This is a genomic window from uncultured Psychrobacter sp. (assembly GCF_947495825.1).
Classification (GTDB): Bacteria; Pseudomonadota; Gammaproteobacteria; order Pseudomonadales; family Moraxellaceae; genus Psychrobacter.
This window is the reverse complement of the sequence record NZ_CANMAH010000008.1, coordinates 115,343-173,013: the sequence shown is the minus strand read 5'-3', so window position 1 is coordinate 173,013 and position 57,671 is coordinate 115,343. Positions and strand designations below refer to the sequence as shown.

Here is a 57,671-nt window from a genome sequence, read left to right as displayed (position 1 = left end):
CGCTTCATAATCCTCAGGCGACTGGATCACCTGCTTGATAGGCAAGTTGTATTTGGTCGCAAATTCATAATCGCGCTCATCGTGTGCAGGCACCGCCATTACCGCACCTGAGCCGTAGCTCATCAGTACATAGTTGGCCACCCAAACAGGTACTTTTTCGCCCGTGAGAGGATGAGTCACAGTAAGGCCAGTATCCATACCGATTTTTTCGGCTTTAGCCAGATCTGCTTCGGCAACTGAGCCTTTTTTACATAACGCACAAAACTGAGCGATGGCTTCATCACGCTCAGAGGCGTACTGCGCCAAAGGATGCTCAGCGGCAACGGCGACATAAGTGACGCCCATCAAGGTGTCAGGTCGGGTAGTGAACACATCTAAAGTATTGCTCTCGCCTGCAAGCTCATAAGGAAAGTGAACTTCCATACCCGCACTACGTCCAATCCAATTGCGCTGCATGGTCAAGACTTCAGATGGCCAATGACCTTCTAGTTGGTCTAAGTCATCGAGCAGCTCATCGGCATAATCAGTGATATTAAAGTAATACATCGGGATGTCGCGCTTTTCAACGGGCGCGCCACTACGCCAGCCTTTGCCATCGATGACTTGTTCGTTGGCAAGGACGGTGTTGTCGACAGGATCCCAATTGACCGTAGAGAGTTTTTTGTAGACCAAGCCTTTTTTGTAGAGCTGCAAAAATAACCACTGCTCCCACTGGTAATACTCAGGACTACAAGTGGCAAACTCACGTGACCAGTCGATAGATAAGCCAAGCAATTTTAGCTGGGCACGCATGTTGTCAATATTGGCAAACGTCCAGGCGGCAGGCGGCGTTTGATTGGCAATCGCTGCGTTTTCTGCTGGCAGGCCAAAACCATCCCAGCCCATTGGTTGCATGACCTCGAAACCTTTTAGGCGATAATAACGGCTGAGGACATCAGAGATGGTATAATTACGCACATGCCCCATGTGCAGCTTACCACTTGGATAAGGGAACATTGACAACATGTAACGACTTGGCTTGTCGTTTGGCTCATTACTCACTTCATAGCGTTTGTCAGTCGCCCACTTGGCTTGCTGCGCAGCTTCGATCAGTTGCGGCTGATATTGGGTGCTATCATTAGTGATATTATGAACGTTATTAGCGTTGGCATTTGTATTGTTAGTATTAGATTGGTCTGCTGTCACGTTGTGGCTCATAGTCGGCTCGAAATTGGTTAATACAGATAGTTATAGGTGAAATTTTGCAATGCCATAGCATAGCTTAATTTGGCAAAAATTGCGATGGTATGATGATGCGTTCGCGCTCTGTAGCGACGACAAATTTGCAAGTTGAGTAAAGGAGTAAATGCATCAGCGAATGTTTTGGGGTTAATAAGCCAAATTGTAACCCGCTTCGGTATAATACAGCGAATAACGATTATGGATTTGGAGTTTTTATGACCATCACTATTTACGGTATCAAGTCTTGCAGCACTATGAAAAAAGCTTTTACCAAGCTTGATGAGCTAAATGTAAGCTACAGTTTTCATGATTATAAAAAGCAAGGCGTTGATAAAGACACAGTACAGCACTGGGTAGATGAGCTTGGTATTGATAAAGTATTGAATAAGCGCGGCACCACGTGGCGCAAATTAGATAACGAGCAAAAGCAATCAGCTGATGACAGTATAGATAAAGCGATAGATTTGCTTGTAGAAAATACCAGCATGATTAAACGTCCAATCGTAGCAGGCAGTTATCAAGATAAGTTTGTGTTGCTATGTGGTTTTGACGCCGCCGAGTTCGATACAGCTTTTTCATAAAGGATACTGATGTAGTCAGTTATAAAAAGCCCCAACTTAGACGCTAAGTTTGGGCTTTGCTATGCTAATGATCACTGTAGGCTGCTAGCTCATCGATGAATCTAACTCACGACTAATCAACGTACCGACGCCTTCGTTGGTAAAAATCTCAAGTAAGGTGGCATGCGGCACACGGCCATCGACGATGACCGCACTTTTGACTCCACTACGAACCGCATCAAGCGCGCACCCAATCTTAGGAATCATACCGCCTGAAATGGTGCCATCTTCGATTAGGCTATCGACGGTTTTTGGCGTCAGGCCAGTGACCACTTCACCATCGCGGCCTAATACACCCTTGATGTTGGTCAATAGCATTAGCTTTTCTGCTTGTAAAAACTCCGCTACTTTACCTGCGACCAAATCAGCATTGATATTATAAGTATTGCCTTCTTCATCGACCCCAAGCGGTGCAATCACTGGAATAAAATCAGAGGCAATAAGCATATTAATCACGTCCTTATTAACGCTGACCACATCTCCAACATAGCCTAAATCTACTGGCACAGCTATACCGTCTTCTCCCATCTTTTTTACCATGAGTTTTTTGGCTTTGATGAGATTGGCATCTTTACCAGTCAGGCCAATGGCGCGGCCGCCATGTTTGTTGATAAGGCTAACAATAGATTTGTTTACATTGCCGCCAAGTACCATCTCGACGATATCCATGGTGCCTTTATCGGTCACACGCATCCCATCGATACGATCAGACTGACGACCAAGCTCCTTTAATAAATTATCGACTTGAGGCCCGCCGCCATGGACGACTACTGGATGTAAGCCGACCGTCTTTAGAAGGACAATATCACGGGCAAATGAGCTTTCAAGTGCTGGGTCAGTCATTGCATTACCGCCGTATTTAACGACGATGAGCTTATCCACAAAGCGCTGAATATAAGGCAGTGCAGTGGTTAGTACCTCAGCGGTGTTCTTAGCATCATCTAAATTAAGCGACATTGGGCTCTCCTAAAATACGCTAATAAGATGCACGGTATCTGTGCATTTTTAGCTCATTATTGTGCCAGTATTGGCGAAGGTATTATATTAAATGCTATGGTTCAAATAGTATTTTCTAAAAGTCGAGGAATCGTGTCTACTCGGCAGATATAGCAGCAATTTGCTCGGCCACTTGTGTATCAAACTCCTGACATAAAGCAATAAAACGCGTTTGTACCTCGGCCATAGCAGTTAAGCTGTCTCCTGCAAAACGTACCGTGAGGCTATGACTGGTATTTGACTGACGCAATACGCCAAAACCATGAGCAAAATCTAAACGTACGCCGTCAATACGGGTCAAAAGCGTACCCTTTGGTAACAGCCGCTCAGCCTGCGCTGGTGTTATCTGTTGCACGCTATCAAAACAATGACACGATGGCAACGTGACATCATCAGTATCTTCGACTAAATGTTGTAGATAACGACAAAGGATAGTTAAATGATGCACAATTGAACATGTGGTAGTAGCATTCTCAGGCAGCGGCAAATAGTTGTCAGCGGTACTGACAAGCGTAGGTAGATACCAAGTAATATCGGTCAGTCGATACGGTAGAGTTGCTCTTCTACGTGCGCCCCACGCATCATAAGTTGGCGGTAGCGTATGAGTATTGAAATTGGTCTCGTTACCTAGCAGTGCAGTCATATCGGACTTAATGACGGTCGATGCTAGCCAATGTAGCAAGCGCAGTCCAGCATACATAGCATCATCATAGACAATAAAATAATCATCGTTAAAGATAAAGTGTCCTGATAGCTCACCAGCGAAGATAGCGTAATTATCGTGTGATTGAAGCTGCTGCCGCAGTAGACTACTGCCCGTTTTACTCATGACTGGTATTGCATCAAGTTTTTTGAGCAATCGTGGCAAATGATGCGAGCATTTTACATCAAATAACACTTGCGGCATGTCAGGATTTTTATTGAATCTAGGACGCTCTATAATGGCGACTCGCGCTAGTAGATACAATAAATGATCAGGGGTTACGACCTTGCCGCTGTTATCGACGATCATTAGCCTATCACCATCGCCATCAAAAGCCAGACCCATATCTGCTTCATTGATAATAACAGTTTGCTGAAGCTCTGCTAGGCGGTTAGGCTCAGTAGGGTCTGGATTGCCTGTCGGAAAATTGCCGTCTGGGATATCATTTAGCACAATAACCTGCTGACAAAAGCGTTCAAATAAAGGCTTTGCAATCCTACTGGTCGCTCCATTTAGGCAGTCGATAACAATTTTTAAGTCAAGTTTGCTCGTGGGACTAGAGCAATAAGGGGCGTTGTTTTGCGCTTCGATACGAGTAAATACTTGCGCTATCGCATCGATGTAAGTAGACACAACGGTATCGGTAGGTAAGCTGACAAGGTCAGTTGCCTGTAAGCCTGCACAACGATTGTTTAAAAGCTTGTCTTGAGATTTATTATCTCGCTGGTGGTTTGGATTAGGTGATGTTTTGGGCGTAGGTATAAAATCCTCAGTAAGGCTTTTATAAATGGCTTGAATGTCAGCGTCACTAGGAGATGCGTTATCGACCAACCATTTTATGCCTAAAGTGTTCTTTTCAGAGTGGCTGGCTGTGACTATAATGCCGTGCCCTGCATATTGCTGCGCCCAAAACGCCATCATCGGTGTTGTGATAAGCCCTAACTGGATAACTGTTAATCCATGCTCGCTTAAACGACTGGCCAGCATATGCGCTATGGTATCGCTATCACAGCGCACATCATAACCAATGACCACCACATTCGCTGATGGCTCAGAGCGATAAGTTTGAGAAACGGGGCAAGCTAAAAAGTTTTCTTTGACAAGTTTGTTTTTTAGATAATGCTCTTTTAGAGTATGCCTTTTTAAATTGGACTTTTTTACGTCGTGTTCTTTTAGATGATTGCTTGTTAAGTGACGACTTTTTGATGTGTGTTTGGCTTGTGCTTTATAAAGCTGTGCAAAAACTTCACCCAATGCCGCGATGAATTCAGTAGTAAAGTACTGACGTGCCCCGCGAATATCATAAGCACGAAATAGGGGGAGCTGGGCGGCAAAAGTCGGCATGACTACAAACTCCTCATATCCCTATTGATAGTAAATGGCGCACTTCTTACTAAGTCCGCCGCGGTTATATATATGTTACTCTGATATATATTTTAACTCAGTTGTTTTAAATTTAATGACGGCCTGAATGTCCAAAGCCACCTGCACCGCGCAGACTTTTATCACTAAAATCTGTTACCACTTCAAATTCTGGACGAGCAACGGGTACCACAATGTACTGGGCCATACGCTCAGCAGGGTTGAGTACAAAGTCTTCACTACTACGATTCCAAACACTGACCATCAGCTCCCCTTGATAGTCGGCATCGATAAGACCGACTAAGTTGCCAAGTACAATACCATGCTTATGACCAAGTCCTGAGCGCGGTAATATCATTCCGGCATAATTAGGGTCTTGGATATAGACTGCCAAGCCTGTACCTACCAGATGCGTCGCTCCTGACTTGATGGTCAAAGGCTCATCAATACAGGCACGCAAATCGATACCTGCTGATCCATCTGTGGCACGAGTTGGCATAGGAAAATCAGGATGCGTACCGATTTTTGAATTAAGAACTTTGACTTGTACCGCTTGCATAACACACTCACTTAAGTTTTTATGGTTTTTATCAGGTCAATATTTATAACCACTTATAAACAGATAGCGATTATAGATAACAACTCGTCTTTGTCACGTTGTAGTTTTGGACTCAAAGTTTTGCTCGTACCTTGCAAAAAGTAACCGCTACAACAGCAATACGCTCGCCAGTCCCAAAAACGACATAAAGCCGACGATATCTGTCACTGTGGTCAAAATAACTGAAGCAGATAGCGCAGGATCAATGTTCATGCGCTTCAGCAATAACGGAATACTAATACCAGACACGTTAGCAGCGGTCATGTTGATGGCGATAGCAAAGCCAATTACTGCACTAATCTTACCATCATGAAACCACATTTGTGCAATAATCGCCATGATAAACGCCCAAATAAGACCGTTAATCGCGCCAACCCATAACTCTTTATTAAAAAGCCACCAACGGTTAGAACCACCGATTTGGCCCATGGCCATACCTCGAATCACGACAGTCAGCGTCTGTGAGCCGGCGATACCGCCCATACTGGCTACTACTGGCATCAATATCGCTAGGGCGACTACTTTTGCCAGCACCGCCTCAAACTGCCCAATGACGACAGCGGCCAATAGTGCAGTACATAAGTTGATGCCCAGCCAGACACTACGGCTTTTGGCACTGGTTAAGATAGGTGCAAATAATTCCTCATCTTGACTAACACCTGCTAAGTTCTTCATCGTACTATCGACATCATCTTGGATAATCTCCATGATATCTTCGCCATTTAATTGACCGACCAGCTCTCCATGACTGTTAATAACGGGCGCAAAACGAATATCTTCTGAACGAAAAATTGCGGCTGCATCTTGGATGTCTAAACGATCGTTAATAGTAATAGCATTGTCAGTAAAGCTTGAGACCAGTGAGCTCTGATTGTGTTTGATTAAATCAACCAAACTTAACAGCCCCAACAGCTGCTGGCTTTGATCAACGACCAATAGCTCTTGGCTTTGGTCATCGAGTAGGTCATCATTTTCTCGTAGCCACTCTTGTACCTGTGCTAAGCTCACATCATCTTGAACCTGAATAGTATCAGGATCCATGTAGCTACCAACTTCCCAATCTGCATAGGTATCAAGCTTGTTGACTTGAATACGAGTGTCTTCGTCTAACGTTGCCATTACCGAAGTACGCACGGTTTCGGTAACTGTCTCTAAGATTTCTGAGATGTCTTGGGCATCAAGATCTTGGGTAAATAAAGAGATTTCTTTTGAGGAGATATTCTCCATCAATGGCTGACGCGTATCACCCTCTAGCTCAGCAAGCACTTCGCCTTTGAGGTGTTCAGGAACCTGCGCCCAAATAACTTGCCGATCTTGATTGGGGAAGGATTCTAATAAGTTGGCAATTTCATATTCAGACTGCTGCGCCAAAAATTCAGTGATCGCTGCATACGCATTATCAGCCACCAATCCTTGCAGATAGAGCAGCTTATGTTCAGCGTTATACTCTAACAGATTATATTCTGTCTGCGGTTTGGATGGTTGTTCTGAGCTTGGCGTAGGGGCAGGCATAGGCATTCCAAAAATCAAAAATAAACGATAAAAAATAAAAACAATCAATCAAAAATCAATATAGTCGACTCTAAATAAAACACATACATTATATGTCAACGCGGAACTGGTATAAATTTTTTTGGCATGCTGTGCCGGCTCAGATAGAGTCTATGTAAAATCTATACCAGTCTCACTGTAACGTTTTTATACTGAACTCACTATAATAAATAGCTATTTAATAATATTGATCGATTTATAATGAAACAGTTAACCTATGACAAAAAACGAGGATTAGCGGTTACCGAGTAACGCACGAATATTGGCCAAGTACTCATCAGCGACTGCTTCTGGATCTTTGGTGGCTTTTTTCTTCTTAGCTTTGGCAGGCCAGTCAATATGATCTTCAGGTAACTCATCCAAAAATCTTGATTCTGAAGTGACACGCATCTGTCCACCAGCGCGGCGCTGGGTTGCAAGTGTCAGTGTCAGCTCGCGGCGCGCACGGGTGATGCCTACATACATTAGGCGTCGCTCTTCTTCGATTGTCTCGCTCAATATAGAGTTACGGTGCGGCAGCATCTCTTCTTCTAATCCCATGATATAAACAAAATCAAACTCCAAGCCCTTCGCTGCATGCAAGGTCATCAAATTGACCTTATTGGTGTTTTCTTCTTCTTGTTGCTGCTCGAGCATATCAAGCAATACAAGCTTACGGATGATAGTATCAATCGTCCGATCTTCATCTTCTTCCGCGCGGTTAATCAAAGACTGAATACTGGTATACAGCATATCAATATTATCGATACGATTCTTTTCTTGTTGCGGGGTTTTGGCATCGCTACGAACAAAATCAATATAACCGGTCTCATCAATCATTTGGCGCACGATTGGTACAGGGTCAGGATGCTGATCCAGCTCACGAGTATAGTGCTCAATAAATTCACCAAACTCCTTTAACGTGCCGTAAGCTTTGGACGGTAGCACATGGCTAAGACCTGCATGGGTACAAGAAGCGAGTAGCGATATGCTATGCTCTTGAGCAAATAAACCGAGCTTTTCAAGGGTTGCAGGACCCATGCCGCGCTTGGGTGTATTAATAATACGCAAAAACGCACTGTCGTCTTCAGGGTTTAAGATAAGGCGCAAATAACCCATGATGTCTTTGATTTCACTACGCGAAAAGAAAGACTGGCCACCGGACAATTTATAAGGGACTTGCAGCTGACGCAATTGCGCCTCAAGCATACGCGCCTGAAAGTTACTGCGATAAAGGACAGCATATTGCTCCCACTCATTACCAAAGCGTAATTTATGCGTGACAATCTCTTTTGCCACGCGCTCGGACTCATCGTCATCATTGCGGCAGTTAATAATACGAATCTTCTCACCATGACCTTTATCTGACCATAGCTTTTTTTCAAATAAATGCTCGTTGTTAGTAATGACGGCGTTGGCAGAGGTCAAGATACGCGTGGTTGAGCGATAGTTTTGCTCAAGCATGACGATTTTGAGCTTAGGAAAGTCTTCTTTTAATAGCGCCATGTTTTCAGGTTTGGCACCGCGCCATGCGTAGATAGATTGGTCGTCATCACCGACCACGGTAAAGCGTCCTTGTGGTCCAACCAGATATTTAATCATCTCATACTGTGCGGTATTGGTATCTTGATACTCATCAACGAGTAGATAACGAATGCGGTTTTGCCATTTATCACGCAGCTCTCTATTTTCACGCAGTATCTTGGTCGGTAATACAATCAAGTCATCAAAATCAACCGCATTATAAGCGCGCAAATTACGCTCGTATAACGCATATAGGGTAGCAAAGATCATATCCTCTGGATCGTCTAAGGTTTCCATCGCCTTATCAGGTTCGATCAGATCGTTTTTCCAATCAGAAATCATTTTGACCGCTTTTCCAACCAACTCACGACTCTCAGCACCAGATAAGTTGTCGCGCATCATCAGCTCCATTAAGAGGCGCTTACTGTCATCGCTATCCATGATAGAAAAGTTGCCTTTTAAAGGTGTATGAATCAGCTCGTAACGCAAAAACTGCAAGCCAAATTGGTGAAAGGTCGAGACGGTTAATCCACGCGTTTTTTCGCTAGGCAAGAGCTTACCGACCCGCGCTTTCATCTCGCGAGCGGCTTTATTGGTAAAGGTCACTGCCGTGATACGCTCAGCTGGCATGTTGCACTCTTCAATAAGGTAGGCAATTTTACGTGTGATTACCGAGGTCTTGCCCGAGCCTGCGCCTGCCAATACCAGTAGCGGCCCTGATACATAGAGCATGGCTTCTTGTTGTCTAGGATTGAGTTGACTCATAACGTAACCTGTAGGGCAAAAGCAAAAAAGAGGATAGGCGCTGATATACCATCGCAAAAATGATGAAACATCGAGCGCAATAACTGCAATAAAATGTAGAGGATAGCGTCAACACGCCATCAAAATTAGGTGGGTTATTATAAAGTAAAAATGCTACTTTTGGGCAGAAGATAGTTAAGAAGCTAAAGCCTTATATCTTTAGATTATAGTCATATTGAGCTTATAAAAAAATGACGATTATACTAATAAAATCGCGCCAGCAGACATAGAGCTGTAGACGCGAATAGAAGGATTTAAACAACCAAGATAAAATTATGCATTATTCAACTGACGTGCTGCTTCCAGTGCAAAATAAGTCAAGATACCATCGGCACCGGCTCGGCGAAAGCCAATCAGCGACTCTAGAATAACCGCGTCACTGAGCCAGCCGTTTTGAATGGCCGCCATATGCATCGCGTATTCACCAGAGACTTGATAGGCAAACGTCGGTACGCCAAAGGTGTTTTTGACTTCACGAATCAGATCTAGGTAAGGCTGGCCAGGCTTAATCATCACCATATCGGCGCCTTCATTGATATCCATGGCCACTTCATGTAGCGCTTCTGCGCGGTTGCCAAAATCCATCTGGTATTGCTTTTTGTGGCCGCCTTTTAAGTTGCCTGCACTACCGACTGCATCACGGAAAGGCCCATAATAAGCAGAAGCGTATTTGGCCGAGTAGGCCATGATAGCCGTATTTACAAAACCCTCGGACTCAAAAGCATCACGCATGGCTTTGATACGTCCATCCATCATATCGCTTGGAGAGATAATATCAGCGCCAGCACGTGCGTGGACGAGTGCTTGCTTGACCAACACTTCGATAGTTGCATCGTTGATGACATAACCGCTGTCATCGAGTAAACCGTCTTGACCATGTGAGGTATAAGGGTCGAGCGCCACATCAGTCATGACGACCATTTCGGGTACGGCGTCTTTAAGGGCTTTGACTGCACGCGCAGTAAGACCGTCTTCGTCGTAAGCCGCTTTGCCATCTGGTGTTTTTAATGAATTATCAATGACAGGAAAGATGTCGACAGTCGTGACACCTTCGCTTAATAATTCTTTTGCATAGTTGATGAGCAAATCGACTGATAAGCGCTCAACCCCCGGCATGCTCGCAATCGTTTCGCGCTGGTTTTTGCCTTCTAAGACAAATACTGGCGCAATAAAGTGCTTGGGGTGTAGCTCTACTTCACGAATCATAGACCGTACATTATCGTTATAACGTAGGCGACGCAGACGAGTTTCAGGGTATTGGCGGTTAAAGGTATAAGACATAATCATTCCTTATGGTTGTTTTGTTTAATTTGACTTTTACGTTATTAAAAATTTTCATTTGCCATTATTAAAAATAATGGTCGGCTCATAGGTTACAGATAGATTGCCGCTGAAATGGTCTGACTACTATACCCAATAGCAACCGACAAAAGCAAAAAGCCCCACCAAGGCGGTAGGGCTAGTTGTAGAGTAGCTATTCGCTTGATACCTTGTAATTGCTTAAGGCTCAATAATTTGCGTTACTGGAGCCTGCTCGGTAGGTGTCTCTTGGGTCACGATACCGACTGCTGCTTCTTTTTTACCGTCATTATCGACATCCACAATAGCGGTAGGCTTAAAGGTAGAGGTCGCTGGCGTCTTAGATTGCTTGATTTCTAACGCTTCTTGCGGAGATGCTACGCGCGCTGATCCTGCAGCATCTATAGCATAAGCCGCTTTTGCCTTTGCACTGTTGGCAGGCAAGTTAGCAACTTGAGCTAAGTTAGTGTATTGCGGCACAGGAATGGCTGTCGGTATATCTAGGTTAGCACCGCCACCAAGCGCTTGGTATAGCTCGATTTGGCTGACGATCTTTTGTAGCTCTAAATCCAAGATACCTTGCTGGGTTGAGAACAGTGAACGCTGTGCATCGAGCACATCTAGATAGTTTGAAATACCTGCTTTAAAGCGTGCATCTGCTATCTGATAGGTTTGTTCAAAGTTATCTTGCAAACGATATTGCGCTGCCAGTTGCTCGCCTAAAGTGGCACGTGTGGCAAGCACATCAGACACTTCACGAAAAGCTGTTTGGATGGATCTCTCATAGTTTGCCAGCGTCTGTTCACGCTCGATTTTGGCCACATCATAATTGGCATCTAAACGCCCTGCATCAAAGATAGGCACGCTAATATTAGGACCAAAAGACCAGCCAAAAGCACTATTATCAAACAGGTCACTCAAACCGTCACTACGTACCCCAACGCTACTAGCAAGACTAATCGTTGGAAAATATGCTGCACGCGCTACTGCTATATTAGCACCAGCAGCTTTTAGGTTGTATTCAGCTTGTAGGACATCGGGACGATAACGTAGCAATTCGCTTGGCAGACCTGCGCTAAATATTTCATGATTGGTAATGTTACTGACTGCAGGTGCTGGAATAAGCTCACTTGGAATAGGGGTGCCAACTAAGAACTGTAGTGCGTTACGTGAATTCAAGATACTGCTTTGCGCCCGTAATACAGCAAGCTTGGCATTTTCAAGTGCTGCAGAAGATTGCAGTGAAGGCAGCTTGGGATCGATGCCTGCTTCAAAACGTTTATCAGCAATGAATAAAGATCGCTCACGACTCTCTACCGTCGCCTCTGCCAATTTTAATTGAGCCAGACTGTAACTTAGGTTGGCATAGCTTTGAGCGATATTGCTTATAAGGCTAATTTGGGTAACATCTTTGGCCGCAGCAGTTGCTAAAAAGTTCTGTAAGGCTTGATCTTTTAGGCTGTCAATTCTTCCCCAAAAATCAAGCTCATAACTGGCCAGACCCAAATCGACGTTGTAACTGTCACTGGTCTGAGTGCCAAACTCACTACCCTGACGGGAGCGTGAATAACCCGCTTGACCATTAATCGTCGGTAAGTCATTGATATCAGTAATACGGTACTGTGCGCGTGCTTTTTCGATGGCCAAACGTGCACTTTCAAAGTCTTTATTGTTGCTAAGACCTAACGCAATGAGTCCTTTTAAACGCTCATCACTATAAAAGTCTTGCCAGCGTTGACTGGCAAGGCTTGGCTGCTCAGTACTACTGACCGTTTCGCGATCAAACGCGCCATAGCTTTGCCCGACAGGAATGTTAGGCTCAGCGAGTACAGGGCTCGTATCAGCCTTTGGAATGGTGTTACAAGCTGCCATACTGACTGCTAAAGCAGTTAGGCTTAAGAGACGAGCGCTGTTTTTGCGCGTTTGCGACAGCAGCGGTTGTGCAAAGTTTGCTATCGCTACTGATCTTAAGGTAAAGTTTTTTTGGGCACTCATTGTGTATTATCTCCAAGACTTGCAGGCTGATATTCCTCAGAAGGAGTCGGTTTTTGTAAATCAGGGGTACCACTGCTACCATCGTCTGGTCCATTATTCTTATATTTGTGCGGGAACAAACTACGCACCCAAATATAGAACATAGGGATAAAGAAGATACCTAAGAATGTCGCGGTGACAACCCCGCCGACCACACTAGTACCAATGGCGTTTTGACTACCAGAGCCAGGACCTGTGGCGATAAATAGTGGCACAACCCCTAATCCAAAGGCAAGCGAGGTCATGATAATCGGACGCAGACGTTGTCTTGCTGCTGTCATGACAGCTTCTTTTAGACTATAGCCTTCCTCTTGGTGCTCTTTGGCAAACTCAATAATCAAGATGGCATTTTTGGCAGATAAACCAACCACTGTCAATAAACCAACTTGCAAGTAAATATCGTTGCTAAAGCCGCGTAGCCACGTAAATATCACCGCTCCTAATACCCCAAGTGGAATGACAAGTAGCACAGAGAAGGGGATAGACCAGCTTTCATACAAGGCTGCCAGACATAAAAATACCACTAAGATAGACAGCGCATATAGCATTGGTGCTTGAGCACCTGATTTTTGCTCTTCAAGTGACATACCCGTCCACTCGTAACCGACGCCATCAGGTAGATTTTCCATCATGGCTTCCATTGAGCTCATCGCTTCACCAGTACTAAGGCCTGGGGCTGCGCTACCTTGGATGTTCATAGATGGTAAGCTGTTGTAGCGCGTCAGACGCGGTGAGCCGGATTGCCACTCGCTGCTAGAGAACGCATCAAACGAAATCATATCACCTGTCTCATTACGTACATACCATTTACCGATATCATCAGGGTTGGTACGGCTGCTAGGCTCGCCTTGGACAAAGACGCGCTTGATACGGCCACGGTCGACGAAGTCATTGATGTAGCTTGAACCCCAAGCAGTAGAGATAACGCTATTGATACTACCCATTGATAAACCATAGGCAGCTGCTTGTTCTTGATTGATGTTTACTTTTAGCTGCGGTGCATCTTCTTGACCGTTAGGACGCACGCCTGCGACTTGATCGTTCTGCGCTGCCATACCAAGCAGCATGTTTCGTGCTTCAAGTAAGCCCTCGTGACCAAGGTTACCAGTATCTTGAATCATCAAATCAAAACCACTGGCATTACCAAGTTCGGTAATCGCTGGCGGTACGATCGCAAAGACCTGTGCTTCGTTTAGTTGGGTAAAGAAGTAACCCATCGCGCGATCAGCGACTGCTTGTGCAGTATTTTCTTCTCCAGGGCGGTTTTCCCAGTCTGATAAGCGCACAAAGGCCAGCCCCATATTTTGTCCTTGTCCTGCAAAGCTAAAGCCTGCGATGGTAAAGACAGAGGCGATGTTGTCGCCCTCTTGGGTATCATAATAGTCACTGACTTTGTCGAGCACATCTTGCGTTTCATCCAGCGTCGAACCAGCTGGTAGCTGAACCAAAGTAAACATAATACCTTGGTCTTCTTCTGGTAAGAATGAGCCTGGAATGCGTAAGAATACAACAGCCATAATACCGATGATGGCGGCATAACCAATCAGGTACAGCCACTTAAAACGGAAGCTCTTACCAACAGAGTTTTCATATTTGCGGCTGAGTTTAAAGAACCCACGGTTAAACCAACCAAAGAAGCCTTTTTTCTCTTCAGTATTGCCTTTCTCATGGCTTTTACCACGTTTTAGTAGCGTCACACATAGCGCAGGAGTAAAGATAAGCGCAACCAGTGCGGACAATACCATAGCAGTAATCAAGGTAATCGAGAACTGTCGATAAATTACCCCTGTTGAGCCGCCAAAGAAAGCCATGGGAACGAATACTGCTGACAAGATAATGGCAATACCAATAACGATCTTACTGATTTCACCCATGGATTGAACGGTAGCATCTTTGATAGAGATATCAGGATCTTCTTCTAAGATACGCTCAACGTTCTCTACCACGACGATCGCATCATCGACCAAAAGACCGATGGACAGTACCATCGCAAACATCGTTAGGACGTTGATACTAAAACCTGCGATATACAATACTGCAAAGGTACCCAGCAGGACGACAGGGACAGCAAGAGTAGGAATGATGGTCGCGCGCCAGTTTTGTAAGAAAATAAACATGACGATGAATACTAGTACAATCGCTTCGATAAGCGTATGTACGACTTGCTCGATAGACAAACGAACGAACGGTGTGGTGTCATAAGGTACCACTGAAGTTAAGCCAGCAGGGAAGTTGGCTTCTAACTCTGCCATACGTGCACCGACGGCTTCTCGAGTCTCCAGTGCGTTAGCACCACCCGCCAATGAAATACCTAGACCAGCCGCTTCTTGACCGTTATATAATGAAATAACGCTGTAGTTCTCACTACCAATCTCGACATCTGCGACATCACCAAGACGCACTTGTGCACCTGAAGTATCGGTTTTTAACAAGATGTTCTTAAATTCTTCAGGGGTTTGCAGATAGCTCTGTACTGTCACAGTTGCATTGATGACTTGTTGATCGGTGTCAGCAGGTGCTTGACCTAATTGACCTGCAGAGACTTGCGCGTTTTGCGCTCGTACTGCACTGACCACATCAGATGGCACCATGTTATAGCTACGTAAGCGAGCAGGGTCCAGCCAAATGCGCATAGCATAAGCAGAACCAAACACCTGAACCTCACCAACCCCTTCAACACGGCTTAATGGGTCAACGACGTTTGAGTTGATATAGTCGGCGATATCCGCACGATCCATACCGCCATCTTCAGAAATAAAACCTTGCACCATCAAAAAGCTGCTAGAGGATTTATTGACGTTGACACCTTGACGCTGCACCGATTCAGGCAACGAGCTCATGGCTGCTTGTAGTTTGTTCTGTACCTGTACCTGAGCAGTATCAGGGTCTGTACCGTTTTCAAACGTTAGCGTGACAGAGGCACCACCATTTGAGGAGCTTGATGACGACATATACATCAGACCGTCAAGCCCTTTCATGCGTTGTTCAATGATCTGTACGACTGAGTCTTCAACGGTTTGTGCGTTGGCACCAGGATAACTTGCACTCACCGAAATCGTCGGCGGTGCAATACGTGGATACTGTTCAATCGGTAGGTTGATAACCGACATCACCCCGATGAGCATGACCAAAATAGCCAGCACCCATGCAAAAATAGGGCGATTAATAAAAAAACGTGACATAGTATATCCCTAAGTCTTCCTATCTTTGAATGGAATTAGTTAGCAGCGGTTTCGGTTGATTCTTCTTTGGTTGATGCATTAGAAGTATCATTATCTGATGATTTCTCATCCATCGTTTTGGCTGCCTGCTGTGGGGTTTGGGCGTTAGCAGCCCCTTGGCTGGATGGGGCTGGGTTGGCTTTTTCTAATGGTTTGACCACTACTTCTTGCTCAGGCTTGACCTTCGAACCGCCAATCACCACCACTTTATCACCCGCTTCCAAGCCATCAGTGACAACCCATTGTCCATCGTAAGTGCCATTGATAGTGACTGGACGTACTTGGATTTTGTTATCTTTATCAACGATATAAACCTGGGTGTCACCCTTAGGCGTACGCATGACCGCGCTTTGCGGTACCAATGTCGCATTGGTGATAACGCTCTGCGTTAGACGTGCTGTCACATACATACCTGGTAGTAAGATATTGTTGCTATTTGGGAAGATGGCGCGCAAAGTAACCGCACCTGTCGATTCATCGACTTTGGCTTCAGACAGTGCAAGCTTGCCACGTACCGGATAGACTGATCCATCCTCTAATACCAACTCAACTGAGTTCATCCCCGGCTGTGCTTTGCCTGCAGCTATTTGTTGACGTAGCTTTAATAGCTCAGAGGATGATTGACTGATGTCGACATAGATAGGATCTAGGCGTGAGATAGTTACCAATGGATCTGGTTGGCCTGCACTGACCAGCGTACCAGCGGTGACGCTTGAGCGATCCGTGCGGCCAGTCAATGGTGCACGTACAATGGTGCGATTAAGATCTAAAGTGCTGGCTTCTAGACCTGCTTTTGCAGTCTGAATGCCAGCTTTTGCGCTCTCAATACCTGCCTGTGTCTGTCCAACCGCTGCTGCTGCACTTTGTACTGCTGCTTGTGCGGTGCGTACCGCGGTTTGCGCTTGCTCATACTGCTGCTTAGAGATGGCGTCTATATCGACCAGGCCTTGCAGACGTTGTAGATCGTTTTGAGCTTGAGCAAGTGATGCCTGTCGGCTTGCCAGTTCAGCTTTGGCATTGGCATTGTTGGCCAGTGCTGTCTGATAATTGGCTTGTGCTTGCTGCACTGCTGCTTGCCCGCTGGTAACAGAAGAGGCGTAGTTATCAGTGTTGATACGATAAAGTGGCTGGCCTTTTTTGACGTTACCGCCTTCGCGGAACAGTACTTCGTCAATAACGCCACTTACCTGTGGACGGACATCGGCAGTTTGATAAGCTGCGGTACGTCCAGAGAATGTCTGTACTTGGGGTACGGTATCAAAAGTGACAGTTTGGACGTTGACAACGGCTGGCGGCATCTGCTGCTGCGCGGCGGCATCAGTTGCGTCCTCGTTTTTGTCACAGCCAACCAGTACAGCTCCAGATAGTACAGATGCTATTACAAGCGCAAGAGTAGAGTGCTTCATCAATGTCCTCGTCGATAATGTAGGTACGATATAGATAAAATTTTAATAGTGCATCGTAACGTCACATAGACGCAAGCGTTACAGATACGACTAGCAGCTGTTTCTTTGAGCCATCGTGATGACTAATATATAGTAAGTGTATAATGTAAAACCTACCGCATAAAAAGCTGAACCGACTTATATTCTATGTGGTCAACATGATCTGTATCTTATTAATCAAATAATAAAGGCGTGTAGGCGAGGTTTTAGCACTAACAATCAAATAATAAAAGTTGATAAGTAAATTTAGTGCAGTATTATAAACTATAGGGTATACCCTACAGTCAAGCTAATAAAAACAGATCTTTTACAAAAGAAAATCATACTCTTTCTCATGAACTGTATAAACATTGAAGAGGCAAGGATTATAAGAGATAACATTTACCAAAACGCAATATTATTGACAACATAAGAGAATGTTGTTTTTTTGTTATAGAAGCTATTTTTGCATATATATATGAGATTTTAATTAAAAGAAGTCACGTAGACAGCAAAAACGTAATTTTAGCAACATATAAAACGTTTTTTAACCCTAGCTAAAGTACATGGAATATTAACAAAAGGTTATTGAGTAAGCATTATCCAACTAACAGAACAAGTTTTACACAATTATAGTCCTGCAAGTATTTATGAAACTTAAAGAAAGGTAACGATATAGGTAACATGTTATTTTTAAAGAAGTTAGTTTCTAGTTTGTTATTTTTTGATGCAATAGTCGTTAAGAAACTCTGTTTAAATAGCATTCAAATCGTTACTTAAACAGAGTTTGGTCTGTTCAACTACTAAATAGTATTTAGAAATAGAGTCGCCTTTGTCAGTTGATAGCACAGATGATATAGAGCTAATTATAGTAAGCGTGCGCTGGCAAGCTCTGTCAACTGATACAATCCATGACGGTAGCGGTTGTCAGGTAGAGCATTGAGTGCCTGCTGCGCCAACGCGGTTTCTTCTAGCGCGCGCTGTTTGCAGTAATCTAACGCACCTGAGCTACGAACCAACTCGATTAGCTGTTCTGCATTTGGCGTTTTACCTGTCTGTACGGCAATACGCAGCTGCTCATAACTTTGTTTGTCACTGTCTTTGAGTAATTCAAGCGCTTTAATCGTGGGCAAGGTTGGTTTGCCTTCTGCCAAATCATCACCAAGATTTTTACCCATCACTTCACTATCACCACTATAATCAAGGACATCATCGATAATCTGAAAGGCATTACCAAAGTGTTGACCGAAGTCCGCTAAAGCAGATAGATATTGCGTTTGCTCCTGTAATATAGCTGCACCTTGAGTTGCCATCATAAATAGTCGTGAGGTTTTACCATCAATAATATTAAGATAGTCGGCTTCAGTGGCGGCAGGGTTATGCTGATGCTGCAACTGTAAGACTTCGCCTTCAGCAATATCACAAGTACCATCTGAAAATAGCTGTAACAGCGGTAAACTTTGAAAGCTTACTAGTAAATTAAATGCACGGGCAATGAGATAATCTCCAACCAAAACGGCTGTTGCATTGTCCCACGTGGCATTAGCTGTCGGTTTGCCTCGGCGCTGTCCTGACTCATCAATAACGTCATCATGTACCAAAGTTGCCGTATGTAGCATCTCAGTAATGGCTGCTAAATGCATCGCCTGCTGTGATGGTTCGTCGTTTAGCATACGCGCGCATAACAATGTAATTAGTGGACGCATACGTTTGCCGCCAGCATTAATGACATGCTGGGAGACACTCATCACAAGTTGTACTTTTGAATTAAGACTGCCAAACACCTGCTTGTCCATAATCTCGAAGTCATCAGTTACGATACTTTGGATATCAGCGTAGCTTGGCGTAGGTACAGATGGAATAGAGGCGTTCGATAAAGTGGTCGTCATAGTAGATAATCATATTATTAGAAAATAGAAAGAATCGTTTGATAGTCGTTTCTTACAACACTACCGATGTGCTTATAGTAGCATAGCTACATTATCAAATCGGTAAGTAAAGTAAAGCGGCGGTGTATACTACATTGTAAGTTACTGATTATATGAGTTATAATGGTCATACTTAAGTGTTAGTTAGCTGCTAATATGACAACCAAACTGGCTTTATGATTCATCTGGTAGATAATAGGCTTGATTACAGGTTTAATAAAGGTTTAGTAAAACAGTAGTTAAGTTACCAAGTAAACATTATAAACGCCAAAAAACAGGCCGAGCGGCTTGCTTTTATAAGCAAAAAGCCGTAAAATCTTGCCTTTATTTTTCCCTGTCGTGTTCGTTATTGAAGCGTTGATATAATATCAGCCACGGCACACGGGTTAAACGGAGTCATATAATGTACGCAGTAATCAAAACTGGTGGTAAGCAGCACCGCGTTGTCGTCGATGAGCTTTTAAAAGTTGAACTACTAAAAGCAGAAAAAGGCGAAACAATTAAATTAGAAGACGTGTTGATGGTTGTAGACGGCGATGACGTCAAAATCGGTCAGCCTGTTGTAGACGGCGCTAGCGTAGAAGTTGAAGTGGTTGAGCATGGCCGCGGCGAAAAAATCCGTATTATCAAGCACAACCGTCGTAAGCACTATCACAAAGAGCAAGGTCACCGCCAATGGTACACCTTGTTAAAAATCAAAGCCATTAATGCCTAATTCCCTATTTAGCGATTATCGCTAAACTAGCGCACTAAATGCTTAAGAGTTATCGCATTGGCGGTAAGTCACATTAACAAGGAGATTTTCTCATGGCACATAAAAAAGCTGCCGGTTCGACTCGTAACGGTCGTGATTCAAACCCAAAAATGCTGGGCGTAAAAATCTTTGGTGGCCAAGCTATCACAGCTGGTAACATCATCGTACGTCAACGTGGTACAGAATTCCACGCAGGCGAAGGCGTTGGCATGGGTCGTGACCATACTTTATTTGCCTTAAATGACGGCGTTGTAAAGTTTGCGACCAAAGGTAAATTTAACCGTCGTTATGTAACGGTTGAAAGCGAGTAATCATCGCTTTTGAGCTTAAGCTGCTTTATTTTATAACAATAACGTAGCTTGCTACATATTTAAGTCCCTATTACCAATTGGTGATAGGGACTTTTTTATGTTCGCTTTTACTATTATTTACTAGGATAGAACGATAGAAGAATAAAACAGTGTAACTACTGGCGTTACAAGCGTGTATGGCAGGCGTAGTATTGATTGCAATTGAAGACTAGGCGCGTAATAAAAAAACTGGCACACTGTGCTTATTAGTTATTAGCGTTATTTTGTTGAGAGTTAAAGCAAGACTAAAATTAAAATCAACAAACAAGAAACTGGCAACTAAATGGTTAGATCAAAATAAGATAAATATATCATCATGATATTTATATATTTATTGCAATGACTCATACTGCACATGATCTTATCTGGTGCAATGGGTCAACATAACAAAAACACGATGATCTAATTTTTATGTTAATTGATATTTTATTTTTATCACGAGAGGAAAAACCATGACTTTATCGACGACAGTAAAACAAAAAATGATGAGTGGCGCGCTAGCTGGTGTATTAATGACTACGTTTGGTGTGGCAGCACCGATGATAGCATTGACCCAGTCAGCGACAGCGGCACCTGCTGATAATTTGGTCGCAGCCAAACGTTTAAACAAGCTATTAACCAACACTAAGAGCATGACTGCCGACTTTACTCAGACGACTAAAGGCGCAACCAATGGCACCTTTAAAGGTTCAATGAGCGTTCAGCGTCCTAATAACTTTCGCTGGGAAACCAAATCACCATCAGAGCAGCTGATTGTCGCAAATGGCAACTCAATGTGGATCTATGACAAAGATTTGGAGCAAGCAACCAAGCAAGGCGTAGATAGTCAAGTAGGCAACACGCCAGCATTATTACTATCAGGCGATCCAAGTAAGATTGATAAAAACTTTAAAGTCACCCAACCGTACGAAAACAAAAATTACTACGTACTATATCCTAAAACAGGTGATGCTAGTTTTAAAAATCTATCGGTAAGCTTTAATGGTGGTAAGCCTGTCATGATGGTGCTGAATGATACACTTGGACAAACCACATCGATTAAATTTAATAGTATCAAACTCAATCCAAGTATTAGCAGTAGTCAGTTTAAATTTACGCCGCCAAAAGGCGTAGATGTCATCAATCAGTAATCGGCTGATAAAATAAACACAGTAGTATTGATTGATTCATGATTTAATCATTAATAAAGGGGTAGTCCATTATTTGGATCTACCTCTTTTTTATTGGCTATAAGCCATAGAACACAACCATGCATAGCAATATTTATTTAAAGTAGCGCTGCGGGCAGGTTGCAATTGGATGTATTTGGTTTACAATACTCGCAGTCTTGCCACGCATATCAAATACTCTGTTGTATAGTGCTATTATTTCTAGATATACTCGTTGTGATTTTTGGTAATTGACTACATTGTCCAATGTGTTTATCCCAATTATTGGACTGTCAACCAAACTATCGGTCCTGCTATAGCTTTAGGAGTGAGTAGCACATTTGGTTTTATAAAATACATATTTTGTAGCATATAAAATGACTACATAATACAGTTAAAAACTGGCTTTTGATGGGTGATATGCGTATAGTGAGCAAACAGTTTATGCCAGTTGTCATACCATTGTTGATTACGCGTAATGAGTTATTAAATCAATTAAATGTCTAAATATGATATTGATTTAATAAATTTATCTTGCGTCTTTATTAGATGGATTTGATGACCAGCCTTTATCTAGATATGCTACAGTTTTTGACTGATAGGATAGCTGAAGATTGCCAGTCTCTCTGTTTTGGGTCTTAGTGTCAAAGAGCAGTAGACTGCTTTAATATTTTTAGTATTTAGATAGATTTACGGTTGGTATCGTCTTATACCGTCGTCAATAATCTTGATAATTGGTCGTTACCAGCACAGCCTTTGTGTTTTCGTCTGCGTCAGGTAATGCTATGCTGTTATTCTTTATAGAACAATGGTTTGCGTTACTTACGACACGAAATTGGGTGAGGAGCACGTATTATCATGTCTGCTTTTAATTGGTCAGCAGTCGCTTTTATTCTAGCCGCTATGGGGCTAGTCGTCTTTATGCTGGCTGTTCCGCGCTTACTTGGCGGTCGCTCTCAGGGTTTACAAAAAGAAGAAGTATTTGAAGCGGGTGTTGTCGGATCTGGCAACGCCCGTATTCGTTTGTCTGCCAAATTCTATTTGGTGGCTATCTTTTTTGTCATCTTTGATTTAGAAGCGCTGTATTTGTATGCTTATGCGGTCTCAGTCCGTGAGGCCAGTTGGCTTGGGTTTGCAGCAGCGGCGATATTTATTGGTATTTTAATCATTGGTTTGATATATGAGCTAAGCTTGGGTGCTATGAATTGGGCACCTGCTGATAGACGCCGTAAAAAAGAACGTCTTTATGCTGCACCAGCGGGCTTTAATTTGGCTGATATTACCAAGTTCAATGGTGCTCATGAGCTAATGGTAGATCCTACTGGTAAGATACCTGCCCAGTCTTCAGGACAGGTCAATGTTTCAAACAATATTGAAACCAACCGTCGTCATCTAAAAAGTATAGACCATATCAATACCACAGGTAATATTACTTCTGTGGATTTTGCGGCGTCTACCAAGCCAGAAAACGTCGATCGTTGATCGTTGTTCGTTTTGTCTAAAGCAAATCTTGCTTGGAATTACTGGTAAAGAGTAGCTGTAGATTGGTAGTAACAACGCTATATAATGACAGTATGTTTGTATTAATAGTTGCTTATTAATCATAAAAATTATAGCGATAGTGATGATCAGTTGGTTGTCACCCTTCGCTTAATATAAAGGTTGTATGTTATGAAATACACATTAACAAAAGCCAACCCTGATGCAGATACCTATCCTGCACAGTCTCGCCAAACGGTCAATGACCCTATCGAAGATGAAGTAAATAAAAATGTCTTTATGGGACGTCTAGAAGACCTTGTTCATTCAACAGCAAATTGGGGGCGTAAGCACTCACTGTGGCCATTTAACTTTGGTACTTCTTGCTGTTATGTCGAATATGCAACGACACTTACTGCAGTTCATGATTTATCACGCTTCGGTGCAGAGGTTATTCGTGCCTCGCCCCGTCAGGCGGACGTGATGATTGTTGCAGGCACCTGTTTTATTAAGATGGCACCCGTTATCCAGCGTCTCTATGAGCAGATGCTTGAACCAAAATGGGTCATCTCAATGGGAGCGTGTGCCAACTCTGGCGGTATGTATGATATTTACTCAGTGGTACAAGGTGTCGATAAAATCATTCCTGTGGACGTCTATGTTCCAGGCTGTCCGCCGCGTCCAGAGGCATTGATTCAAGGTCTGATGCTACTCCAAGAGTCCATTACCAATGAGCGGCGTCCGCTAGGGGTTCATGTCAATGATCAAGGTATTTATCAGCCACAAATGACCCCTGAACGCGACCGTAAACAAGCAGATCGTATCGCTGTAAAAAACTTGCGTAGTCCAGATAGCATTTAATACTGCTTATATTTAGCCAGCTTTTACTGCATGTATTGGTTTGGCTAGTAGTAAATAACCCATAAAAGTGCGAAGTGCGCATACGCTCATCATAGTTTGGTTATGATTAATGAAGGAATGTATCATTCATGGTCACGGTAGTCGAAAACAAAGATTCTAAGATAAAGCCTGTACCTGCAGTTATTAGAGAGCTGGGGCACAATTATGCAGGTAAGTTCGTGGTACAGCAGACTGTTGATGATATTCCAACGGTTTGGGTCGCGCGTGCCGATTTGCTCGATGTGCTTTTATTCTTACGTAAATTGCCAAAGCCTTATGTCATGTTATTTGACTTATCAGCGATAGATGAGCGTCTACGTCAGCACCGTGCCGGGTTACCTGATAGTGACTTTACCGTGTTTTATCATCTAATGTCGCTTGAACGTAATAGTGATATACGTATCAAGGTTGCTCTGAGCGAAGAGGATTTAAATTTACCGAGCGCCACTAATATTTGGCCAAATGCCAACTGGTATGAGCGCGAAGTGTGGGATATGTTTGGTATTGTTTTTAGTGGTCATCCACACCTAACCCGTATCTTGTTGCCCAAATATTGGGAAGGACATCCACTGCGTAAAGAGTACCATGCACGCGCAACCGAATTTACGCCGTACTTTTTAAACACTGCCAAACAGCGCTATGAACAAGAAAACCTGCGTTTTGTGCCAGAAGAATGGGGCATGAAGCGCTTAGGGCGTGATGAAGACTTTATGTTTTTGAACATCGGTCCCAATCACCCTTCTGCTCATGGTGCGTTCAGACTTGTACTGCAGCTTGATGGTGAGGAAGTAGTCGATTGTATTCCTGATATCGGTTATCACCACCGCGGTGCTGAAAAGATGGCAGAGCGTCAAACATGGCATTCATTTATCCCTTATACCGACCGTATTGACTACCTTGGCGGTGTGATGAATGAGCTACCGTACATCATGTCAGTCGAAAAGCTTGCGGGTATTACTGTGCCAGATCGGGCGCAGACCATTCGCGTGATGATGAGTGAGTTTTTTCGCATTACTAATAACCTGCTGTTTGTTGGTACTTTTATTCAAGATGCTGGCGGTATGACTCCTGTATTTTACATGTTTACCGATCGCCAAAAAGCGTATGACGTCATTGAGGCGGTGACGGGTTATCGTATGCACCCAGCGTGGTTCCGTATCGGTGGTACTGCTGCTGATCTACCGCGTGGCTGGCAACGTTTGGTTCGTGAGTTTTTAGATTGGATGCCAAAGCGTCTGGATGAATATGTCAAAGCGGCCCTACAAAACAGTGTGCTAAAAGGAAGAACCCAAGGCGTTGCACAGTATAATGCCAAGCAAGCATTGGCTTGGGGCGTTACTGGAGCCGGTCTCCGTGCGACAGGTGTAGACTTTGACCTACGAAAAGCGCGTCCTTATATGGGTTATGAGAACTTTGATTTTGAAGTGCCTATTGGTTACAACGGCGATGCTTATGACCGTTGTATGATCAAAGTCGAAGAGATGCGTCAGTCGTTACGTATTATTCGTCAGTGTATGGATCATATGCCGCAAGGGCCTTATAAAGCTGACCATCCACTGGCCGTACCACCGCCAAAAGACCGTACATTGAATGATATCGAAACGCTGATTAACCACTTTATATCTGTATCTTGGGGCCCTGTGATGCCGGCGGGTGAGTGTACAACGATAGTGGAGGCGACCAAAGGTCTAAACAGTTATTACATAACGTCCGACAAAGCCACGATGAGTTACCGAACCCGTATTCGTACGCCGACATTTGCGCATTTGCAGCAAATGCCCTCAGTAATTAATGGCTCCTTGGTGTCAGATGCCATTATGTATTTGGCATCAATTGACATTGTGATGGCAGATTGCGATCGCTAAACATTAAAAAAGACAATTTAATCAATGCATTATTGCTAAATAACACGTCAAATGCGGTAATATTTTAATATAGCAAAAGTCGCAATAAGACATCCTTGTAGTGTGATAAAGCGTGATGATTGAGGAAAGATAGAAGATTATGAAAATTGTTTCCGATAAAATGCCAAAAGTAGATGTGGCCAGCATTCTCACTACTGAGGAGATTGCAGCGATACATGAGTTTATGCATCATTATCCACATGCTCGCGCAGCCTCACTAGACGCATTAAAGATCGTACAAAAACGCAATGGCTGGGTAGATGACGCACAAGTAAACGCGATTGCCAATATTTTAAATATACCGGTGACAGATATGGACGGGGTCGCCACTTTCTTCAACCGTATTTACCGTCAGCCTGTTGGTCGTCATGTCATCTTGATTTGTGACTCCGTTGCCTGCTATTTAACTGGCTATGAAGCGCTATCAGCTGAGCTCAGATTGCAGCTAGGTATCGAATATGGTCAGACGACACATGATGGCCGTTTCACTCTGTTGCCAATCTGTTGTTTGGGTAATTGTGACAAAGGGCCGGCTGTACTGATTGATGAAGACACTTATGGTCCTATTCAGCCCTCTGAGGTCGCACAGTTATTGGAGCTATACGCATGAGATTAACACTGTCAGAGCAGATTGCTCGCCGTCGTCAAGGTCAAGCACCAAGCCAGCTTAATGATCAGCGTGTGCCAATTTATGGTGACAAGGCCACAGCCAATAGCCAAACTAAGCCGCTAACATGGCGCCTAGCTCATCATGATGCCGTATTAGATTTGGCTACTTATCAGTCTTTAGAAGGCTTTACTGGTCTAAAACAAGCTTTAAATAAAGCCCCTAAAGATGTTGAAAATATGATTAAAGCGGCCAATGTGAGAGGCCGCGGCGGTGCAGGTTTTAATGCTGGCCTAAAGTGGTCATTTATGTCACCGCCAGACGGTTTGCCGCGCTATCTTATCTGTAATGCTGATGAGATGGAGCCGGGTACATTTAAAGACCGTTTATTAATGGAGCGTCTGCCATTTCAGCTCATCGAAGGCATGCTTATCACCGCCCATGCGATTGGCGCGACCGACGGCTATATCTTTATCCGCGGTGAGTATATTTTGGCAGCCGAGCGTTTGGTTGCGGCCATCGAAGAGTGTTTAGCCAATAACCTGATGGGCGACAACATCTTAGGCTCAGATTTTAGTTTTCATTTGCATGTGCATACAGGTGCTGGGCGCTATATCTGCGGTGAAGAAACAGCGCTTATTAATTGTTTAGAAGGCCGCCGAGCCAATCCACGTACCAAACCGCCATTTCCGCAAATCTCTGGCGCGTGGGGCAGACCGACAGTGGTCAATAACGTCGAGACATTAAGTAATATGCCAGCTATCTTGAACCATGGCGTTGAATGGTATCAGTCATTATCCAAGATCAAAGGCAAAAGCGAGACCCCTGGTACAAAAATATTTGGTTGCTCAGGTTTGGTCAATGACCCAGGTTTATGGGAGTTGCCATTTGGTTATACCGCTCGTGAAATTATCGAAGACTTGGCTGGCGGTATGCTTGAGGGCAAAAAGCTAAAAGCATGGTTGCCAGGCGGGGCATCGACTGACTTTTTAACCGCTGACCACTTAGATGTGGTAGTAGATTTTGACACCATTCAAAAAGCCGGCAGCCGTATGGGTACTGGACTGATTATGGTGGTCGATGAAGCACAAGATATGGTGCCATTACTTCGTAACCTTGAGATTTTCTTTCAGCGCGAATCATGCGGCTGGTGTACGCCATGTCGTGATGGCCTGCCATGGGGTGTGAAATTACTTACCGCTATCAATGATGGTGAGGGGCAAGTAGGCGATGTAGAAAAACTAGAGGGCCTCACGCGTGACTTATGGATTGGTAAAACTTTCTGTGCCCATGCGCCAGGTGCGATGGAACCACTGATGAGTGCGATTAAATATTTCCGACCTGAGTTTGATCAAAAAATTGCACAGGCAGTTGGTGTAGACGTTATTGAAGCGGCAGCCCATCAACAGCCAGTAGTGAAATAAGGAGAACGGCATGGCAGTCATACATATTGATGGGACCACTGTCGAAGTAGATAGCAGCGATAACTTGCTACAGGCATGTTTGTCACTTGGCATTGATGTGCCATACTTTTGTTATCATCCAGCCTTAGGTTCAGTGGGCTCGTGTCGTCAGTGCGCCGTCAAGCAGTATCAAAATAAAGAAGATATGGAAGCAGGTAAAGGTCGTCTTGTGATGTCGTGTATGGTTGCGCCAGGCGATGACATGTACATTTCGGTCACTGATGATGAAGCCAAAGCGTTTCGTAAGTCGATGGTTGAGCTACTGATGACCAACCATCCACACGACTGCCCAACTTGTGAGGAAGGTGGTCATTGCCACTTGCAAGATATGACTTATATGTCAGGTCATAACAGTCGTCGCTACCGCTTTACCAAACGTACGCACCATAACCAAGATCTTGGGCCGTTTATTGCGCATGAAATGAACCGCTGTATTGCTTGCTATCGCTGTGTACGTTTTTATAAAGACTACGCTGGCGGCGAAGATTTGGGCGTTTATGGTTCAAACAACCGCGTTTATTTTGGTCGTGAGAAAGATGGTCAGTTTGAAAGTGAGTTTTCAGGTAACTTAACCGAAGTTTGTCCCACTGGTGTATTTACCGATAGAACCCATTCTGAGCGCTATAACCGTAAGTGGGACATGCAGTATGCGCCTAGTATCTGTCATGGCTGCTCGGCTGGCTGTAATATCTCACCGGGTGAACGTTATGGCGAGCTACGCCGTATCGAAAACCGCTATAACGGTGAAGTAAACCGTTACTTCTTATGCGATCGTGGTCGTTTTGGTTATGGCTATGTCAATCGTGCTGATCGACCTACCCAAGCGCTTGAGCGTATCAATGACAAACATGTCAAGATCAATATTGACTATGCCTTAGACGAAACTATCAAGCGTATCAAAGACAAAAAAGTCATTGGTATTGGCTCGCCGCGTGCTAGCTTAGAGACCAACTTTGCGCTAAAAAATCTAGTAGGTTTTGATAACTTTTCAACGGGACTGAATCATCAGCAGCAAGCATTGGTCAATAAATGCATTGAAGTATTAAGTACTGAGGGTATCTACAACCCTAGTTTGTCAGGTATTGAAAGTCATGACGCGGTACTGGTCTTGGGTGAGGATATTACGCAAACCTCATCGCGCGTCGCATTATCAGTACGTCAAGCTGCAAAAAACGAAGGCCTAAAAATGGCTGCAGCACTCAAAACACAGGCTTGGCTTGCTGAACCTGTTAAACGTATTGCACAGGATGTGCTAAGTCCAGTCTATGTGATTGACGTGACCCAAACTAAGCTTGAAGACATTAGTAAAGCCAGTGTGGTCGCAACGCCAGAGGATATTATCAAGCTTGGCTTTAAAGTGGCTGATGAGATTGCTAATTTTGCAGATGATTTATCAGAAATAACCGATCCACAAGCATCTGAACAACAAAATACAGATGTCAATGCTGATATTGACGGCATGCAAGCGCTGGCCCAGCAGATAGCCTATGATTTGATTCAAGCAGATCAACCATTGGTCGTCTCAGGTAGTAGCTTGTCATCTACGGCACTGATAGAAGCAGCCGCCCAGATTACTCAGGCACTCACACAAAAACGATTGGCAATCAAGGCCACTGAACAGCAACAAGTGGATGAGCACAATGCCAAGGTTCAGGCTACGCAAGCCCAAGCCGTTGCCGCTGATGATCAGCCTGAAGAAGATAAAGAGCTTGAAGCCAAACCTGCTAAACCGCAGACAGGTACCGATAAAGATGCACAAGACGATGTCAAGCGTGAGCCTGCGGATAAACTTGAACTTAAAGAGGTGAATAAAAGCTATCAGGCGCAGGCTGGTATTTATTTAACGGTTCCTGATGCCAATAGCATGGGTGTTTGCCTGCTCGGTGGACAGTCGGTAGAAGAGATGCTAGCTACTGATTTTGATGTCGTCATTGTCGCTGAAAACCAGCTGACTGATGCGATCGATGCTAACAAGCTAACACAGTTGTTAGTAGATAAAACAGTCATTGCCCTTGATCATCAATTGCTCGACTGGCATAAAGATGTCGATATTGTACTGCCCGCTGCAAGCTTTGCTGAAGCGGATGGTACCTTGGTATCAAGCGAGGGTCGTGCTCAGCGCTTCTTTCAGGTTTATGATAACAATTATTATCATCCGATGAGTAGCATCAAAGAAGGCTGGCGCTGGTTGCATGCTGTCCATAGCAGCTTAGAAGATCGAGATGTCGACTGGACACAGCTCGATGATGTGATTAGTGCTCTAGTAGCGACTCATCCTAAGCTTGCTGGCATTAAAGCTGCGGCGCCTAATGCTGATTATCGTATCACGGGTCTTAAAATTGCCCGTCAGCCGCGTCGTTATTCTGGTCGCACCGCAATGCGTGCGCCAATATCTGTCCATGAACCAATGCAGCCAAAAGATTGGGATACCAGCTTAACCTTTTCGATGGAAGGCTATAGCGGCAAACAAACCCCAAGCTCGATGATTCCTTTTGCCCATGCACCAGGTTGGAACTCTCCGCAAGCATGGAACAAATATCAAGATAAAGTTGGCGGTCATCTGAAAAATGGTGACCCAGGTGTGCGCTTGTTCGATATATTTGAGCGTCTACCAACACGTCAATATATTGCTCCAGAAACAGGTTCGATAACGACGACGGATATAGCAAAAGGCCAAGCCAAATTGGTACCTGTTTATAATATCTATGCCAGCTCGATGATGGCATCACGAAGTCCAATTGTTGCTGAACAACTGCCTGTAGCAGCATGGCGTATCGGTGTTGACGATGCCAAAAACTGGAATATTGCAACTGGCGATTACCTAGCTATCGAGATTAATAAACAACAAATCACGTTGCCAGTTCAGCTTGTTGGTTATTTAGCAGAAGGCTGTATCGGCTATCCAGTTGGACAAGTAAACATTATCCATCCATCAATGCCAGCTTCGGTACGCAAAGTGGATGCGCCAGTAACAATGGTAGGTAATATGGCTGATGATAATTCTTTGATACGTGACAGCGAGACTGGTAATGGTCTTGATGATAATCGCTCAACTCAAACAACGATAGCTCCGACCACTACACAGGAGATGTAATATGCAAGTGACCCGTATTATTCCTGATGTACCAACATTTTTGGCTGACAGCATGACCTTTGATACTTGGTCTATTCTGTTTTTGGTCGGGCAGTCTTTGATGATTTTTTTGGTCGTCGTTTTGGTAGCCGCGATTATGATTGTCTACGAGCGTCGTATGTTAGCGCTGTGGCAAGATCGTTACGGCCCCAACCGTGTCGGGCCTTTTGGCTCTTTGCAGCTGGTTGCCGATATGCTCAAAATCTTCTTTAAAGAAGATTGGATACCAAAATTTACCGATAAGTTTATGTTTACCTTGGCGCCTGCGGTCGCTATGTTCACTGCATTGGCCTCATTTGCCATTATCCCGGTCTCGCCAACGCTTGGTGTTGCTGATTGGGATATTGGCATTTTGTTTTTCTTTGCTATGGCAGGTATCGCTGTCTACGCGGTTATGTTTGGCGGTTGGGCTTCTGCAAACAAGTTCTCATTACTTGGTGGCCTGCGTTCAGCAGCACAAACGATCAGCTATGAGGTGTTTTTAGGCTTGTCATTAATGGGTGTGGTTGCACTGACAGGCTCTTTTAATTTGCGCGAAATCGTTGAGTCACAAATTGATGGCTGGTATATCATTCCGCAGTTTTTTGGTTTTTTAACCTTTGTGGTCGCTGGTGTTGCAGTGACGCATAGACATCCATTTGATCAGCCAGAAGCAGAGCAAGAGCTTGCCGAAGGTTATCATGTCGAATACTCAGGTATGAAATTTGGCATGTTCTTTATTGGTGAGTATGTCAATGTGGTACTCATCTCTGCGCTGATGACTTGCTTATTCTTTGGGGGCTGGCTTGCACCCTTTAATTTAGATATTCCATTTATCCCGCCAGCTTTTTGGTTCATGATAAAAACGCTATTTTTTATGACCATGTTTGTTTTGGCTCGAGGCTCACTCATGCGTCCGCGTTATGATCAGGTGATGAATTTTGGTTGGAAAGTCTGTCTGCCAGTTACTTTGATCAATCTACTGATTACTGCTGCTGTTATATTGATGTTTTCTCCAGCACTGTAGTTTTGGTAAAGATCTAAAGTAATGCTGATAAGGATAATAATCCCATGTTTACTACGATAAAAAAGATTGTCATTGGTATTTTTACCATTGTCCGCAGCATGTGGATGGTCAATAGCCATGCGATTAGGCCACGCGATACAATATTGTATCCTGAAGAGCCTGTGCCAGTACCGCCGCGTTTTCGTGGACGTATTATATTGTCACGTGATCCAGACGGTGATGAGCGCTGCGTTGCTTGTAACTTATGTGCAGTGGCGTGTCCAGTTGGTTGTATCTCGTTGCAAAAAGCTGAGCGTGATGATGGTCGCTGGTATCCAGAGTTTTTTCGAATTAATTTTTCACGCTGCATCTTTTGTGGATTGTGTGAAGAAGCGTGCCCAACGACTGCGATTCAGCTGACGCCAGATTTTGAGCTGGGTGAGTATGATCGTCAGGATTTGGTCTATGAAAAAGAGCATTTACTTATTTCAGGACCAGGTAAATATCCTGACTATAACTATTATCGCGTCTCTGGTATGGCCGTGGCAGATAAACCAAAAGGAGCTGCACAAAATGAAGCCGCACCTATTGATCTTCGGAGCTTGCTGCCATGATGAATATATTAAACAACCCGGAGCTCGCAGGTTTTTATTCACTTGCAGCAGTTGCTATTTTTGCTAGTCTGCGTGTGATCACTCATGCCAACCCAGTCCATGCTATTTTATCGATGATCGTATCATTGTTAGCGATAGCCGGTATATTTTTCGTACTGGGTGCTCCTTTTGCAGGAGCGCTTGAGATCGTTGTATACGCGGGTGCAATTATGGTGCTTTTCGTTTTTGTCATTATGATGCTGAATCTTGGCATGGCTAATGATGCTCGTGAGGAGCGTTGGCTTAGTGCAGGAACATGGGCGGTACCAACTGGATTGACTGTGATTATTGCGGTTGTGCTATATGCGATGATTGGTCTTAATCATAATGAAGTCGCCATGATTGGCGGTACGTCTATCTCTGCCAAAGCAGTTGGTACGGCACTGTTTACTAAGTATGTCATGTTGGTTGAGGTAGCAGCGCTACTACTATTGGCAGCCCTAGTTGCTGCTTATCATTTGGGCAAAGAGTCTGTAGATGATGAAATCATCGGCAACGATAGTCAAAACTTCCACCCAAATGTGGGCAGTATTATAGAACATGATAATAAGAGCAGTGCAGCTAGCGATACCGCTAAGATAGCTGAACCATACGAATACAAAGAAGTAGATCCACATGACTATGTAGGTGTACAGCGAGTCACGCGTAAGGAGTCCGACTGATGATATTAGCAGCGAGCGTGGCACAAGACGTGTCCAACGTCCCGTTCGCCCATGAGGTAGTAGGCTTAGTGCAGCCCGCTGCTGAGGCGCAAGGTGTACTGGGTATGATACCTATGAGCCATGGACTAATCTTGGCAGGTATATTGTTCGCTATTGGACTATGCGGTGTCATGGTACGTCGTAACTTTTTATTCATGCTAATGAGCCTTGAGATTATGATGAATGCGGCGGCATTAGCATTTGTAGTGGCAGGTAGCCGCTGGGTCGATCCAGACGGACAGATCATGTTTATCTTTATTTTGACGTTAGCAGCAGCTGAGGCAGCCATTGGTTTGGCAATATTACTACAGTTTTACCATAAGCGTGGGCATCTCGATGTCGATAGCGCCAATGAGATGAAGGGATGATGTCATGAGTTTATTACCATTAACCTTTATACTTCCGCTCATTGGCTTTTTAATATTGGCCTTTATGCGTGACAAGCTAACTGAACAAGCAGCTGCATTTGTTGGTGTTGGGAGCATGCTGTTATCCGCATTGTGTGCCTTGGTTGCCAGTTATACTTTTTTGATGGACAATCCAGCAGGTACCGTAATACAAGTACCGCTATGGACGTGGTTTCAAGTTGGCGACTTTGCGCCAAGCTTTGCTCTAAGCTTTGATGGTTTAGCATTGACCATGACTGGGATTATTACTGGTATTGGCTTTTTGATTCATCTGTTTGCCGCTTGGTATATGAAAGGTGATAAAGGCTTTGCCCGTTTTTTTAGTTATATGAACCTATTCGTTGCCAGCATGCTATTGCTAGTACTCGCAGATGATTTGTTGCTACTTTATCTTGGCTGGGAAGGTGTGGGTATTTGCTCATACCTATTGATTGGTTTTTACTTTGAAGACCGTGCCAATGGCCGAGCTGCGATGAAAGCTTTTACCGTTACTCGTGTCGGTGATGTGTTTTTAGCATTTGGACTGTTTTTGCTGTTTCGTGAATTTGGTACGCTCAATATTCAAGAGATTATTACGCGTGCGCCAGAGGTGGTTGATCTTAATAATCCAACGATGATGTTGACCACTATGATGCTGGTTGGCGGGGCGATGGGTAAGTCCGCGCAGTTGCCATTACATACGTGGCTTGCTGATGCGATGGCAGGTCCGACACCGGTATCTGCATTGATTCACGCGGCGACCATGGTAACCGCAGGCGTTTATTTAATCGCACGTATGCATCCGTTATTTATTTTGACTCCTGGTATTCTTTTATATTGGGTTGGAGCAGTAGGCGCATTGACGCTTGTTGTCGCCGGATTCTGTGCATTGGTACAAACAGATATCAAGCGTATCCTAGCGTATTCGACCATGAGCCAAATCGGTTATATGTTCTTAGCGCTTGGCGTTGGCGCGTGGCAAGGTGCAATATTTCATTTAATGACCCATGCTTTTTTCAAAGCTCTATTGTTCTTATCTTCAGGGGCGGTCATCCTTGCAGTCCATCATGAGCAAGATATCTTTAAGATGGGCGGCTTACGCAAAAAGATACCATTGGTATTTTGGTGCTATATCATCGGCGGTGGTGCGCTTGCAGCCATACCTTGGGTGACAGTAGGTTTTTACTCTAAAGAAGCCATTCTGTGGGAGACCTATGCTACTGGTCATCAAGTTTTGTTCTATATGGGTGTATTCGGTGCATTCTTAACGGCAATCTATACTTTCCGTATGATTTGGATTGTCTTTTTTGGCGAAGAAAAAACGCCTGCCCATAAGTTATCTGGTATGTCGTATTGGTTGCCACTGACTGTACTGCTGGTACTATCCACGGCAGTGGGCGCACTCATAACGCCACCGCTACAAGGTGTGTTGCCAGAAAGCGTTGGTCATCTATTGGAAGTCGCAGGTCAAGCCCATGCTAAACATACAGCAGAATATATCGCGATGGGTGCAATGTTGGCCGGTTTGATAATAGCCGCTTTATTATATGTGGTTGATAAAGGACGAATGTTGACGCGCTTTAAACAATCAAGTATCGGTGGCGCGCTGTACTATTGGTGCTATAACGGTATGGGCTTTGATGCGCTATACGATTTGATTTTTGTAAAACCCTTTTTATTCATTGGCCGCTTATTTAAAGCCGATCCTATTGATAAAACATGGAATATATTACCTATGTTGGCATCAGCAGGAAACAAAGCGATGTCTGCAACGCAAACAGGGTCACTTCGAGGCTATGCGGCAAGCTTTGGCTTGGGTATGGCTGTATTGCTCGTGCTGGTAATGATGACGGTGGTATAAGATGATAGAGTTACAACAAACGTGGATGCTGCCAGCATTGATTGCAATACCATTTATTGCAGGGTTGTTATGTTGGTTGGTTGAGCGGGTAAATAAGCGTCTGCCGCGGTGGATTGCTTTGATCGGCATGATGCTGACCTTTGGATTGTCACTTGTGTTATGGCAGTATGGTGATTTTTCGGGTATGAGCAAGCAAGTCATAGCACCACAATCTTCGGTGCCTTGGGTTGCTGAATATAGTGTGCCATGGATACCAAGTTTTGGTATTAGCTTTCATTTGGCAATGGATGGTATGTCGTTGCTGATGATTGTGTTGACAGGGTTACTTGGTGTGGCTGCTGTTGCTTGTTCGTGGAATGAGATTCAACGCCGAGTTGGATTCTTTCATCTAAACTTGTTATGGAGTTTGGGCGGCGTTATAGGGGTGTTCTTAGCGATTGATATGTTCCTCTTTTTCTTCTTTTGGGAGATGATGCTGGTTCCTATCTATTTCTTGATTGCTCTTTGGGGTCACGATGTCGCTGGTGGTAATACCAAAGAATATGCTGCTACCAAGTTTTTTATTTATACCCAAGCGTCTGGGCTTATCATGCTCATTGGTATTTTGCTATTAGTGCTCTTTAATTATGCCAATCGCGGTGTGGTTAGCTTTAATTATAATGACTTGCTCGGTACGCCACTTGGCGGCTGGGAATATCCTATCATGCTTTGCTTTTTTATTGGTTTTGCCGTCAAGTTGCCAATCATTCCTTTTCATGGCTGGTTGCCCGATGCGCATGCGCAAGCACCAACAGCAGGTTCGGTAGATTTGGCAGGGGTGCTAATCAAGACAGCAGCTTATGGTCTGATTCGCTTCGTATTGCCTTTATTTCCAGCAGCTTCTCAAGAGTTTGCACCAATTGCCATTACGTTAGGGACTATTGGTATATTTTACGGAGCTTGGCTTGCCTTTATGCAAACCGATATGAAGCGTTTGCTTGCCTATACCAGTGTTTCGCACATGGGCTTCGTGGTTTTGGCGATTTATGCAGGTACGTTGCTCAGTCTGCAAGGCCTGATGATTCAGATGCTTGCGCACGGGCTTAGCTCGGCTGCACTATTTATCATGGCAGGACAGCTCTATGAACGTCTACATACTCGTGATCTGACTTTGATGGGCGGTATGTGGGGACAGTTCCGTTATTATGCTCCGATATTGATGTTCTTTTGCGCAGCGCTCCTAGGTATTCCTGGTACGGGTAACTTTATCGGTGAGTTCATGATTTTATTTGGTGCATTTGCCCAGTATCCAGTATTTGTGGTACTAGCAACCTTTAGCTTGGTATTGGCTGGTTTGTATTCATTAATCTTGATTTATCGCGCATTGTTTGGGGTTAATAATATTGAAGAGGTGGCGTTGCACGAGACCAAGTCACATGGTTTGCCGACACGCAAATTAAAAGATTTGGGCAAGCGTGAGCTGTCATTACTACTTATGTTAGCGGCTGGATTGGTATGGCTCGGCCTGTACCCGCAGCCGATACTTGATACATCAAGTCAAGCCATGCAGTGGATTAATAATGCATATGTCTACAGTGAAATCACTCAAGTAGATGCGTCACAGTTACTTGATGCAATGGAGGCACGTTAAGTCATGAATGATATTACGATGAATGATTTGATGGGGCTAATGCCTTATGCACCAATCATTGCAGTGGTAGTTACAACGTTATTGGCCATGATTGCGATTACTATTAAGCGCTCGCATGTCATCACCGGCACTATTACCGTGACTGGACTAAACGTTGGTCTGTTTATCCTACTTGCACAAATAGGAGGGGTAATAGACAGCCGATATGCATTGCCAAACGCTGAGCAGTTATTTGTAATCGATAATTTTGCTCAGTTTAATATGGTCGTTATTTTTATCTGTGCGCTGGCATGTTGTACATTAGCTTACGCATATTTGGCCAATCTTAAAGACAATAAAGATGAGCTGTATCTGCTGATGTTAGTGTCGACCACTGGCGCGCTTTTAATGGTATCGGCGCAGCATATGGCTGCATTCTTTATGAGCTTAGAGCTTTTGTCTATACCGCTATATGGTCTGCTGTCTTATACTTTTTTACGTAATCGCTCACTCGAATCAGGGCTTAAGTACTTAGTATTATCAGCGACTGCCTCTGCCACCTTATTAATGGGAATGGCTTTCATCTATGCCCAAGTTGGTTCATTGGCATTCAAACCTATTAGCTTAGTATTGGGTGATATATTTGAATCACCACTACTAATATTAGGTACAGCGTTAATGATGTTTGGTATTGCTTTTAAGCTATCAGCAGCCCCTTTTCATATGTGGACGCCAGATGTGTACGAAGGTGCGCCAGCTCCTATAGCGACTTATCTGGCTTCAGTCTCCAAAGTTGCTATGATGGCACTTGCTGTCCGCTTCTTGATTGATACGGCTTTACTGGCCTTACCATCAGTACAGATGCTAATTATGATCATGGCAACCTTGTCTATTTTGGTTGGTAACTTATTGGCAGTACGTCAAACCAATTTAAAGCGTCTACTAGGGTATTCTTCTATCGCTCATATGGGTTATGTGCTGATTGTGATTGTCAGTATTGGTAGTGCCGCTGATAGTATTACTAGTATGTATATGGCCGTTTATGCCTTTACTTCTATCGGTGCGTTTGGTGTTGTGACTTTAATGTCTAGTCCTTATCGATTGGCCGGTGAAGCTGATGAGCTGATACATTATCAAGGATTGTTTTGGCGTCGTCCGGTACTAACGGCTGTTATGACAACTATGATGCTCTCATTAGCTGGTATTCCATTGACTGCTGGCTTTATTACCAAGCTATTTGCCATACTAGCAGCTGTTCAGGGTACGAACTGGTTCTTAGCTGCGATGATTATTTTGGGTAGTGCTATTGGTTTGTTCTACTATTTACGTGTCATGCTGACACTGTTTAAACGTCCAAAAGAGTTTATTGAGTTTGACGTGGCAGGGCAATGGGGCATCCGTATGGGTGGTCTGATGGTCATCGGTGTGACCGCAGTGATTATTTTCTTTGGTATATTACCCAACAGTATGATTGTATGGTCGAGTATGGCACGTATCTGGTAACATACGGCTTATATAAGGGCTAATAAGCTTTGATTGAGCTATTACAGTTACTGATAGAAAACCAAGATGCGCTGAGTTTATGATAAGCTTGGCGCATCTTTTTTATTTGTTCGTTTTAATAAACCACGCAAAAATTAACAAAATATAAGTGACTAATTATTATGAGTGAAGACAATATTCAAGCCGTCAAAGTACTGAGTAAGACCACTTGGACCCCCAATCTGTTTAGTTTTACCGTGACGCGTCCAGACAGCTTTAAGTTTACTGCAGGTCAATTTGTACGTTTGGGTGTCAATCCTAGTAAGCTACAATATTATAAGCAACAAGGTGAGGCGCAAAGCCAAACAACTGACGCCGCGCCGGATGAAGATATTTTCCGCGCTTACTCGATAGTATCTTCACCGTTTGATGAAGTACTGGAGTTTTTCTCTATCGTGATTCCAGATGGGGCGTTTACATCACAGTTGCAGCACTTACAAGTGGGGGACGAGTTACTCCTCAATACTATGCCATTCGGCTTTTTGACTTTAGCTCGCTATCAAAAACCTTTACCAAAAGACTTATGGTTGCTTGCAACTGGCACTGGCTTGGCACCTTTTTTATCAATGCTGCAAGATATGCAAACATGGCAAGACTATGAGCATATCGTCTTAGCTTATAGCGCGCGCTCAAAAGAGGAGCTGGCGTACGTTGAGCAAATAAAGCAATTGCAAGATGACTTTGGTACATTGGTGGATAATCCTGCCAGCTTAATCTTTGTGCCGATTGTGACTCGTGAGCCTATGGAAGGAGCGCTTAGCGAGCGGTTGCCACAATTATTACTAAATGGTGAGCTTGAGAGGCAGGCTGGTATAAAGCTAGATAACGATAGCGCCCATGTGATGCTATGTGGTAATCCAGACATGGTAGAAGATACCAAAGAGACGTTAAAAGATTTAGGTTTTGTTATGAACCGCCGTGGTGAAGGGAACATTGCGGTGGAAAACTATTGGTAAGCAGTAGATAAGTCATTGGCTTTGAGAGTAATAATAAATCATTAAAAAACGCTGCGATCTGATGATTGGCAGCGTTTTTTATTATTCAATAAAAACTGTAATATAGGCCGTAGCTATTCTGTACTGGGCTCAGTCGCGTCATCTACAGGATGGATAGGTCCTTGCATTAATTCGGGTTCATCATCATCACCAATGATATCTTCACCACTACTACCGCCCAGTAAATCGCGATAATTAATTTGTGCTTTTAGAATCAATTGATCTTCTTCAACCTCTCCGTAATTTACCTGTACCTTATGTAGGGTACTCATGATTTTTTGGTTCTTCTTAAGCCAGCGATTGATATCGAGATAAATAATATCTTCTTTAGCACGAGCAATATTGATGTAAGTGAGGATTACGCCTAGAGGATCTTTTTTTAGGACGCTATGATAAAACCAGATAGCAAGTTTGACCCCTTGAAGCTTTAGGAACGATTCGCAGCGTAAGTTAAGCACATCTGTATAAGTCAGTTGTCCAAACACAAAACGCTGTACGTTACGATCAAGTTGGGCATGTACTAAGCTAAAGTTACCAGCTACTTCAGCATATATACCAGCAGCATTTACTGTACAGTATAGGCGAAACCAGTCATCATGTAACTCAACTCTCAACTCTAAGATAGACTTAACATTGTCCGTGACGAACTTCTGTAATGCATCGTTGACGTATTTTTGCGCAACAGGCAAAGCCAATTCATCATCAAGCTTATCGGCAGTCTTATTATAAATATTCTTGATACTTTGGGTTAGGCTCTCCCAACCATCACTAAATGATTCGTTGAATTGATAGCCAAGATTATCGGAGAGGTCATCGAAGTTGTCGAAGTTATCGAAGTTACTCAAACTTGTTATCCTTGTGATTATAGTAGGATTATTTTTACTACATGATTGATTGTCAGACGCTAATTGATATTGTAGGTAGCACTATGACGAGTGAAAATAGTATATAGCAAAATAGCATGCTACAAAACGTAAGGCCTTATATTGTAGCAAATAACCTAAAAAACATAACGAAGAATGCCAAGCAAACATACATAGTTTGGTCGTAACGCTTTTAGTCTCAAGCCTTATTTGTATTTTGATTATGATAAAGTGACACCATAGCGATACAACTGTTGCTCATGTTATGATGGCACAAATACAGCGATTGATCGGCATAATTATTGCTTATCAGAGGGCTACAATCTGCATAATGCGGTATGATCGTATCAAAACGATGACCGCTGTTTTTACGCTTATAATTTGAGATTTATTGTGGCCCATATTAAAGACTCTCAAAGCTATCATTTTTCTACGCCCGCTGCGGCGCGTGATTTTAGTTTACCGGTTGCTATTGTTATTGCGTTATTCGTACATGGCGCCCTTATTTTTGGCATCAGTTTCTCTATGGGTCAAGATCCCGCTGCATTGATGCAAGACGTGGCAAAAGCTTTGACAGACAATATGCAGCCAAACGAAGATGCTCATTATATTGCAAATGCTTCCCAACAAGGTGGCGGCTCAGTACGTCAACAAGTGCGACAAGAAAGCGTCCAAACAAGTCCATTGACCTCAGAGCAGATAAGCAAAACGCAAGATGTTATCAATCTGCAGCGCCAAGTACGTCAACAGCGTTATCAAGAAAGTTATCTACGTACCACTTTGAGCTGGCGTAAGGCTGATGTAGAAGCTGATAATGACAGCAAGCAAGCGCAAGATGATATGATGGCGCAAGAGGAGAGACTGCGTCAGCAGATTGCCACTTTAGAGGCGCAGTTGTCTCAGCGTCAACAGGTATATGCTACCAAGTCTAAAGTAGTGACCGTTGATAGCAACTCGACGACGCGCGGCGCTGCAGCGGACTATATCGAAACCTTCCGTGAGCATGTCGAACGAGTTGGTAACTTGCATTATCCAGTGCAGGCACGTGCCCAAGGTATCACAGGTGAAGTGCGTCTTATGGTGATTATTAGCAATGATGGCAATATTAAAGCCATTCGCTTACTTGAAAGCTCAGGCTCGACGATATTGGATGAAGCTGCGAAGCAGTCAGTACGACAAGCTGCGCCCTTTGGTAAATTTACCGCAGATATGAATGATATTGTCGAGCTGCGTTTGATACGTACCTATCGTTATAGTGATAAAGTAGAAGTAACTTATTAAAAATAAGCGGACAAAGAACAACAGATTTATAGATAGAGTATAAAAGACTTATTGAATAAAATAGGGTATAAACTGTCAGGATAACTAGGTTAAGATATCAGAGCTATTAAAATAATAACTGGCATCCGATTGTGACCGTAAGTCTGATAAACAAACGAAGCTACAAAATAAAGAGTCGGTATGGAATTTTTAGGTTTTACTATTGATGTTGCGACACTAACGACTAATGCATTAAGCTTAGTGTTTAAAGTTGCTTTAGCGATACTAATATTCGTGGTCGGGCGCTGGCTTGCCAAAAAGGCAGTGACATTTGCTCATAGTATCATGTTACGTAGCCGCTTAGATGATACTGTTGCCAGCTTTTTGGGTCGTCTTTTGTATGGGGTGCTGCTGGTCATTGTGGTCTTAGCCGCACTGAGCAAAGTTGGTGTGCAGACCACCTCAGTCGTTGCTATATTGGGCGGTGCTGCGGTCGCGATTGGTTTGTCGTTAAAAGATCAGTTGTCAAACTTTGCCGCTGGCATTATGATTGTGACTTTTCGGCCGTTTGTAACTGGTGACTATGTACAGATTAGCAGTTACACAGGGACAGTTACTGAAATTACTTTGGTTAACACTCATTTAACCACGATTAATAATCACGATATCATCATCCCAAATGGCGATATCACCACATCAGCTGTGATCAATTATACCGCGCTGCCTAACCGCCGCGTCGACATCACGGTCGGTATTGGCTATGATGCCGATATCAAAACCGCCAAAGAGGTCATGCTAAGCTTGGCCAGAAATAATCCAATGGCCTTTACAGATCCTGAGCCTATCGTGCGCGTGACCAATCTTGGCGACAACTCGGTAGATTTGACCCTCAATGTTTGGACAACCAATGCTGATTGGTGGACCATGCAGTGTGATTTGCTTGAGCAGTTTAAGTACGCTTTAGATGATGAGAAGATTGAGATTCCATTCCCGCAGCGTAGCGTCCATGTCAAAGGTTTGGATCAGATGATTAATCAGATGGGTCAGTCGCAAAAACTGCCCATGACTAAAGACTGAGCAAGGATTGGTTATTCATTGATTATTCTAAGAGATTGATGCGGTCAAAAAACTGCCCTCGTCAAACTCAAGTGTTTGGTAGATAGGGGTTTGGTAGGTTGAGACTTGCCAAAATCTCTATCTCAAACCCTTCCATCTCCTCTTGCTCAGCTTGTCCAAGCTCATGATCGAAACCTAGTAAATGTAGCATACCATGTACCAGTAAATGGCTAATATGCTGCGTCAGCGTTTTTTCTTGCTCTATAGCTTCATGCGCCACGACTTCATGACAAATAATAAGCTCTCCCAGTGGCAGTGTTGGCATCAACTCAATAATATTAACTGGCATCTCGCTTGGGTAAGACAAAATATTGGTCGCATAATCTTTGCCCCGTGCTTCCAAATTTAATTCACGACCTTCAATCTTGTCAGTAATATATACATCTAACGCTTTGATTTTGTGCTGCCATGTCTCAAGACTAATATCTGTAAAGTAGGGTAGCATCAGACCGTTCTCTATACGTCTATCTATATATTTTAAAGTTGCAACCATGATTGGCAATAGACGATCTTCACTATAGTAACGACTGATTAACCCCTCATCGATACTATCAATAGCGCTGACATCAAGCTCAACCTTGTCTAGATTATTTATCTTTAGTACGTTTATATTATCGTTGTTAGATTGGTTCATAGCTTCACCTTAAGGAGAGGTATAGTTGATTCTAAATAAAACAGATACATTGTATGTCAACGTGGAACTGGTATAAATTTTCCTTGCGTGCTGTGCCTGCGCCGATAGAGGCTGCGTAAAATTCATCCCAGACCCACTGTATCGTTTTTGTACTGAACTCACTATATTACGCTTATCAAGACTAATTTTATTTAATGTTAATTAAAAGACCGGATCACTATTTTTAGTAATCCGGTCTTTTGAGTTAGACATACACTGTTTAAAGATGCTTAGCTATAGCTTGGAGGCTGCATCCGCCGCCGCTTGTCTACGCTCTTGCTCTGCAATACGCTCTTTTTTGCGTTTTTCTTCTAATAGCAGCTGTTCACTATCAAACACATCATAAGCTTCAACAATTTGCTGTACCAACTGATGACGTACCACGTCTTTTGAGTCAAACCTAGTGATATGGATCTCTTCAATACCGCTTAGGATATCTAGTGCTTGCGTCAGTCCTGACTTGGTACCGCGCGGTAGATCGACCTGTGAGATGTCCCCTGTGATGACAGCGCGTGAACCAAAACCTAAGCGCGTCAAAAACATTTTCATTTGCTCAGGCGTGGTATTTTGCGCCTCATCCAAGATGACAAATGAGTTATTTAACGTGCGACCACGCATATAAGCCAATGGCGCAACTTCAATAATTTGACGTTCAATCATTTTGCCGACTTTTTCAAAGCCCAGCATCTCATATAGTGCGTCGTATAATGGGCGCAAGTAGGGGTCAATTTTTTGTGCTAAGTCACCCGGTAAGAAGCCTAACTTCTCTCCAGCTTCTACCGCTGGACGAACCAGCAAAATACGCTCAATCTCATTACGCTCTATCATATCGACTGCGCAGGCGACCGCAAGATAAGTCTTACCCGTACCGGCAGGCCCAATACCAAACGATACATCAGAGCTGAGCACGTTTTTTACATAACGCTGCTGATTGCCACCGCGTGGGATGATTTTGCCTTTACGGGTACGTAAACTAACAGGGGTAAAATCATTTGCCGAATCCAAATCGTCTGCGTCGTCTGCGTCATCGGCAGATTCTTGCTCATTGTCTGCCATGTCTTCATCGCGCGAGATACTTGACTGGATGATCAGATGCAGCTCTTCTGCACTAATGTCCTTTGTGTTTTGCGCCTCATCGACCAGCTTATAGATGATGCGTTCGCCGCGCTCGACCGCAGTCACATCACCGCTAAGGCAAAAGTCACCTTGGCGTTGAATGATTTTGATGTCGAGGCGGTCTTGTAGGTATTTCATGTGATTATTATATTCGCCAAGCACAGTCTTAAGCTGTGCTGGAGTTAGTGATTCAAACTTTATACGGCGGTTCATAGAATCAGTCAAGCGATTATCCTTGTATTTGTTGCCCATTAGTGCTCTTCAACATCAGCAAAACTGCGGGCTTAATAAATAAAACAATGGTAAAAACTTATTACTTTTAAGTAGTAGAGAGATGACAGTAAAATCGTTAGTTATATAGAAGATGATAAGTTGCTATCTTGTCTTTATTATGGTTGATAGTTTTTAAATTTCAAGCCATACACAAGGGTAGTTAGCTTGGTTTTTGTATGGGGATTGCAACACTTACAGTCAATAGCAGTTTTCTGTTGTATAAGGAGGCATTTATGGATAGTGTCTTAATAAGCTTACTGTAAAGGACACAGAAGTTCGGGCAATTTATGGTAATCTATCAGCTGCCCAAAAACGGTCTAGTCGTTATACAGAAGCCTTAGTAAACGGTCAAATACCTATCAATTACTAAATAAAAATACTGAATAGGCTTGTATAACCGCTCTATCCAATCAGTTCCAATAGGAATAATAATGATACAAGATACTCATTCAACTATGTCAACTAAGACAAATGCTATGCATTCGAATACCGTAAATCAGGCTCTCGATACGAAAAATAATAAAGCAGCAATCACCGACCAGCAAGTGCTGATCGCAGGCGGCGGTCATGTGGGTCTGTCTTTTGCCTTGCTGCTCGCCCATCATGGTATCGCAAGCACCTTACTCGAAAAAAACAGCTACCCAACCATCAGTCCGCACGATGATCGCACGCGCAGTCATTATTTGGACAGTCGCAACACCGCTCTGTCGCGGCGCACCGTACAGATTTATCAAGAGATTGGGCTATGGGATGAGCTACAAAGCCATGCCTGCCGTATTGATGCAGTACAAATCAGCGAGCAAGGCAGCTTTGGCCGCGCGCAATTAAATAAAGCGGACGAGCAGGTCGAATCGTTTGGGCAAGTGATGGAAAACGCTTGGCTGGGGCGTAAGCTGTTACTGGCCGCGCAGCAAGAGCCGCTGATTAGCATCATTGATAATGCCAACGTCATCGCTGTCGAGCAGCAGCCTGATGGCGTGACGCTCAGCTTTAGCTACTACGGCGAAGAAGAGCATGAGCAGCAGCTGCAGGCCAGTCTACTGGTCGCTTGCGATGGCCGCGATTCTACCGTGCGCCAGTTATTGGACATCGGCACGACGACGTATGATTATCAGCAGACCGCCATCGTCGGAGTGGTAGAGACGGATAAGCCGCACGACCATGTTGCCATTGAGCGCTTTAGTCCAGCAGGGCCACTGGCGGTGCTGCCATTGACCGACCCAGAAGGCGATGGCAATGAGGAATATCAACAAGGCTACAGACGCTCGGTGGTTTGGGTCTGCCCAAAAGGCGAAGAGACAAGATACCTAGAAGATGATGCGCATTTCTTGGCGACGTTGCAGCAGGCATTTGGCGATCGTGCTGGCACGTTTGTCAACGCTGGTCGCCGCGGTGCCTATCCGCTGACGCGCGTACTGGCAGATAAACAAGTCGCTGGCCGCTGCGTCATCATGGGTAATGCCGCCCACACCTTGCATCCCGTGGCAGGTCAAGGCTTTAATCTGTGTATGCGCGATGCTCACGTACTGGCAAAAATGCTGAGCGCGCAAGTGCTGCGAGGCGAGGATATCGGTAGTCCGGCATTGCTCACGCGCTACGAAAAAGCCCGACAAACGGACCAAAAACGCGTCATTCGTTTTTGTGATGCGGTCGTCCATGGCTTTACCCATCCCAATCCCGCCATCAAGCTGGCACGTAACATGGCACTGCTGGCGTTTGATAAACTGCCCAATATCAAGCCGCTGGTGGCAAATTATGCCATGGGCTTAAAATCGTAATATAGTGAATCCTAAATAAGAAAAATACAGCTATGCCAGCGTGCTACTGATATAAATTTTCCTTGCTTGCTGTGTGACTTCGTCACTCCAGAGGCTGCATAAAATTCATCCCAGTAGCAGTATTTATTTTTAAATGTTTAACACTTCCTGATACCGAGAGCTAACTTATGACAAACAACCATACACTCATTATCGGCGGCGGTATCGTCGGTGCGACGCTGGCGCTAAAGCTGGCACAGGCCAAAATGCCCGTGACCTTAATCGATGCGCGTCCTGCTCGAGATGAGTCTGCATGGCAACAGGTGCTACGCCGCCGTGATGCCCGTGTTTATGCGCTGAGCCTCGCCAGCATTGAGCTGCTAAAAGACGTAGGCGCTTGGCAAAAGATAGCGCTATCAGGGCGCAAGGCGGATTACTCGCAGATGCAGGTATGGCAACTCAATGGTATGGGCGAGCTATTATTTGGCGATAGTGACCGCAGTGCGCCAGGGCTGCTTGGCAGTATGGTTGAACCAGCGGTCATCGAGTATGCCTTGTGGCAGCGTCTGTCTGAGGATGATGTCAGTGATTATCTGACCGTCATCGCAGGGCAAAAAGTCGTCAATATGGACTGGCGCGGGACGCAGCAGGGCTACCGTGTGACGCTAGCAGACGGCGCTGCTATCGATACGCATCTGCTCGTCGGTGCCGATGGTCGTGGCTCGTTTGTCCGTCAGCAGGCGGCGATTGGGCTGGACACGCTTGATTATAACCAAACCGCGATTTGCTGTGCGATTCAGACTGCCAAACCCCATCAAGCGACCGCACGCCAAGCCATGCTACCGACCGGCACGCTGGCTCTGTTGCCATTAGCGGATATCACCGATGAAGATAAAGCCAATCCGCAGCATTGGCAGTCCATTGTCTGGACACTGCCGCGCAATTACGCACTGGCTTTGCTCGAGGAAGATGAGCGCGTGATCGCTGATAAATTGGCCGCTGCCAGTCACTATGAGCTGGGCGCAATCGAGCAGATAGAGTCAATTGCCAGTTTTCCACTGACCGCGCAGCAAGCGAAGCGTTATGTACAGGACAATTTGGTACTAATAGGCGATGCCGCCCATGGTGTGCATCCGCTGGCAGGTCAGGGGTTAAATCTGGGTATGCTCGATGTGAAGGCGCTAAGTGAGCAGCTGATGCACGACTATGCGCGTAGCGGCAATAAACTGTGGGGCAGTAACCAAACTTTGCGTAGCTATGAGCGTCTGCGCCGACCGCATAATAGCCTGATGATGCATAGTTTTTCAGCGCTTAATTGGCTATTTGCAGGAGACATCGCTCAGCTACGTCCTATCCAGCAGATTCGCAGCGAAGGCATGTACCGCGTGGGGAAAATTAAGCCATTGATGAAACTGTTTGCGAAGCAGGCGAGTGGGGTTTAGGGCTTGTTGTGACAATCAAATAATAAGAATATTTCGATGAAGCATATTTTAATTGATTATGAAAACATTCAACCCAAGAGCTTTGAGGGCATGGATACAAAGGAATGCCATGTATGGTTGTTTTTGGGCATACATCAGCAAAAGAGCTTGCCACTTGAGTTGGTCGAAGCATTACTCGAATTCAACAGCGATAATGTACATATCATTAAGATGCAGCATGCAGGTAAAAACGCTTTAGATTTTTACTTGTCTTTTTATCTTGGCAAAATATCTGAAATCGATGCACAGGCGGATGTGTGTATTTTGGCAAGAGACAGTGGTTACGATATCTTGGTTGAGCATCTCAACACTGTGTATGACGGTATGGCCATCACACGCGCAGCAGATGCCAACCAATTAAGCCTCGCCTATGAGGTAGAGAACACGATAGAGGCTGATATAGAACAAACTCAACTCATCGTTGATACCAGTCAAAACGAAGTGTTCTATGACGATACTAACAGCGATGATCTGGTAGAGACAAAGATCGCTGCAGTACCAATCAGTGAAGAAAAAACGCCTCAATCTGTCATTCATGACTGCTATGTTTTGGTGTTCGATAGCATAGTAAATCGCAAGATGTTTTTGCCAAGCTATAAATCAAACCTACTCTCTGCGATGAAGAAATACGCTTTAGCAGAAGCTTTGGTTAAATTTGATGAAGCCGAACAAAACGATATCGTTGAAAAAGTCTTTGATAAATTTATCAAGAAAGGGCTTATAGAGCTCGATAGTAAAAACGAAAAACTGTGCTACAACACGGACAGTCAGGATATATTAAATTTAGTAACCGAAAAAGTATTACTAAGTAAAGCTAAGACTATGACTGGATTAACCAACGTCATCAAACAAAAACTTGCCAGCTATCGTCAAAAAAACGATGAGTCCCAAGTAAACCTAGTTATTACATGGCTAAAAAATCAAGGACTGATAAAGCAAAACAATCAAAGTGTTTGTTATCCAACCTTAGATGATTTATCAGTCCATAAAACAAAAACCAGTGTCAAAAACGTAAGCTCAAAGACGATAGGCCAACGTACTGTATATCAATGCGCTATTGCATCTATTAAGGCTCGGCCTGTCAGCTCACGTCCTGCCAAAAAATCGAGTTTAATCAATTACCTTAACAGTCATCTGCGCGATGAAGACCCTAAAACAATTGATAATATCGTCAAACAAATGGTTGGCAATCAGGTTGTCACGATATCTAGTAACAACAAGCTTAGTTATAATATATAGTCAACTCACCCCAACGACGAAAACAGCACCATCAGCACTGGCGAGACAATATTGATAATAAAGCCAAAGCTAATCGCCAGTGGCACAACTTTTAGGCCACCTGATTGTTGAATGATAGGCAAGGTAAAATCCAAGCTAGTCGCGCCGCCAAGCCCAACTGCCGCTGATGGATATTTACGCATAAAGACAGGAATAAATAATAGCGCAAAAAACTCACGTATCAAGTCATTAAACAGCGCCACACTGCCCCAAATCGCTCCATAAGCATCGGTCATGACGATGGCCGATAGCGAATACCAGCCGAAGCCAGACGCCAGCGCCAAGCCTTTGGTCCATGACACATCGCTAAACATCAGCGCAAAGACAAGCCCGCCGACCAATATCGATAACGTAAAGATAATACTCATCTCAACCCCGCGTTTATTGAGCAGTACTTCTTTTAGGGTGATGCCTGAGCCTTTGAGACCGATACCGACTAGTAAGATCAATATCATTAGCATGACGGTCATGGTGTTTTCAGGCGGCATATAACCTGCCGGTAAAAAATAACCAATCACCATGCCAATCACGACACAAACCACTTGTGCCAAGCTACCGCGGATACTGACGCGGTGCTCTTTGGATTTGACGCTGGGTTTTTTGGCATGCCACGGGCGCAGACGATCAAATACCATTAGAGCAAACAAACCACTGCCAATGGTCAGTATCGATAAGATGGTGACATATAGGGCGATTTCGCCTATTTGGTTACCCAGCCCTTCTACTTGTGACAGCTCAATACCGATAAGGGTTAAGATGACATAAACCAAGTACGACAAGCCTTTATCTGCAAGCCTAGTCAATTTGGGGTTAGAAGGAATGGCAAAGCCAATAAACATTGGCATTAATACCAAAACAAGGGTAACTAGGCTTTGCATGATGATGTGCTCGCAGCTTTTGTAGGCGTTTTAGGAAGCTGGAGATTGTATCATATTAGGCTATAAATGCTGAAAAGAGTGGACAAAAATTACCATATTCACGCAACTTTAAAGAGTACTAATTGCTGGTTGCGAATACTTATCTTGCCCGCTATATCAGTCGATGGACTGAAATAAATTTGCCAGATGTATGAGTTAGGTTAGGCAGACTGTCTAATAAAGGCTCAATGACACTAATTTTAGGTTCGTCTGCTAAGTTTGGATAGTCTTGTCTATAATGACCGCCGCGACTCTCATGACGCTGATAAGCCGACTCAATAATCAAGGTCGCCAATTGCAACTGCCTAGTTAATTGAACGTAGGGCAGCGTATGGTAGGAGATGACGTGGTCTTTGTTTTTAGTATCTATGTGATTCAAGCTTCCGCCACCGAGCTGCTGTTGCCACTGACAGATTTGCTCCAGCGCTTGTGCTAATTGTTTAGCTTCACGGGTAATACCCATATGAGACGTCATTAAAGCTTTTAATTCTGTGGTTATTCCAGTGATACCAGCATTCATATTGATGCTGACGTTGACGTTGTGATGGTCATTAGCATGGCTTTGGTATTCAATGGACGATGGCAAGGTGATGCGCTGATAGTCTGCAAGCGTTGGCGCTGTCCAAATATCATGGATTGATTGATCTGAATTAGTATAAATGGACGTTGTATCTAGCTTTTCTATTGCTTTCAAATAGCGCGGTAAGTCAGTGGCGATATTCCGTCCGACCACCACACATTCCAATAGTGAGTTACTTGCTAAACGGTTGGCACCATGCAGGCCTGTATAAGCGACTTCGCCAGCCGCATAAAGCCCTGCCACATCGGTCAAACCATTAGCAGAAGTGACCACGCCGCCGCAGCTATAATGCGCGGTGGGGGCTACCGGAATCGGGTCGGTGGTGATATCGATGCCAAGGTCTAATAGTGTCTGATAAATCTGCGGAAAGTGCGCTTGGAGAAATGGCGCTGGCAAGTGACTGACATCGAGATTGACGTAGCCAAGTTCATTGGTGCTAATTTGCTCGGCGATAGCACGAGCGACGATGTCTCTTGGTGCCAGCTCTGCGCGTGTATCGACCTCTAACATAAAGCGTTTGCCTGCCTGCGGGCAGTACAGCCGTCCGCCTTCACCGCGTAGGGCTTCAGAGATTAAAAAACTACTGTCACCAAGCGCCAAACCTGTCGGATGAAACTGGATAAACTCCAGATTTGCCAAGCGGCAGCCTGCTTGCCAAGCCATCATCACGCCATCGCCGACACAGACATTGGGTGCGCTGGCACGTTTAAACAGCTGTCCTAAACCGCCGCTAGCCAGTACGACTGCGCGACTATTAAAGGCAAGCTTACGCTGATTGACGTGATCAAAAACCAGCGCACCTTGGCATTGGTTATCATTATTTTTTAAAAGGTTGAGTGCTTCATGATAGGGTAGGATGGTGATATTGGACGCCGCTTGCGCTTTTATAACTAAGGCTTCCATAATGTGTCGACCAGTTGCATCATCAGCATGGGCAACGCGCCGGCAGCCATGGCCGCCTTCTTTGATCAAGTGTAAATCACTGGTTTGTAAGGAGGTCGACTCAAAACCTCTCTGATAAAGGGTTTCAAGCCTATTTAATGTTGCTATTTTTTCTGCTGGCGCGTGTTGTTTTGGGAGGCGAGTAAAGGGCACGCCTTGCTCACACAGCCATTGCACCGCTTGTTGGCCAGCGCTTAGGATCTCTGTGGTGTTTTTTGCCTCGCACAATCCTGCGCCAGCGATGAGCGTATCAGCGATATGGTCGGCGGCACAGTCTTTGGCATCTAAACTTGCCGCGATACCGCCTTGGGCATAATGACTTGAGCAAACGTCCAGCGTCGCTTTGCTTAATACAGTCACGTTCAGTGTTTGCGGTAAGGCCAGCGCTGTGCTAAACCCTGCAAGACCTGCGCCAATGATCAACACGTCTGTGTGTCTGACGCCATGGGTATTATCAGCAGAGGTGGTTGTATTAGCGGCTGTATGCGCCTCACTCATCTTAGGCGGCTCCCACATTGGCAAAGAGTGCGCGGTCTTTGACAATGTCACCGCTTGTAGTGACGCGCCGCTTTTGCGCTTCGGCAAAATCCAGCATGCGTTGTAAAGGTTTTTTGGCAGCCGCTGCCAGCTCAGGCGTCAACATGACTTCACCGCTTCGCTGCGTCAGACACTGCTCGATGCCTTTTAGGCCATTCATCGCCATCCACGGACAAAACGCGCAGCTCTTACAGCTGGCGCTTTCGCCAGCGGTCGGTGCCGCCAAAAAGCGCTTGTTTGGCGAGCGTTTTTGCATCTCGTGCAAGATGCCCAAATCGGTCGCTACGATAAAGGTCTCGGCATCCATCTCATAGGTCGAGCTGAGCAGCTTACTGGTCGAGCCGACGACATCAGCGAGCGCAACCACGCTATCAGGCGACTCTGGATGTACCAGCACTTTGGCGTCAGGGTGCTCTTCTTTTAATTGCAGCAGCTCGGTCGCCTTAAACTCATTGTGCACCAGGCAAGAGCCTTGCCAAAGCAGCATGTCTGCGCCAGTCTCACGAGCGATATATTTGCCCAAATGACGGTCAGGCCCCCAAATGATAGGCTCACCTTGCTCGTGAAGATGACGGACGATATCTATGCCGACAGAGGAAGTCACCACCCAGTCGGCACGCGCTTTGACCGCGGCGCTGGTATTGGCATAAACCACCACAGTACGCTCAGGATGGGCGTCGCAAAATACGGCAAACTCATCTGCAGGACAGCCCAAATCAAGCGAGCATTCCGCTTCTAAATCAGGCATCAGGACGGTTTTTTCCATACTTAGAATTTTTGCTGACTCCCCCATAAAGCGCACGCCTGCCACCACCAATGTCTGCGCCTCATGTGCTTGTCCAAAGCGCGCCATCTCAAGCGAGTCACCGACACAGCCGCCAGTCGCCAATGCCAAATCCTGAATAAAAGGATCGACATAGTAATGAGCGACGAGCACAGCGTTATGTGCTTTTAGCAAGTGCTTAATGTTTTCTTCAACCGCCAGCCGCTCAGAGCGTGGCAACTCGGTAGGTATCTTTGCTTTGGCGTATTCGACGGTCATCTGAGTGGCGATGCGCTGGTCGGTACTCATGATAGGGGCGTCGTATGGATAAGTTTTCATAGCTGCAACCTTTCCTTTGGTGCGATAGTGACACATCATATGTCGTAATATTGGAATGACTTACTGAGGCAAAATCATAAATTGTTTTAATTATGCTCATTTTGAGCATAAAAACAAGGGTTTTTTTATGATTTTTCTAACTATAGTCAATTCTAAATAAAACTGACCTGCTAGGACGTGTCTTAAATTCACTCGATAGTTATCTAAATGGGCTAAAAATGGCCAAATTTTGTCAAACATCGTCAAATAGCTGGTCAATATCCCGATATTAACGGCGCTATTTCCCTTGTTTGACCGCAATTTATCTTATTTTTATCACCATTTTTGAAATAAAGACACGCCCTAGATATTATGTGTCATGTGCTACTGGTATTTATTTTGTGCAGCCTCTGGCGGCGTAGGCACAGCACGCAAGGAAAATGAATACCAGTAGCGCTGTACCTGTTTAAAGTACATTAACTATATTAAGGCGTGACGCTTGGCTGATGTTACAGCGACAGACTGTGATCGTCTTAGATTCGAGCTATACTAGGAGGGTAATATTATGCAGATAAACGGTGCTAACGACTGCTTTAGCATGGCTGTTTTGATTGTATACTGAGTTTGTTTTTGTACTCAGCTTGTTTTTGTACTACGTTTAATTTTCTACTGAGGATGATAAATACACTTATGACGTTGTCTTATTCACATGCGCATCAGCAAGGTAGTGGCACCACTGAAGTGGTTGCCGTACTCGTTGCAATTACCGAGCATACCGCCCGTGTCCTAACGGTCGATCAGGGCAAGCTATTGCCCAATGGGCCACTGATGCCGCTGCATCGCTCGTTGCAAGCAGGGGTGCGCCAGTGGGTGGAGGAGCAGACGCAGCAGCCACTTGGGTATTTAGAGCAGCTTTATACCTTTGTCGATACCAATAGACGCAACGTTGATGGTCATGCTTTAGTATATGTCAGCTATCTAGGGCTGGTGCAAGAGACGCAGACGCCAAAGCTGCCAAGTCAAGCGCTATGGCGAGATTGGTATGATTACTTTCCGTGGGAAAACCACTTAGATGGCGCGCCAAGTATCATTACCTCATTTATTGTGCCAGCGCTATTGGCATGGGCAGAGGAGGCAGATGACGCTATCACTCAGCAGCGGCGACGTCAGCGTATTGAGCTGTGTTGGGGCGTCGATGAAGCATATGCGACAAGCCAACAAACCCCAAGCTTGGGTGCCAGCGCGGCCAGTCGGGAGCAGCTGCCAGAAAATAGAGAATGGGTCGCCGAGCATGTATTGCTGCGCTATGAGATGCTTTATGAAGCAGGGTTGATACCTGAAGCGCCAAGCTATCCGCCAAGCTACCTATCTAATGTATCTACCGAGCTGCCCAAAAACTGGTCGCAGCTAATAGGTGAGCCGATGTATTACGATCATCGTCGCGTGATTGCCACCGCTATCTCTAGATTACGAGCCAAGATAGAGTATCGACCGCTGATTTTTGGTTTGATGCCCGATGTTTTTACTTTATCGCAGTTACAACAAAGCGTAGAGGCATTATCAGGTATGCGCCTGCATAAGCAAAACTTTCGCCGCCTGCTGGAGGCACAAAACCTAGTGATGGAAACAGGAGAGAGCAGTAGCGCTCAGCGCGGCCGGCCCGCCAAGCTATATTGTTTTCGGCACGATATCGAGTTACAAAGTCTGCTTATGGATAGCAAACTGCCCAAACGCAAATAATTAAATGACATTATTTTATTGCAGGGCGGGGTGCTTTACGCTATATTTATGCTCATTTTGAGTCTAATAAATGATCGTGATGCCAATGATATTATTGCTATTTGTGGTGCTATCACTGGCGATGACATATTTATTAGGCAAATGCGCAACGATGATAAGGATAACCGATGACAGGCAAACAAGAACCAGCATTAAATGAGGTGTTGCTACGCCCATTAGTAAAGGCTGCTCTCACAGAGGATCTGGGCAGGCGTGGCGATGTCACCTCACAAGCAACCATCCCAGCCGATATGCAAGCGCAGCTACAGATTAAAGCGCGTCAGGCTGGCGTTATCTGCGGTATGGATTTGGCGCGACTGGCCTTTGATATGGTCGATACGCAGATTGGTTTTGACGCTCAGATCGCTGATGGTGAAAGGGTTGAGGCGGGGACAGTGCTGGCGACCGTGCGCGGTAATGCGCGTCGTTTGCTCACTGCTGAGCGTACCGCACTTAATTTTATGACGCATCTGAGCGGTATTGCGACCGCGACACGGCAGATCGTCGATAGTGTGGCTGCATACCCTGCGCAAATCACCTGTACACGTAAGACCATCCCTGGCTTACGGACAGTACAAAAATACGCTGTACGCTGCGGCGGCGGGCGCAACCATCGCTTGGGGCTAGACGATGCGATTTTGATCAAAGACAATCATATTGCGATTGCAGGCGATATCGCAACTGCCATCAAGCAAGCGCAAGACTTTGCCGGCCATCTGATTCCAATTGAGGTAGAGGTCGACACCTTAGCGCAGTTATCGCAGGCGCTTGATGCCGGTGCAAGCTTGGTATTACTAGACAATATGACGCCTGATATTTTGGCGCAAGCGGTGGCTATGTGCCAAGGCCGCGCTAAGACAGAAGCCTCAGGAGGTATTACCCCTGAGACGGTGCAAGCGGTCGCCCAGGCAGGGGTGGATTTCATCGCCATGGGCTACCTGACGCACAGTACCACCGCGCTCGATATTGGACTAGATTTTAGTGCTTAGTATACAAAACGTTGTCATCTATAGATAAAATAGGTGTGTTAGCCGCAGGTTTACACAGGTGTTTTCTTCGATAGTCTCAATCAAAAAAGTTATGCGAAGGTAATGATTTAATTAGGTTATCTGCCTATGCTACAATATCATTGCTAATTGCCTATTGGGTCATCGTAGCACTCGCACGATGGCCTTATCTTTTGCCTGATTTTTATCGATAAACAAGCGAGCGCTCAGTGAATACTGAAATCATCAAAATTATCTTAGCTTTTGTGGTATTGATTAACCCCTTTAGTGCGCTGACATTATTTTTAGACTTAACTCGCGGCTACTCGATGATCAATCGACGTAAAGTGGCACGCATTGCTTGTTTGACCATTTTTATTACTATTAGTTTTTTTACTGTGGCAGGGGAGACCTTGCTTAAGTTGCTTGGTATCTCTATTGGTTCGTTTCAGCTGGCAGGTGGCATATTAGTCTTTTTAATTTCCCTTAATATGATGAATGGTGACGGTAACCCAGTAAAGCCTGATCAAGAAAACTTCGATGTCGATCATGTACAAAGCGCTCCGCCGAGTACTGCCTCAGCTGTCGTACCACTTGCCATTCCGATGATGATTGGCCCTGGTGGTATCTCAACAGTCATTATTTATTCTTCACAAATTTCAGGTATCTTACGTGTCTCAGCGGTGCTTATTGCAGGCTTTTTGATCAGTCTGTTCTGTTATTTGGCACTCATGGCAGCAGGGCGTATCAGTCGTTTGTTAGGTGATACTGGGCTTAACATCATGAGCCGAATCATGGGTATGTTGCTTGCAGCGGTTTCTATTGAAATTATTGTTAGCGGCCTACGTACGCTGTTCCCAGATTTAATATAGAACGTTTGAGTGTTCAGTCGTAACGCTACAGTCATCTCACCTTTTGCTTTTACTCAAAAGCCAGCGTAACTATATACTTTTGCACTAAAAATAGTAGACGTTTTGTCTTGTTTAAGGACGCCTTAACTTACGTTCTAGTTGCTCACTAATAACCAACTAGCAGTGCTCCTAAACACCATTGATAATTATGTGTTATAGTAATTGTCCACTATTTTTGACAGGAGTTGATCTTGAGTAAGAACAGAATTGCTATTTTAGGAGCAGGTCCAAGTGGTTTAGCACAGCTACGTGCCTTTGAAGCGGCGCGCTTAGCAGGTGTAAAAGACTTACCTGAAATAGTTTGTTATGAAAAACAAAACGCTATTGGCGGTATGTGGAATTATAGCTGGCGCACAGGTCTAGACAGAAATGGTGAGCCCGTCCACG

General features: G+C 44.5%; 44 protein-coding genes (2 of these 44 running past the window's edge). 27 read left to right on the top strand and 17 right to left on the bottom strand.

The annotated features are described in order from the left end of the window. Positions 1–1,197, bottom strand: the 5' portion of a protein-coding gene (gene leuS, locus Q0895_RS10130; protein WP_299188486.1) for a leucine--tRNA ligase. It extends 1,542 nt beyond the left edge of the window; 1,197 of the gene's 2,739 nt are visible here — the first part of the coding sequence; its start codon is at positions 1,195–1,197; the stop codon falls past the left edge of the window. A gap of 239 nt (positions 1,198–1,436) precedes the next feature. Here leuS and Q0895_RS10125 point away from each other — a divergent pair, with 239 nt between their 5' ends. Beyond that, on the top strand, positions 1,437–1,802 hold the full coding sequence (locus tag Q0895_RS10125) for a Spx/MgsR family RNA polymerase-binding regulatory protein (protein WP_299188483.1): 366 nt from the start codon (positions 1,437–1,439) through the stop codon (positions 1,800–1,802). Positions 1,803–1,886: 84 nt separating this feature from the next. Here Q0895_RS10125 and argB read toward each other — a convergent pair whose 3' ends face one another. The 10 genes from argB to Q0895_RS10075 form a co-directional block, all read right to left on the bottom strand. Further along, positions 1,887–2,798 (bottom strand): acetylglutamate kinase, encoded by a 912-nt coding sequence (gene argB / locus Q0895_RS10120; RefSeq protein ID WP_299188481.1) that lies wholly within the window; start codon positions 2,796–2,798, stop codon positions 1,887–1,889. Between the two features lie 136 nt (positions 2,799–2,934). Beyond that, positions 2,935–4,884: a phosphomannomutase gene (locus tag Q0895_RS10115; RefSeq protein WP_299188478.1), complete on the bottom strand. Its 1,950-nt coding sequence runs from the start codon at positions 4,882–4,884 to the stop codon at positions 2,935–2,937. Positions 4,885–4,996: 112 nt separating this feature from the next. Continuing rightward, positions 4,997–5,461 carry a dUTP diphosphatase gene (gene dut / locus Q0895_RS10110; protein ID WP_299188476.1) on the bottom strand — a complete coding sequence of 155 codons (465 nt, stop codon included), beginning with the start codon at positions 5,459–5,461 and terminating at the stop codon, positions 4,997–4,999. A gap of 147 nt (positions 5,462–5,608) precedes the next feature. Next, positions 5,609–7,012 carry a magnesium transporter gene (gene mgtE / locus Q0895_RS10105; RefSeq protein ID WP_299188473.1) on the bottom strand — a complete coding sequence of 468 codons (1,404 nt, stop codon included), beginning with the start codon at positions 7,010–7,012 and terminating at the stop codon, positions 5,609–5,611. A 273-nt stretch (positions 7,013–7,285) separates the two neighbouring features. Continuing rightward, positions 7,286–9,319 carry a UvrD-helicase domain-containing protein gene (locus tag Q0895_RS10100; protein WP_299188470.1) on the bottom strand — a complete coding sequence of 678 codons (2,034 nt, stop codon included), beginning with the start codon at positions 9,317–9,319 and terminating at the stop codon, positions 7,286–7,288. Between the two features lie 312 nt (positions 9,320–9,631). Continuing rightward, positions 9,632–10,639: a porphobilinogen synthase gene (hemB, locus tag Q0895_RS10095; protein WP_058368337.1), complete on the bottom strand. Its 1,008-nt coding sequence runs from the start codon at positions 10,637–10,639 to the stop codon at positions 9,632–9,634. A 219-nt stretch (positions 10,640–10,858) separates the two neighbouring features. Beyond that, the gene (locus Q0895_RS10090) at positions 10,859–12,652 is read right to left on the bottom strand and encodes an efflux transporter outer membrane subunit (protein WP_299188466.1); all 1,794 of its coding nucleotides are present in this window, start codon (positions 12,650–12,652) and stop codon (positions 10,859–10,861) included. Further along, complete coding sequence (locus tag Q0895_RS10085; RefSeq protein ID WP_299188463.1) at positions 12,649–15,873, bottom strand: efflux RND transporter permease subunit; 3,225 nt, start codon at positions 15,871–15,873, stop codon at positions 12,649–12,651. The genes Q0895_RS10090 and Q0895_RS10085 overlap by 4 nt, the downstream gene beginning before the upstream one ends. Positions 15,874–15,908: 35 nt before the next feature. Further along, positions 15,909–17,318, bottom strand: coding sequence for an efflux RND transporter periplasmic adaptor subunit (locus Q0895_RS10080; protein ID WP_299188460.1), 1,410 nt, complete (start codon positions 17,316–17,318; stop codon positions 15,909–15,911). 884 nt (positions 17,319–18,202) lie between these two features. Next, positions 18,203–19,225 (bottom strand): polyprenyl synthetase family protein, encoded by a 1,023-nt coding sequence (locus Q0895_RS10075; RefSeq protein WP_299188457.1) that lies wholly within the window; start codon positions 19,223–19,225, stop codon positions 18,203–18,205. Between the two features lie 442 nt (positions 19,226–19,667). Here Q0895_RS10075 and rplU point away from each other — a divergent pair, with 442 nt between their 5' ends. From rplU to Q0895_RS09990, 17 genes are all read left to right on the top strand, one after another. Continuing rightward, entirely contained in the window at positions 19,668–19,979 is a 312-nt protein-coding gene (gene rplU, locus Q0895_RS10070) for a 50S ribosomal protein L21 (RefSeq protein ID WP_299188454.1), read from the top strand. A 92-nt stretch (positions 19,980–20,071) separates the two neighbouring features. Continuing rightward, the gene (gene rpmA, locus Q0895_RS10065) at positions 20,072–20,329 is read left to right on the top strand and encodes a 50S ribosomal protein L27 (protein WP_299188451.1); all 258 of its coding nucleotides are present in this window, start codon (positions 20,072–20,074) and stop codon (positions 20,327–20,329) included. Between the two features lie 491 nt (positions 20,330–20,820). Beyond that, positions 20,821–21,498: an outer membrane lipoprotein chaperone LolA gene (gene lolA / locus Q0895_RS10060; protein ID WP_299188448.1), complete on the top strand. Its 678-nt coding sequence runs from the start codon at positions 20,821–20,823 to the stop codon at positions 21,496–21,498. 876 nt (positions 21,499–22,374) lie between these two features. After that, positions 22,375–22,998: an NADH-quinone oxidoreductase subunit A gene (ndhC, locus tag Q0895_RS10055; protein ID WP_075103571.1), complete on the top strand. Its 624-nt coding sequence runs from the start codon at positions 22,375–22,377 to the stop codon at positions 22,996–22,998. Between the two features lie 189 nt (positions 22,999–23,187). Then, positions 23,188–23,856 (top strand): NADH-quinone oxidoreductase subunit B, encoded by a 669-nt coding sequence (locus Q0895_RS10050; RefSeq protein WP_058368346.1) that lies wholly within the window; start codon positions 23,188–23,190, stop codon positions 23,854–23,856. Positions 23,857–23,984: 128 nt separating this feature from the next. After that, on the top strand, positions 23,985–25,760 hold the full coding sequence (nuoC, locus tag Q0895_RS10045; RefSeq protein ID WP_299188442.1) for an NADH-quinone oxidoreductase subunit C/D: 1,776 nt from the start codon (positions 23,985–23,987) through the stop codon (positions 25,758–25,760). A 139-nt stretch (positions 25,761–25,899) separates the two neighbouring features. Further along, complete coding sequence (gene nuoE / locus Q0895_RS10040; protein WP_299188439.1) at positions 25,900–26,409, top strand: NADH-quinone oxidoreductase subunit NuoE; 510 nt, start codon at positions 25,900–25,902, stop codon at positions 26,407–26,409. Next, entirely contained in the window at positions 26,406–27,830 is a 1,425-nt protein-coding gene (nuoF, locus tag Q0895_RS10035; RefSeq protein ID WP_299188436.1) for an NADH-quinone oxidoreductase subunit NuoF, read from the top strand. Before nuoE ends, nuoF begins: the two co-directional genes overlap by 4 nt. 10 nt (positions 27,831–27,840) lie before the next feature. Then, on the top strand, positions 27,841–30,963 hold the full coding sequence (gene nuoG, locus Q0895_RS10030) for an NADH-quinone oxidoreductase subunit NuoG (protein WP_299188433.1): 3,123 nt from the start codon (positions 27,841–27,843) through the stop codon (positions 30,961–30,963). A 52-nt stretch (positions 30,964–31,015) separates the two neighbouring features. Next, positions 31,016–32,008 (top strand): NADH-quinone oxidoreductase subunit NuoH, encoded by a 993-nt coding sequence (gene nuoH / locus Q0895_RS10025; RefSeq protein WP_299188543.1) that lies wholly within the window; start codon positions 31,016–31,018, stop codon positions 32,006–32,008. 44 nt (positions 32,009–32,052) lie between these two features. After that, positions 32,053–32,601, top strand: coding sequence for an NADH-quinone oxidoreductase subunit NuoI (nuoI, locus tag Q0895_RS10020; protein WP_299188431.1), 549 nt, complete (start codon positions 32,053–32,055; stop codon positions 32,599–32,601). Then, positions 32,598–33,302, top strand: a complete 705-nt coding sequence (gene nuoJ, locus Q0895_RS10015; RefSeq protein WP_299188428.1) for an NADH-quinone oxidoreductase subunit J — start codon at positions 32,598–32,600, stop codon at positions 33,300–33,302. The genes nuoI and nuoJ overlap by 4 nt, the downstream gene beginning before the upstream one ends. Positions 33,303–33,400: 98 nt before the next feature. Beyond that, complete coding sequence (nuoK, locus tag Q0895_RS10010; RefSeq protein WP_058368358.1) at positions 33,401–33,709, top strand: NADH-quinone oxidoreductase subunit NuoK; 309 nt, start codon at positions 33,401–33,403, stop codon at positions 33,707–33,709. A 4-nt stretch (positions 33,710–33,713) separates the two neighbouring features. Further along, positions 33,714–35,588, top strand: coding sequence for an NADH-quinone oxidoreductase subunit L (nuoL, locus tag Q0895_RS10005; RefSeq protein ID WP_299188424.1), 1,875 nt, complete (start codon positions 33,714–33,716; stop codon positions 35,586–35,588). 1 nt (position 35,589) lies between these two features. Next, entirely contained in the window at positions 35,590–37,218 is a 1,629-nt protein-coding gene (gene nuoM, locus Q0895_RS10000; RefSeq protein WP_299188421.1) for an NADH-quinone oxidoreductase subunit M, read from the top strand. A 3-nt stretch (positions 37,219–37,221) separates the two neighbouring features. After that, positions 37,222–38,700 carry an NADH-quinone oxidoreductase subunit N gene (locus Q0895_RS09995; RefSeq protein ID WP_299188418.1) on the top strand — a complete coding sequence of 493 codons (1,479 nt, stop codon included), beginning with the start codon at positions 37,222–37,224 and terminating at the stop codon, positions 38,698–38,700. 161 nt (positions 38,701–38,861) lie between these two features. Next, complete coding sequence (locus Q0895_RS09990) at positions 38,862–39,695, top strand: ferredoxin--NADP reductase (protein WP_299188416.1); 834 nt, start codon at positions 38,862–38,864, stop codon at positions 39,693–39,695. Positions 39,696–39,808: 113 nt separating this feature from the next. Here the strand turns inward: Q0895_RS09990 and Q0895_RS09985 are convergent, their stop codons facing one another. Further along, positions 39,809–40,579, bottom strand: a complete 771-nt coding sequence (locus Q0895_RS09985) for a hypothetical protein (protein ID WP_256713897.1) — start codon at positions 40,577–40,579, stop codon at positions 39,809–39,811. A gap of 411 nt (positions 40,580–40,990) precedes the next feature. On the opposite strand from Q0895_RS09985, the gene Q0895_RS09980 reads away from it, so the two are divergent. Together Q0895_RS09980 and Q0895_RS09975 are read left to right on the top strand one after the other, a co-directional pair. After that, complete coding sequence (locus Q0895_RS09980) at positions 40,991–41,878, top strand: energy transducer TonB (protein ID WP_299188412.1); 888 nt, start codon at positions 40,991–40,993, stop codon at positions 41,876–41,878. Between the two features lie 180 nt (positions 41,879–42,058). Further along, positions 42,059–42,934 carry a mechanosensitive ion channel domain-containing protein gene (locus Q0895_RS09975; protein WP_299188410.1) on the top strand — a complete coding sequence of 292 codons (876 nt, stop codon included), beginning with the start codon at positions 42,059–42,061 and terminating at the stop codon, positions 42,932–42,934. A gap of 67 nt (positions 42,935–43,001) precedes the next feature. On the opposite strand, the gene ybeY is transcribed toward Q0895_RS09975, so the two are convergent. Further along, the gene (ybeY, locus tag Q0895_RS09970) at positions 43,002–43,607 is read right to left on the bottom strand and encodes an rRNA maturation RNase YbeY (protein WP_299188407.1); all 606 of its coding nucleotides are present in this window, start codon (positions 43,605–43,607) and stop codon (positions 43,002–43,004) included. Positions 43,608–43,880: 273 nt separating this feature from the next. Next, positions 43,881–44,975 carry a PhoH family protein gene (locus Q0895_RS09965; RefSeq protein WP_299188534.1) on the bottom strand — a complete coding sequence of 365 codons (1,095 nt, stop codon included), beginning with the start codon at positions 44,973–44,975 and terminating at the stop codon, positions 43,881–43,883. A gap of 536 nt (positions 44,976–45,511) precedes the next feature. Here Q0895_RS09965 and Q0895_RS09960 point away from each other — a divergent pair. The 3 genes from Q0895_RS09960 to Q0895_RS09950 all read left to right on the top strand — a co-directional run bounded on the left by Q0895_RS09960 (position 45,512) and on the right by Q0895_RS09950 (position 49,512). Beyond that, on the top strand, positions 45,512–46,813 hold the full coding sequence (locus Q0895_RS09960) for an FAD-dependent monooxygenase (protein WP_299188531.1): 1,302 nt from the start codon (positions 45,512–45,514) through the stop codon (positions 46,811–46,813). A gap of 167 nt (positions 46,814–46,980) precedes the next feature. Continuing rightward, a complete protein-coding gene (locus tag Q0895_RS09955; protein WP_299188405.1) occupies positions 46,981–48,234 on the top strand; it encodes an FAD-dependent oxidoreductase in 1,254 nt (417 codons plus the stop codon). Between the two features lie 36 nt (positions 48,235–48,270). Next, complete coding sequence (locus Q0895_RS09950; RefSeq protein ID WP_299188403.1) at positions 48,271–49,512, top strand: PIN domain-containing protein; 1,242 nt, start codon at positions 48,271–48,273, stop codon at positions 49,510–49,512. A 5-nt stretch (positions 49,513–49,517) separates the two neighbouring features. Here the strand turns inward: Q0895_RS09950 and Q0895_RS09945 are convergent, their stop codons facing one another. From Q0895_RS09945 to nadA, 3 genes are all read right to left on the bottom strand, one after another. Further along, positions 49,518–50,429 (bottom strand): lysine exporter LysO family protein, encoded by a 912-nt coding sequence (locus tag Q0895_RS09945; protein ID WP_299188400.1) that lies wholly within the window; start codon positions 50,427–50,429, stop codon positions 49,518–49,520. 151 nt (positions 50,430–50,580) lie between these two features. Then, positions 50,581–52,575 (bottom strand): FAD-dependent oxidoreductase, encoded by a 1,995-nt coding sequence (locus Q0895_RS09940; protein WP_299188397.1) that lies wholly within the window; start codon positions 52,573–52,575, stop codon positions 50,581–50,583. Then, positions 52,490–53,629, bottom strand: a complete 1,140-nt coding sequence (gene nadA, locus Q0895_RS09935) for a quinolinate synthase NadA (RefSeq protein WP_299188394.1) — start codon at positions 53,627–53,629, stop codon at positions 52,490–52,492. Before nadA ends, Q0895_RS09940 begins: the two co-directional genes overlap by 86 nt. A 669-nt stretch (positions 53,630–54,298) precedes the next feature. On the opposite strand from nadA, the gene Q0895_RS09930 reads away from it, so the two are divergent. The 4 genes from Q0895_RS09930 to Q0895_RS09915 form a co-directional block, all read left to right on the top strand. After that, positions 54,299–55,348, top strand: coding sequence for a hypothetical protein (locus Q0895_RS09930; protein ID WP_299188392.1), 1,050 nt, complete (start codon positions 54,299–54,301; stop codon positions 55,346–55,348). Positions 55,349–55,515: 167 nt separating this feature from the next. Further along, on the top strand, positions 55,516–56,376 hold the full coding sequence (nadC, locus tag Q0895_RS09925; protein WP_299188390.1) for a carboxylating nicotinate-nucleotide diphosphorylase: 861 nt from the start codon (positions 55,516–55,518) through the stop codon (positions 56,374–56,376). A gap of 227 nt (positions 56,377–56,603) precedes the next feature. Continuing rightward, positions 56,604–57,245 carry a MarC family protein gene (locus tag Q0895_RS09920; RefSeq protein WP_299188388.1) on the top strand — a complete coding sequence of 214 codons (642 nt, stop codon included), beginning with the start codon at positions 56,604–56,606 and terminating at the stop codon, positions 57,243–57,245. 230 nt (positions 57,246–57,475) lie between these two features. Beyond that, positions 57,476–57,671: the beginning of an NAD(P)/FAD-dependent oxidoreductase gene (locus Q0895_RS09915; protein WP_299188386.1), read on the top strand. 1,187 nt of this gene lie beyond the right edge of the window; only the first 196 of its 1,383 coding nucleotides appear in the window; it begins with the start codon at positions 57,476–57,478; the stop codon falls past the right edge of the window.

Bases quoted from the DNA above. Each gene is read 5' to 3' on its own strand.
- nadC (WP_299188390.1), top strand. From the start codon at position 55,516: ATGACAGGCAAACAAGAACCAGCATTAAATGAGGTGTTGCTACGCCCA.
- Q0895_RS09975 (WP_299188410.1), top strand. From the start codon at position 42,059: ATGGAATTTTTAGGTTTTACTATTGATGTTGCGACACTAACGACTAAT.
- Q0895_RS10115 (WP_299188478.1), bottom strand. From the start codon at position 4,884: ATGCCGACTTTTGCCGCCCAGCTCCCCCTATTTCGTGCTTATGATATT.
- Q0895_RS10125 (WP_299188483.1), top strand. From the start codon at position 1,437: ATGACCATCACTATTTACGGTATCAAGTCTTGCAGCACTATGAAAAAA.
- nuoI (WP_299188431.1), top strand. From the start codon at position 32,053: ATGTTTACTACGATAAAAAAGATTGTCATTGGTATTTTTACCATTGTC.
- mgtE (WP_299188473.1), bottom strand. From the start codon at position 7,012: ATGCCTGCCCCTACGCCAAGCTCAGAACAACCATCCAAACCGCAGACA.
- rpmA (WP_299188451.1), top strand. From the start codon at position 20,072: ATGGCACATAAAAAAGCTGCCGGTTCGACTCGTAACGGTCGTGATTCA.
- argB (WP_299188481.1), bottom strand. From the start codon at position 2,798: ATGTCGCTTAATTTAGATGATGCTAAGAACACCGCTGAGGTACTAACC.
- Q0895_RS09965 (WP_299188534.1), bottom strand. From the start codon at position 44,975: ATGAACCGCCGTATAAAGTTTGAATCACTAACTCCAGCACAGCTTAAG.
- Q0895_RS10100 (WP_299188470.1), bottom strand. From the start codon at position 9,319: ATGAGTCAACTCAATCCTAGACAACAAGAAGCCATGCTCTATGTATCA.
- nuoJ (WP_299188428.1), top strand. From the start codon at position 32,598: ATGATGAATATATTAAACAACCCGGAGCTCGCAGGTTTTTATTCACTT.
- dut (WP_299188476.1), bottom strand. From the start codon at position 5,461: ATGCAAGCGGTACAAGTCAAAGTTCTTAATTCAAAAATCGGTACGCAT.
- Q0895_RS10080 (WP_299188460.1), bottom strand. From the start codon at position 17,318: ATGAAGCACTCTACTCTTGCGCTTGTAATAGCATCTGTACTATCTGGA.
- Q0895_RS09950 (WP_299188403.1), top strand. From the start codon at position 48,271: ATGAAGCATATTTTAATTGATTATGAAAACATTCAACCCAAGAGCTTT.
- nuoG (WP_299188433.1), top strand. From the start codon at position 27,841: ATGGCAGTCATACATATTGATGGGACCACTGTCGAAGTAGATAGCAGC.
- nuoC (WP_299188442.1), top strand. From the start codon at position 23,985: ATGGTCACGGTAGTCGAAAACAAAGATTCTAAGATAAAGCCTGTACCT.
- nuoM (WP_299188421.1), top strand. From the start codon at position 35,590: ATGATAGAGTTACAACAAACGTGGATGCTGCCAGCATTGATTGCAATA.
- Q0895_RS10050 (WP_058368346.1), top strand. From the start codon at position 23,188: ATGAAATACACATTAACAAAAGCCAACCCTGATGCAGATACCTATCCT.
- rplU (WP_299188454.1), top strand. From the start codon at position 19,668: ATGTACGCAGTAATCAAAACTGGTGGTAAGCAGCACCGCGTTGTCGTC.
- Q0895_RS09990 (WP_299188416.1), top strand. From the start codon at position 38,862: ATGAGTGAAGACAATATTCAAGCCGTCAAAGTACTGAGTAAGACCACT.
- nadA (WP_299188394.1), bottom strand. From the start codon at position 53,629: ATGAAAACTTATCCATACGACGCCCCTATCATGAGTACCGACCAGCGC.
- nuoE (WP_299188439.1), top strand. From the start codon at position 25,900: ATGAAAATTGTTTCCGATAAAATGCCAAAAGTAGATGTGGCCAGCATT.
- Q0895_RS09960 (WP_299188531.1), top strand. From the start codon at position 45,512: ATGCATTCGAATACCGTAAATCAGGCTCTCGATACGAAAAATAATAAA.
- ndhC (WP_075103571.1), top strand. From the start codon at position 22,375: ATGTCTGCTTTTAATTGGTCAGCAGTCGCTTTTATTCTAGCCGCTATG.
- Q0895_RS09930 (WP_299188392.1), top strand. From the start codon at position 54,299: ATGACGTTGTCTTATTCACATGCGCATCAGCAAGGTAGTGGCACCACT.
- ybeY (WP_299188407.1), bottom strand. From the start codon at position 43,607: ATGAACCAATCTAACAACGATAATATAAACGTACTAAAGATAAATAAT.
- lolA (WP_299188448.1), top strand. From the start codon at position 20,821: ATGACTTTATCGACGACAGTAAAACAAAAAATGATGAGTGGCGCGCTA.
- Q0895_RS09995 (WP_299188418.1), top strand. From the start codon at position 37,222: ATGAATGATATTACGATGAATGATTTGATGGGGCTAATGCCTTATGCA.
- Q0895_RS10090 (WP_299188466.1), bottom strand. From the start codon at position 12,652: ATGAGTGCCCAAAAAAACTTTACCTTAAGATCAGTAGCGATAGCAAAC.
- Q0895_RS10085 (WP_299188463.1), bottom strand. From the start codon at position 15,873: ATGTCACGTTTTTTTATTAATCGCCCTATTTTTGCATGGGTGCTGGCT.
- nuoH (WP_299188543.1), top strand. From the start codon at position 31,016: ATGACCTTTGATACTTGGTCTATTCTGTTTTTGGTCGGGCAGTCTTTG.
- nuoL (WP_299188424.1), top strand. From the start codon at position 33,714: ATGAGTTTATTACCATTAACCTTTATACTTCCGCTCATTGGCTTTTTA.
- Q0895_RS09955 (WP_299188405.1), top strand. From the start codon at position 46,981: ATGACAAACAACCATACACTCATTATCGGCGGCGGTATCGTCGGTGCG.
- hemB (WP_058368337.1), bottom strand. From the start codon at position 10,639: ATGTCTTATACCTTTAACCGCCAATACCCTGAAACTCGTCTGCGTCGC.
- nuoF (WP_299188436.1), top strand. From the start codon at position 26,406: ATGAGATTAACACTGTCAGAGCAGATTGCTCGCCGTCGTCAAGGTCAA.
- Q0895_RS10075 (WP_299188457.1), bottom strand. From the start codon at position 19,225: ATGACGACCACTTTATCGAACGCCTCTATTCCATCTGTACCTACGCCA.
- Q0895_RS09945 (WP_299188400.1), bottom strand. From the start codon at position 50,429: ATGCAAAGCCTAGTTACCCTTGTTTTGGTATTAATGCCAATGTTTATT.